The 56,886-nt window shown below is 71.1% G+C and carries 49 protein-coding genes, 3 pseudogenes and 1 riboswitch (2 of these 53 only partly in view); of the genes and pseudogenes, 17 read left to right on the forward strand and 35 right to left on the reverse strand.

What is annotated here, in order from left to right:
* The 9 genes from ACFYX0_RS00535 to ACFYX0_RS00575 all read right to left on the reverse strand — a co-directional run.
* Window positions 1-276 carry the 5' portion of an Ig-like domain repeat protein gene (locus tag ACFYX0_RS00535; RefSeq protein ID WP_388964778.1) on the reverse strand. 1,719 nt of this gene lie to the left of the window's left edge, so only the first 276 of its 1,995 coding nucleotides appear in the window; its start codon is at window positions 274-276; the stop codon falls past the left edge of the window.
* Between the two features lie 274 nt (window positions 277-550).
* Window positions 551-3,199 (reverse strand): hypothetical protein, encoded by a 2,649-nt coding sequence (locus ACFYX0_RS00540; protein ID WP_388964781.1) that lies wholly within the window; start codon window positions 3,197-3,199, stop codon window positions 551-553.
* Window positions 3,196-4,926 carry a phosphate ABC transporter substrate-binding protein PstS gene (gene pstS, locus ACFYX0_RS00545; RefSeq protein WP_388964784.1) on the reverse strand — a complete coding sequence of 577 codons (1,731 nt, stop codon included), beginning with the start codon at window positions 4,924-4,926 and terminating at the stop codon, window positions 3,196-3,198. Before pstS ends, ACFYX0_RS00540 begins: the two co-directional genes overlap by 4 nt.
* The gene (pstA, locus tag ACFYX0_RS00550) at window positions 4,926-6,227 is read right to left on the reverse strand and encodes a phosphate ABC transporter permease PstA (RefSeq protein WP_388964787.1); all 1,302 of its coding nucleotides are present in this window, start codon (window positions 6,225-6,227) and stop codon (window positions 4,926-4,928) included. The genes pstS and pstA overlap by 1 nt, the downstream gene beginning before the upstream one ends.
* Before the next feature lies 1 nt (window position 6,228).
* On the reverse strand, window positions 6,229-7,443 hold the full coding sequence (gene pstC, locus ACFYX0_RS00555; protein WP_388964790.1) for a phosphate ABC transporter permease subunit PstC: 1,215 nt from the start codon (window positions 7,441-7,443) through the stop codon (window positions 6,229-6,231).
* A gap of 269 nt (window positions 7,444-7,712) precedes the next feature.
* The gene (locus ACFYX0_RS00560; RefSeq protein WP_388964792.1) at window positions 7,713-8,960 is read right to left on the reverse strand and encodes a hypothetical protein; all 1,248 of its coding nucleotides are present in this window, start codon (window positions 8,958-8,960) and stop codon (window positions 7,713-7,715) included.
* 26 nt (window positions 8,961-8,986) lie between these two features.
* Window positions 8,987-9,925, reverse strand: coding sequence for an N-acetylneuraminate synthase family protein (locus ACFYX0_RS00565; RefSeq protein WP_311698231.1), 939 nt, complete (start codon window positions 9,923-9,925; stop codon window positions 8,987-8,989).
* 14 nt (window positions 9,926-9,939) lie between these two features.
* Entirely contained in the window at window positions 9,940-11,241 is a 1,302-nt protein-coding gene (locus ACFYX0_RS00570) for an N-acylneuraminate cytidylyltransferase (protein WP_355909099.1), read from the reverse strand.
* A gap of 41 nt (window positions 11,242-11,282) precedes the next feature.
* Window positions 11,283-12,635 carry a DUF6716 putative glycosyltransferase gene (locus ACFYX0_RS00575; protein ID WP_388964795.1) on the reverse strand — a complete coding sequence of 451 codons (1,353 nt, stop codon included), beginning with the start codon at window positions 12,633-12,635 and terminating at the stop codon, window positions 11,283-11,285.
* Between the two features lie 198 nt (window positions 12,636-12,833).
* On the opposite strand from ACFYX0_RS00575, the gene ACFYX0_RS00580 reads away from it, so the two are divergent.
* From ACFYX0_RS00580 to ACFYX0_RS00590, 3 genes are all read left to right on the forward strand, one after another.
* Window positions 12,834-13,811 carry a glycosyltransferase family 2 protein gene (locus tag ACFYX0_RS00580; RefSeq protein ID WP_388964798.1) on the forward strand — a complete coding sequence of 326 codons (978 nt, stop codon included), beginning with the start codon at window positions 12,834-12,836 and terminating at the stop codon, window positions 13,809-13,811.
* Window positions 13,808-15,142 carry an alpha-2,8-polysialyltransferase family protein gene (locus tag ACFYX0_RS00585; RefSeq protein ID WP_388964800.1) on the forward strand — a complete coding sequence of 445 codons (1,335 nt, stop codon included), beginning with the start codon at window positions 13,808-13,810 and terminating at the stop codon, window positions 15,140-15,142. Before ACFYX0_RS00580 ends, ACFYX0_RS00585 begins: the two co-directional genes overlap by 4 nt.
* Before the next feature lie 240 nt (window positions 15,143-15,382).
* Window positions 15,383-16,573 (forward strand): acyltransferase, encoded by a 1,191-nt coding sequence (locus ACFYX0_RS00590; RefSeq protein WP_355909111.1) that lies wholly within the window; start codon window positions 15,383-15,385, stop codon window positions 16,571-16,573.
* A 19-nt stretch (window positions 16,574-16,592) separates the two neighbouring features.
* On the opposite strand, the gene leuE is transcribed toward ACFYX0_RS00590, so the two are convergent.
* From leuE to ACFYX0_RS00605, 3 genes are all read right to left on the reverse strand, one after another.
* The gene (leuE, locus tag ACFYX0_RS00595) at window positions 16,593-17,246 is read right to left on the reverse strand and encodes a leucine efflux protein LeuE (RefSeq protein ID WP_388964802.1); all 654 of its coding nucleotides are present in this window, start codon (window positions 17,244-17,246) and stop codon (window positions 16,593-16,595) included.
* 65 nt (window positions 17,247-17,311) lie between these two features.
* Complete coding sequence (locus ACFYX0_RS00600) at window positions 17,312-17,893, reverse strand: Uma2 family endonuclease (RefSeq protein ID WP_388965310.1); 582 nt, start codon at window positions 17,891-17,893, stop codon at window positions 17,312-17,314.
* Window positions 17,894-17,985: 92 nt separating this feature from the next.
* Window positions 17,986-19,566, reverse strand: coding sequence for a methylmalonyl-CoA mutase (locus ACFYX0_RS00605; RefSeq protein ID WP_388964804.1), 1,581 nt, complete (start codon window positions 19,564-19,566; stop codon window positions 17,986-17,988).
* 264 nt (window positions 19,567-19,830) lie between these two features.
* Here ACFYX0_RS00605 and ACFYX0_RS00610 point away from each other — a divergent pair, with 264 nt between their 5' ends.
* A complete protein-coding gene (locus tag ACFYX0_RS00610; RefSeq protein WP_388964807.1) occupies window positions 19,831-20,661 on the forward strand; it encodes a L,D-transpeptidase family protein in 831 nt (276 codons plus the stop codon).
* A gap of 206 nt (window positions 20,662-20,867) precedes the next feature.
* Here the strand turns inward: ACFYX0_RS00610 and ACFYX0_RS00615 are convergent, their stop codons facing one another.
* The 5 genes from ACFYX0_RS00615 to ACFYX0_RS00635 form a co-directional block, all read right to left on the reverse strand.
* A complete protein-coding gene (locus ACFYX0_RS00615; RefSeq protein ID WP_388964810.1) occupies window positions 20,868-21,902 on the reverse strand; it encodes a hypothetical protein in 1,035 nt (344 codons plus the stop codon).
* A complete protein-coding gene (locus tag ACFYX0_RS00620) occupies window positions 21,902-22,573 on the reverse strand; it encodes an RNA polymerase sigma factor (RefSeq protein WP_355909129.1) in 672 nt (223 codons plus the stop codon). Before ACFYX0_RS00620 ends, ACFYX0_RS00615 begins: the two co-directional genes overlap by 1 nt.
* Window positions 22,574-23,124: 551 nt before the next feature.
* Window positions 23,125-23,502: a hypothetical protein gene (locus ACFYX0_RS00625; RefSeq protein WP_388964813.1), complete on the reverse strand. Its 378-nt coding sequence runs from the start codon at window positions 23,500-23,502 to the stop codon at window positions 23,125-23,127.
* A gap of 160 nt (window positions 23,503-23,662) precedes the next feature.
* Window positions 23,663-24,244, reverse strand: coding sequence for a hypothetical protein (locus ACFYX0_RS00630; RefSeq protein WP_388964815.1), 582 nt, complete (start codon window positions 24,242-24,244; stop codon window positions 23,663-23,665).
* Window positions 24,245-24,526: 282 nt separating this feature from the next.
* Window positions 24,527-26,134, reverse strand: coding sequence for a glycoside hydrolase family 20 protein (locus ACFYX0_RS00635; RefSeq protein ID WP_388964818.1), 1,608 nt, complete (start codon window positions 26,132-26,134; stop codon window positions 24,527-24,529).
* Between the two features lie 355 nt (window positions 26,135-26,489).
* On the opposite strand from ACFYX0_RS00635, the gene ACFYX0_RS00640 reads away from it, so the two are divergent.
* From ACFYX0_RS00640 to ACFYX0_RS00670, 7 genes and pseudogenes are all read left to right on the forward strand, one after another.
* Window positions 26,490-27,050, forward strand: coding sequence for a 2-oxo-4-hydroxy-4-carboxy-5-ureidoimidazoline decarboxylase (locus ACFYX0_RS00640; protein WP_388965313.1), 561 nt, complete (start codon window positions 26,490-26,492; stop codon window positions 27,048-27,050).
* A gap of 167 nt (window positions 27,051-27,217) precedes the next feature.
* Window positions 27,218-27,598, forward strand: a complete 381-nt coding sequence (sdhC, locus tag ACFYX0_RS00645; protein ID WP_311698245.1) for a succinate dehydrogenase, cytochrome b556 subunit — start codon at window positions 27,218-27,220, stop codon at window positions 27,596-27,598.
* 5 nt (window positions 27,599-27,603) lie between these two features.
* Window positions 27,604-28,086, forward strand: coding sequence for a succinate dehydrogenase hydrophobic membrane anchor subunit (locus ACFYX0_RS00650; RefSeq protein WP_311698246.1), 483 nt, complete (start codon window positions 27,604-27,606; stop codon window positions 28,084-28,086).
* A 19-nt stretch (window positions 28,087-28,105) separates the two neighbouring features.
* Window positions 28,106-29,860, forward strand: a complete 1,755-nt coding sequence (gene sdhA / locus ACFYX0_RS00655) for a succinate dehydrogenase flavoprotein subunit (protein ID WP_388964821.1) — start codon at window positions 28,106-28,108, stop codon at window positions 29,858-29,860.
* Window positions 29,860-30,624 (forward strand): succinate dehydrogenase iron-sulfur subunit, encoded by a 765-nt coding sequence (locus tag ACFYX0_RS00660; protein ID WP_355909147.1) that lies wholly within the window; start codon window positions 29,860-29,862, stop codon window positions 30,622-30,624. The genes sdhA and ACFYX0_RS00660 overlap by 1 nt, the downstream gene beginning before the upstream one ends.
* Before the next feature lie 154 nt (window positions 30,625-30,778).
* Window positions 30,779-31,381 (forward strand): annotated as a pseudogene (locus tag ACFYX0_RS00665) (Uma2 family endonuclease).
* An 11-nt stretch (window positions 31,382-31,392) separates the two neighbouring features.
* Window positions 31,393-32,115, forward strand: coding sequence for a TetR family transcriptional regulator (locus ACFYX0_RS00670; RefSeq protein ID WP_355909150.1), 723 nt, complete (start codon window positions 31,393-31,395; stop codon window positions 32,113-32,115).
* A 4-nt stretch (window positions 32,116-32,119) separates the two neighbouring features.
* Here the strand turns inward: ACFYX0_RS00670 and ACFYX0_RS00675 are convergent, their stop codons facing one another.
* The 4 genes from ACFYX0_RS00675 to ACFYX0_RS00690 all read right to left on the reverse strand — a co-directional run bounded on the left by ACFYX0_RS00675 (window position 32,120) and on the right by ACFYX0_RS00690 (window position 35,444).
* Window positions 32,120-33,676: an ABC transporter substrate-binding protein gene (locus ACFYX0_RS00675; protein WP_388964824.1), complete on the reverse strand. Its 1,557-nt coding sequence runs from the start codon at window positions 33,674-33,676 to the stop codon at window positions 32,120-32,122.
* Between the two features lie 210 nt (window positions 33,677-33,886).
* Window positions 33,887-34,906: a metallophosphoesterase gene (locus ACFYX0_RS00680; RefSeq protein WP_388964827.1), complete on the reverse strand. Its 1,020-nt coding sequence runs from the start codon at window positions 34,904-34,906 to the stop codon at window positions 33,887-33,889.
* Window positions 34,906-35,184: a hypothetical protein gene (locus tag ACFYX0_RS00685; protein ID WP_388964830.1), complete on the reverse strand. Its 279-nt coding sequence runs from the start codon at window positions 35,182-35,184 to the stop codon at window positions 34,906-34,908. The genes ACFYX0_RS00680 and ACFYX0_RS00685 overlap by 1 nt, the downstream gene beginning before the upstream one ends.
* Window positions 35,185-35,201: 17 nt before the next feature.
* Window positions 35,202-35,444: an SCO4848 family membrane protein gene (locus ACFYX0_RS00690; protein WP_311698260.1), complete on the reverse strand. Its 243-nt coding sequence runs from the start codon at window positions 35,442-35,444 to the stop codon at window positions 35,202-35,204.
* Between the two features lie 193 nt (window positions 35,445-35,637).
* Between ACFYX0_RS00690 and ACFYX0_RS00695 the strand changes: the two genes are divergently transcribed.
* Entirely contained in the window at window positions 35,638-36,909 is a 1,272-nt protein-coding gene (locus ACFYX0_RS00695; protein ID WP_388964832.1) for a D-alanyl-D-alanine carboxypeptidase family protein, read from the forward strand.
* Here ACFYX0_RS00695 and ACFYX0_RS00700 read toward each other — a convergent pair.
* Window positions 36,857-37,768 (reverse strand): YihY/virulence factor BrkB family protein, encoded by a 912-nt coding sequence (locus ACFYX0_RS00700; RefSeq protein WP_388964834.1) that lies wholly within the window; start codon window positions 37,766-37,768, stop codon window positions 36,857-36,859. The two genes, ACFYX0_RS00695 and ACFYX0_RS00700, sit on opposite strands and share 53 nt — an antisense overlap.
* A gap of 137 nt (window positions 37,769-37,905) precedes the next feature.
* On the opposite strand from ACFYX0_RS00700, the gene ACFYX0_RS00705 reads away from it, so the two are divergent.
* Window positions 37,906-38,670: an SDR family NAD(P)-dependent oxidoreductase gene (locus ACFYX0_RS00705; RefSeq protein WP_388964837.1), complete on the forward strand. Its 765-nt coding sequence runs from the start codon at window positions 37,906-37,908 to the stop codon at window positions 38,668-38,670.
* Between the two features lie 10 nt (window positions 38,671-38,680).
* On the opposite strand, the gene ACFYX0_RS00710 is transcribed toward ACFYX0_RS00705, so the two are convergent.
* Both ACFYX0_RS00710 and trpS read right to left on the reverse strand, forming a co-directional pair.
* Window positions 38,681-39,268: a 2'-5' RNA ligase family protein gene (locus ACFYX0_RS00710; RefSeq protein ID WP_388964839.1), complete on the reverse strand. Its 588-nt coding sequence runs from the start codon at window positions 39,266-39,268 to the stop codon at window positions 38,681-38,683.
* Between the two features lie 155 nt (window positions 39,269-39,423).
* Window positions 39,424-40,437 carry a tryptophan--tRNA ligase gene (gene trpS, locus ACFYX0_RS00715; protein ID WP_388964842.1) on the reverse strand — a complete coding sequence of 338 codons (1,014 nt, stop codon included), beginning with the start codon at window positions 40,435-40,437 and terminating at the stop codon, window positions 39,424-39,426.
* A 116-nt stretch (window positions 40,438-40,553) separates the two neighbouring features.
* On the opposite strand from trpS, the gene ACFYX0_RS00720 reads away from it, so the two are divergent.
* A complete protein-coding gene (locus ACFYX0_RS00720) occupies window positions 40,554-41,228 on the forward strand; it encodes a hypothetical protein (protein ID WP_388964845.1) in 675 nt (224 codons plus the stop codon).
* Window positions 41,229-41,256: 28 nt separating this feature from the next.
* On the opposite strand, the gene ACFYX0_RS00725 is transcribed toward ACFYX0_RS00720, so the two are convergent.
* The 3 genes from ACFYX0_RS00725 to ACFYX0_RS00735 form a co-directional block, all read right to left on the reverse strand.
* Entirely contained in the window at window positions 41,257-42,708 is a 1,452-nt protein-coding gene (locus tag ACFYX0_RS00725; protein WP_355909171.1) for a glycine hydroxymethyltransferase, read from the reverse strand.
* A 40-nt stretch (window positions 42,709-42,748) separates the two neighbouring features.
* A riboswitch (ZMP/ZTP riboswitch) is annotated at window positions 42,749-42,837 on the reverse strand.
* A 63-nt stretch (window positions 42,838-42,900) separates the two neighbouring features.
* The gene (locus ACFYX0_RS00730) at window positions 42,901-44,085 is read right to left on the reverse strand and encodes a glutathionylspermidine synthase family protein (RefSeq protein ID WP_388964848.1); all 1,185 of its coding nucleotides are present in this window, start codon (window positions 44,083-44,085) and stop codon (window positions 42,901-42,903) included.
* A 6-nt stretch (window positions 44,086-44,091) separates the two neighbouring features.
* On the reverse strand, window positions 44,092-44,430 hold the full coding sequence (locus tag ACFYX0_RS00735; protein WP_388964851.1) for a hypothetical protein: 339 nt from the start codon (window positions 44,428-44,430) through the stop codon (window positions 44,092-44,094).
* Window positions 44,431-44,570: 140 nt separating this feature from the next.
* Between ACFYX0_RS00735 and ACFYX0_RS00740 the strand changes: the two genes are divergently transcribed.
* Together ACFYX0_RS00740 and ACFYX0_RS00745 are read left to right on the forward strand one after the other, a co-directional pair.
* On the forward strand, window positions 44,571-45,434 hold the full coding sequence (locus ACFYX0_RS00740; RefSeq protein WP_388965316.1) for a hypothetical protein: 864 nt from the start codon (window positions 44,571-44,573) through the stop codon (window positions 45,432-45,434).
* A 297-nt stretch (window positions 45,435-45,731) separates the two neighbouring features.
* Entirely contained in the window at window positions 45,732-46,025 is a 294-nt protein-coding gene (locus ACFYX0_RS00745) for a hypothetical protein (protein ID WP_388964853.1), read from the forward strand.
* Between the two features lie 83 nt (window positions 46,026-46,108).
* Here ACFYX0_RS00745 and ACFYX0_RS00750 read toward each other — a convergent pair.
* The 6 genes and pseudogenes from ACFYX0_RS00750 to ACFYX0_RS00775 form a co-directional block, all read right to left on the reverse strand.
* Window positions 46,109-46,593 (reverse strand): annotated as a pseudogene (locus tag ACFYX0_RS00750) (carboxymuconolactone decarboxylase family protein).
* A gap of 49 nt (window positions 46,594-46,642) precedes the next feature.
* Complete coding sequence (locus ACFYX0_RS00755; protein WP_388965319.1) at window positions 46,643-47,581, reverse strand: ABC transporter substrate-binding protein; 939 nt, start codon at window positions 47,579-47,581, stop codon at window positions 46,643-46,645.
* Window positions 47,582-47,603: 22 nt separating this feature from the next.
* Window positions 47,604-49,544, reverse strand: a complete 1,941-nt coding sequence (locus ACFYX0_RS00760; RefSeq protein WP_388964856.1) for an ABC transporter permease — start codon at window positions 49,542-49,544, stop codon at window positions 47,604-47,606.
* Window positions 49,544-50,926, reverse strand: coding sequence for a glycine betaine/L-proline ABC transporter ATP-binding protein (locus ACFYX0_RS00765; protein ID WP_388964857.1), 1,383 nt, complete (start codon window positions 50,924-50,926; stop codon window positions 49,544-49,546). Before ACFYX0_RS00765 ends, ACFYX0_RS00760 begins: the two co-directional genes overlap by 1 nt.
* Window positions 50,926-52,455: a GMC family oxidoreductase gene (locus ACFYX0_RS00770; RefSeq protein WP_388964860.1), complete on the reverse strand. Its 1,530-nt coding sequence runs from the start codon at window positions 52,453-52,455 to the stop codon at window positions 50,926-50,928. The genes ACFYX0_RS00765 and ACFYX0_RS00770 overlap by 1 nt, the downstream gene beginning before the upstream one ends.
* 51 nt (window positions 52,456-52,506) lie before the next feature.
* The gene (locus tag ACFYX0_RS00775) at window positions 52,507-54,027 is read right to left on the reverse strand and encodes an aldehyde dehydrogenase family protein (RefSeq protein ID WP_388964863.1); all 1,521 of its coding nucleotides are present in this window, start codon (window positions 54,025-54,027) and stop codon (window positions 52,507-52,509) included.
* A 193-nt stretch (window positions 54,028-54,220) separates the two neighbouring features.
* Between ACFYX0_RS00775 and ACFYX0_RS00780 the strand changes: the two genes are divergently transcribed.
* A complete protein-coding gene (locus ACFYX0_RS00780) occupies window positions 54,221-55,012 on the forward strand; it encodes a hypothetical protein (RefSeq protein WP_388964866.1) in 792 nt (263 codons plus the stop codon).
* Window positions 55,013-55,089: 77 nt separating this feature from the next.
* On the opposite strand, the pseudogene ACFYX0_RS00785 reads toward ACFYX0_RS00780, so the two are convergent.
* Together ACFYX0_RS00785 and ACFYX0_RS00790 are read right to left on the reverse strand one after the other, a co-directional pair.
* Window positions 55,090-55,953, reverse strand: a pseudogene (locus tag ACFYX0_RS00785) (LysR family transcriptional regulator); the annotation flags it as partial.
* Window positions 55,954-56,224: 271 nt separating this feature from the next.
* A protein-coding gene (locus ACFYX0_RS00790) for a malate dehydrogenase (protein ID WP_355909200.1) crosses the window boundary here: on the reverse strand, window positions 56,225-56,886 show its 3' portion. The gene runs 328 nt beyond the window's last position; only the last 662 of its 990 coding nucleotides appear in the window; its start codon lies off the right edge, out of view; the stop codon is at window positions 56,225-56,227.

Here is a 56,886-nt window from a genome sequence, read left to right on the forward strand (position 1 = left end):
GGACGTGGTGGAGCCGGTGCCGGGCTCGATCGCGTCGTACGAGGCGATGCCCGCACCGTCCGCCGACTTCACGGCGGAGGCGGCGTAGCTCTTGCCGTTGACGGTGTCACCGGCCAGGGCGTTGAGCACGTCCTGAGTGGTGTCGGAGCCCACGCCGACGAGCTGGCGGAAGGTCCCGGGAGGGGTGGGGTCCGCGGACGCCGGGCTCGCGAGAGCCAGGCCGCCGGCCACCACTGCGGCGGCGACCAGCGCGGCCGTGGAGCGCATGCTGCGCATCGAGAGTCTCCTGAAGGGTTGTGCGTGGGAGTGCGTCGGGTGATCTGGCAGGGTGGTACGGGCCGTCCGCCCCGACTGCCTTTCGGGGCGGGCGGCCGTCTGTGGGGAGCGCGGGCCCGCGAGGGTCGCGCTCCGGCCCGGGAGCTGGTGCCCCGGCAGGTGACGTTCGCCCGTCAAGGAGCGGCGTCGTGGGGGTCCCCCCTGCTCGAGCGAAGCCGAGGGCTTGGGGGAGCGTGCCGGCGTCGCGACGGGGCGAACGTTGCCTGTTGGGGCACTAGTCCCGTCCTGGCGGCAGCAGCCTCCGCAACCGCTCCGGCAGCGTGAGCGCCGGTACGACGGTCACCGTGCGGCCGCCGGGCAGCGGCACCCGCAGCGGGAGGCGCAGCCGGCTGCCGCCCGCGAAGGGCGCGCCCACGGCGGCGGCGGCGCCGAGCGCGGCGCCCACCGGGACGGCGTAGCGCAGCGCGTTCGCGGGGTCGGCGGGTGTGGTGCCGAGGGCCGTGGTCTGGAGGGCCTTGCCGCCGCCGTACGAGGGCGCGCCGCTGGGCGTGGGGCTCGCGCCGGTGCCCCCGGAACCGCCACCGCCCGTGCCACCCGCGCCGCCGTCGCCCGTGCCGCCGGAGAGTCCCCCGCCGGACGAACCGTCGGCACCGCCGGAACCTCCGCTGCCGCCGTTCGATCCGCCCCCGGGGCCGCCGTCGGGCGACGAGGGCCCGGTGTAGTGGACGAGGGCGTCGGCCGCGTGGAGCGCGCGGGTGCGCAGCTGCTGGGGCAGCGGGGCGTAACCGGCCGGCAGGCGGCCCGGGTCGGCGCCGCTGATCTGGCCGTTGCCGACGGCGTACTTGAGCAGGGCCGCGTAGTCCTTGCGGGCGGCGGCGTCGAGCTTGGCGGGACGCGCGGCGCCGTACACCAGCTGGGCGAGCGGGTAGGCGCCCTTCGCCGTGGCCTTGGCCGGGCTGATCTCGGCCAAGGCCGATCCGGAGGCGCCGGCGGCGGCCGCGGTCAGGGACGCCGGGGTCGGCGCGGTGAACTTGCCCGCGGCGTTGCGCAGCCGGGCGGTCTGCAGTCCGTAGCGGACGGCGGAGGCCGCGTCGGTGACCGTGATCACGAATCGTGAACCGACGGTCTGCGGGCCGGGGCTCTTGTACGTGGGCGGGTTGGCGAGCGCGTCCCAGGTCGACTTCCACAGGGTGTCGGCGCGCCTCGTGGCCAGGGCGGCGGCGTGCATGTCCTGCACGTACGGGTGGAAGTCCGTCATGCACTGCTGCTTGTCCTGCGGGGCGTCCGAGCCCGGCGGGACGGTGCACCAGCGTGCGTTCCTGGGGTAGTCGTCGCTGTGGGAGGGGTCGAAGGGAACGCCGGTCGGGTTCAGGTCCGTGTTGGTGCTGTAGTACGGGTCGACCCGCATGCCCCATTCGTCGGGCACCCCGGCGAGGAACTGGCGGGCGTCCTTGTCGGACAGGACCCACTGCCACAGCGCCCGGGCCGAGTCCGAGTGGCCGGCCGAGGTGAGCAGGTCGGTGTCGGTCGCCGGGGTCTCGGAGACCGACAGATGCTCGAACTCGGGGTTGAGGGCGATGAATTCGGGATCGCTCGCGAGACCGGCCGGGTTGCCCTTCGCCCACCCGTATCCGGCGGCGGCCTTGTCGCCGATGACCGCTCCCCAGGGGGAGTTGCGGTACGACTCGGTCAGGAGCTTGGCGACCAGGCGGGGCGTGAGATCGATGGAGTCGACCTTCGTACCGGCGAGCTTTCTGACGCTGTCCGGCGCTCCGGCCTTGGGTCTGCGTTCGATGGTGAAGCCGATGACGGCTCCGGAGAGCGCGACGGGCGCGTAGTTCGTGGTGTCGGACGGTGCGGTCGTGCCCTCGTCGGAGCCCAGCGCCCGGGTGGTGAAGGCGAGTCCGGAGGAACCGTCGTCGGTGAGCTGGCTGCGGACGACGGGTTCGGCCAGTTCGGTGTAGCCGTATACCGTGCCGCTGGGGCACAGGGCCGCCTGCCAGCTGGTCATGGCGTCGGCGGCGAGTTCGCTGCCCCAGGTGGCACGCTCCTTGGCGCCGAGGGCGCAGCTGGTGCCGACCGTGTTGAAGTGCAGCGGGATCGCGACGCGGTTCTTCCAGTTGGTGGAGGAGACGGGGGAGCCGGCGTTGACCTGACTGTGGTCCGCGTACGGCTTGCCGTCCAGGTCGAGATGGCCCTGCGGGACGATCACCAGCCAGCACGAGCGCGGCTTGGTGACGCCGTTCTCCTTGACCGGGGCACCGCAGCCCAGGTGCGGGGCCTCGTTGGCGGTCTGTACCTCGAAGTACTCGCGTCCGGAGCCGTCGGCGCCGGTACGGGCGAAGTCGACCTCGTTGGTGGTGTTGCGGTTGAAGAAGGCGTTGTTCTGGGTGCCCGTGGTGATGGTCGTGCCGTTGACGGACTTGAACGGCACCTCGCCCGGGGCGTTGGGGTTGGCCGCCCCGTACCGGTTGTCCTGGCCGTAGTTGGTGGGGTCGGCGCTGTAGAAGACCTGGCGGGTGTCGTCGTAGCTGTTGCCCGGCCAGCCGCCCCGGTCGGTGGTCGGGGAGGCGCCGTACTCGCACTGGGTGCGCGGCGGGCCCGGGTTGGACGGGACGGTGCCGTCGTCGTCGCCCCAGCACTGCATGATCTGCACGAAGTCGGTGTTGAACTGCGAGCCGGCGAACGTGGTGGCGGTGCCGCCCCGCCAGGAGACGGTGATCGCCTGGCTGGTGAGGTGGGTGGTCTGGTCGACCGTGAACTTCATGTCCTTGAACTCGCCGCGCCCGGAGACCGTCACGGCGGAGCCGGTGGTGTCCGCGGCCGTGGCGACGGGGGCCGCCTGTGCCACGGCCAGCCCGGCGAGGGCGCCGACAGCGGCTCCGGCGACCAGGCGCAGGAGCGCGTTGCGCAGCCGTCTCATCGCGCGCTCCCGTCGTGGATGTCCCGGCGGGCGCGGTCGCCGCTCTCGCCGGCGCGTGAGCCGATCAGCCGCGAGACGAGGGACGGCAGGAGCAGCAGCCCGAGAATCAGGATCACGGAGAGCAGCATCAGCGTCTGGGTACCGGTCCAGCCCTGCCGCCCGGCCACCGCGACCGGCTGGGCCAGGGCCACGGTGCCGCCGACGGAGGAACCGCCGCCGCCCGCGGAGCCGTTCGGCGCGAGGGTCTGGCCGGTGTCGGGGTCGACGGACGGCTGTCCGCTGCCGCCGGAGCCGCCGCCCGTACCGCCGCTGCCCGTACCGCCGCCGGAGGTGCCGCCGGCCGTGCCGCCGCCGTTCGACGAGCCGCCGCCCGTACCGCCCGAGCCGCCGTCCGAACCACCGGAGCCGCCGCCCGACTTGGCGCCGCCGCTGCCGGTCGTGCAGGGAGCGGCACCCTTCTTGTCACAGGCGGCCGGGTAGGGCGCGGTCTGGGCCAGCCTGTTCTGGCCGCTGGTGGTGAACGTCGGGTTGTTGCAGCCCCGGATGTTGATGTTCTGCGCCTGCACGCCGGGGATGCGGCGGATCTGGTCGAAGCCCGCCTTGACCAGGTTGATCGGCAGCGGTGAGTACCCGAGATTGGGCGCCTGCTGCTGGCCCTGGCACATGAAGTAGTACGAGAACGCGCCGAGCGTCCTGCCCTTGTCCTTGTTGAAGATGCCCTGCACCTTCAGCGGCAGGATCATGTACGAGTAGCTGGACAGCGGGTAGTTGCGCTTGTCCGTGTCGTTGTAGACGCCGTCGAGCTGCTGCGTGAGGTAGTCCGCGGAGCTCTTGTTCGTGTTGATCCTCGCCTTGAGCAGCGACACCGCCACGTTCTGCGGGGTGGGCTCGGTGTAGTAGCCGGCGTGGTTGAGGACCTTGGCGACGGGATAGTGCTCGTTGAGCGCGTACGAGTAGTTGACGTAGCCGATCGAGCCCTCGCCGTAGCTCTGGGCCACGTACGAGGCCACGCCGAGGTCTCCGGACTGGGCGATCATGCCGGAGACCGTCGGGTAGTCCGAGGTCTGGCCGCAGGCGCCGGCGCGGCCGACGCGACGGCAGTAGTCATCCCACAGGCCCTTGTGCTGGTTGGCCATCCACATCGTGAACTGGGCGGTGGAGCCCGAGCCGTCCGAGCGGACCACGGGGACGATGACGCGGTGCGGCAGCTGCAGGCCGGGGTTGTCGGCCTTGATCACCGGGTCGTCCCAGGTCTTGATGACCCCGGTGAAGATCTTGGTGACCACGTCGCCGGAGAGCCGCAGGTTGGTGATCTTTCGGCCGTTCGCGGTCAGGTGGTACATGAAGACGGTGCCGCCGGCCACGATGGGCATGTAGGCGTACGACCCCGGGGCCGGCCGTTCGGCGGCCGAGCCGTCGGTCGGGTGGGTCTGGAACGGGATGTCCGAGACCGCGAAGTCGACGGTGCCGCTGAGGAACTGGCGGCGGCCGTCGGAGGAGCCGTTGCCGGCGTAGTCGATCCGCATGCCGTACTGGTTGACGGCGCGGCCCCAGGCGGCGACGGCGTTCTCCGCCCAGGTGGAGCCGGCGCCGGCGATCGGGGTGTAGGTGGTGGCGGCGGCCGGTGCGGTCAGAGGGACGGCCAGCAGCCCGGCGATCATGGCGAGCAGTGCGCCGAGGATCCCCGGCGCGCGCAGGCGGCGAAGAAGGGGCAGGTGACTGCGCATCAGTCGGTCTCTCCGGGCTTCTGTCCGGGGTCCTCTTCGGTGGTGGACCCGGAAGGCTTGGCGGACGGGGCGGTTGGCGAGGTGGCGTCGAACAACGTGAGGCCGGGGGCGTGCAGTTCGGCGAAGCGGGCGACGTCGCGGCGCGAGGCCCGGGCCGTGCGGCGGGCCTGGCGGCGGCTCTGGTGCCCGGGGCCGCGGCCGCCGATCACCCGGGCGATGGTGAAGAGCACCAGGACCAGGGTCATCAGGACGGCCGCCGCGCCGAATCCGCGGGCGATCATCGCGGGCTCGGGCGACTTGACGAAGTTGAAGACGGCGAGCGGCAGCGAGATCATCGGCCCGCTCGTCGGGTCCGCGTTGAGCGCCGTGGTGAAGCCTGCGGTGAGCAGCACGGGCGAGGTCTCGCCGATTCCGCGCGCCGTGCCGAGGATGACGGCGGTGGCGAGGCCGGAGCGCGCGGTCGGCAGGACGACGTGCCACACGGTGCGCCAGCGCGGGGCCCCGAGCGCCTCCGCGGCCTCGGTCAGCGTGCCCGGCACCAGTCGGAGCACCACGTCCGCGGCGCGGATCACGATCGGCAGCATCATCACGCTGATCGCGAGGGAGGCCGCGAGGCCCGACTTCGGCATGCCGAGGATGAGGATCCAGGTGGCGTACACCATCAGACCGGCCACGATCGACGGCAGCGCGGTCATCGCCTCGACGATGGTCCGCACGAACCGGGAGAAGCGGCCCGGGATCTGGTTGAGGTAGACCGCGCAGGCCAGGCCGAGCGGGACCGTGATCACCAGGGCGATGGCGATCATGATGAGGGTGCCGAGCATCGCGTGGGTGATGCCGCCGCGGGTGATCGGGTCGAGCGGGCCCGCCGCCCTCATGTCCTCGGTGAAGAAGTTGCCGTGCGGCAGCGCCTCGCGACCGCGCCAGGCGGTGAAGCCGACGACGAGGACGAGCGCCGAGAACAGCAGCAGGGCGGCCGTCCACAGCACGACGGTCATGACCCGGTCGCGTACGGTCTGGCCGTTCTCCTCCAGCCCGGTCAGCACCGCGTAGAGCGCGAGGAAGGCCAGGTAGGCGGTGACGGTGAAGCCCAACGCACCGGAGAACGGGGCGAGTTCGCCGAACAGCAGGATCGTGACGCAGACCGCGGCGGCGGCGGCCCCGGTCAGGGACAGGATGCCCGAACGGGTCGGGCCGCCGATACGGCGGGGCTGGTCGGGGGCGGGCTCCGGCGGGGCGGCGACGGCCTCCGGGGCCGGGGCGGTCTCGGCCGCCTTCGCTTCGATTTCTACGACGGTCATCTCAGGCCTCGCTCTGTGCACCGGACCGGGAGCGGGCCACGACGGAGGAGGCGGTGAAGTTGACCGCCAGAGTGAGCAGGAACAGCGCCAGGCCCGCTGCCATCAGCGCCGACATGCCGAAGGTGGAGGCGTCTCCGTAGTGCAGGGCGATCAGTGAGGAGACCGAGTTGGAGCCGGTCTGCAGGATGTGCGGCTGGATGACGAAGACCGGCGAGATGATCAGGTAGACCGCGATGGTCTCGCCGAGCGCCCGTCCGAGGCCGAGCATCGTGCCGCCGATGATGCCGCCCTTGCCGTAGGGCAGGACGACCGCGCGGATCATCCCCCATCGGGTGGCGCCCAGCGCGTACGCGCCCTCGCGCTCGCCGGCCGGGGCCTGGGCGAACACCTCGCGCATCACCGAGCACTGGATCGGCGCGACCATGAGCGCGACGACGATGCCGGCCACGAAGGTGGAGGCGGTGTAGACGCTCTCGGAGGCGAGGGGCTCGCCGGGCTGGGCGCCGTCCACCGTGAACAGCGGAATCCATCCGAACCAGGTGGAGATCCAGCGCGAGAGCCCGATGACGTGCTGCTGGAGGAAGAACAGTCCCCACAGTCCGTACACCACGGACGGTACGGCCGCCATCAGGTCGACCATCGTCACCAGGGTGTGGCGGAGCTTGCGCGGGGCCACGTCGGAGATGAACAGCGCGGTGCCGACGGCGAGCGGTACGGAGAAGACGACCGCGACGGCGGCGATCAGCAGGGTGCCGGTGAGCACGGCCGCGATGCCGAACCGGTGGACGTCGGGCTGCCATTGGGCGGTGGTGAGGAAGGACAAGCCGGTGACGTGCAGCGCCTGAAAGGCCCTCAGCAGCAGGAACAGTCCGACCGCGGCCATGATGGCGAGGACGACGACCCCACTGGCGGTGAGCTGGTAGCGGAAGATCCGGTCACCGATGCCACGGGCCGCGGGCTTCCGGCGGAGGGCCGGGCTGTCGGACTTCGGGGTCTCGACTCCCGGTCTGCCGGGCTCGGAACTCTCGTCCCTCGGACGCTCGTCAGCCGGTCTCTCGTCCGCCGGGATCCCGTCCCCCGGTCTGTTGGACTCCGGGTTCTCGCCCTCCGGGCTGTCGAAGCCGGATCTGTCGGACTCCGAACTGCCGGAAGCCGACGTGTCCGAATTCGATCGGTCGGAATCCGGTCTGCCGGACTCCGGTGCTGTGGCCGCCACGGGTGGACCCCCCACTGTGGGAACGAATCTGCTCGCGCGCCGATCCGTCGGCGTCGCACGCGGCAGATTCAATGGCCGGATCGTGTCGCTCCAACGCGTGATCCATGGCGAGTCGAAGAACAGCACATGTCTGTTCGGTTCCACGTGTGCGGAGATACCTGGGGGTTCCTGGGAGCGGGAGCGACACAAACACAAAGGGGCAGGCACCGCGCCGTCGAACGACGATCGCGGTCCCGCCCTGCGGTGCTGCGCCGGACCAGCCGGCCTTGCTACGCCGAACTCGCCGAGCGCGGCGAGTCCGCCGGGCTCAGCGAGGACAGCCTGTCCACGTCCCGGGCCGTCCCGGTGACCCCCGACAGGAAGCCCTGGGCGCGGGGGGATGCCCCGTCCGTCAGCCAGGCCGGGTCGATGTCGCACACGGCCACCCGCACCTCCGTGCCGACCAGGGCCAGCGGGAGGGTGTGGACGACCGTGGACGGGAAGCTCAGGATCGTACGGCCGATGGGGCCGCGCCGGGCGATCAGTTCCAGGGGGAGATCCGGGCGGACCACCTCCAGGCCCACCTCGACCGCCAGCCTGTGCAGTTTCTCGGGGCTCTCGCGGCGGTGGGCGAAGTAGCGCCGTGCGCCGTGCGCCGCGACGAGGCCGCGGACCGCCTCCAGATAGCGTTCGCCGTCCACCACGCCCGTCTCCACGAGGGAGGTGCCCACCAGGTCCGCGCCCTTGGTGAGGCGCGGCGGGCCGAAGCGGGACCGGGTCCAGGAGAAGTCGTTGGCGGTGACCGTGACCCCGGCCGGGGCCTCGTCGATCGGCATCGACGAGAACACCTCCACGGCGCGCCGCGCGCGTGGCGTCAGCCGGCGCCGCGCCACCGCCGAGACCGGCGCGAAGAGCAGGTCACGGGCGCCGGGACGGCCGCCCTTGCGGTGCCAGCGCACCAGACGTTCGCCGCGGGCGAGCTGGGCGACGAACTCCATGGTCGCCGTGCCGTCGTCCACCACCACCAGCTCGCGGGCCCGGGTGATGGTCAGCAGCAGCTGGACGTAGCGGGAGAAAGGGTCCCCCATCACCACCCGGCGGGCCCGGCGCAGCAGGGGGGTGAGGCCGCCGACCGTCCGGAACGGCGCCGCCGCGCCGCCCCGGGCTTCCTCCCAGCGGACCTCGTGGCCCTCGTCCCGGGCCAGTTCCGCCATGCGGCGCAACTGGCCGCGGGTCATCGGGTCGGTGGGCGAGAGCACCACGAGGATGAACTTCTCGCGCGCCGGACCCGCCGCGGCCGCCGAAGCCGCCGCGGCCGAAGGCCCCGCACCGGAGGCCGCCGGGCCTATCGCCGCCGTGCTCCCCGCGCCGGACCGAGGTCCGCCCTGCGCGGGGATCGCCGCCCCGCGCTCGGACGCACCGCTCCCCTGTGTGCGGAGCGCGTGCGCGTGTGCCCACTCCAGGACGTTCAGGAGCTGGACCGGGCTCTCCACAAAGGCAAGCGTGGGCTGGCCGGCGGATCCGGCGCGGGGGCTCATCGGCGTGTGACCGTCCCGTAAGGCGCTCAGACCGACACCGGCTCACCGGCGGCCGCGGCGATCTCCGCCTCGGCGACCACGCCGGCGACGCGGCGCAGCTTCTTCATCGGGCCGAGCTCGGAGTCGTAGACCTTCTTCACACCGTCGCCGAGGGAGGCCTCGATGGTGCGGATGTCACGGACGAGGCGGACGAGGCCCTGCGGCTCGACGGAGGCGGCCTGGTCCGAGCCCCACATGGCGCGGTCGAGCGTGATGTGGCGCTCGACGAAGGTCGCACCGAGCGCGACCGCGGCGAGGGTGGTCTGCAGACCCGTCTCGTGGCCGGAGTAGCCGATCGGCACGTTCGGGTACTCCTTCTCCAGCGTGTTGATCACGCGGAGGTTGAGCTCCTCGGCCTTGGCCGGGTAGGTCGAGGTGGCGTGGCACATGAGGATGTTGTCCGAGCCCAGGACCTCGACCGCGTGGCGGATCTGCTTCGGGGTCGACATGCCCGTGGAGAGGATGATCGCGCGGCCGGTGGCGCGCAGCGCCTTCAGCAGCTCGTCGTCGGTCAGGGACGCGGAGGCGACCTTGTGGGCCGGGACGTCGAACTTCTCCAGGAAGGCGACGGCCTCGGTGTCCCACGGGGACGCGAACCAGTCGATCCCCTTCTCCTTGCAGTACTCGTCGATCTGACGGTACTCGTCCTCACCGAACTCCACGCGGTGGCGGTAGTCGATGTAGGTCATCCGGCCCCAGGGGGTGTCGCGCTCGATGTCCCACTGGTCGCGCGGGGTGCAGATCTCCGGGGTGCGCTTCTGGAACTTCACGGCGTCGCAGCCGGCCTCGGCGGCCACGTCGATCAGCTTGAAGGCGTTCTCCAGCTCACCGTTGTGGTTGATGCCGATCTCGCCGCAGACGTAGACGGGCTTGCCCGGGCCGACCTCACGCGAACCGAACATGCGCAGACGGGAGTTGGTGCTCATGGCAGAAGATGTCCTTACTTGGTGAGGGAATCGAGAGAGGGGCCGAGGATCCAGCTGGCGATCTCTCGGATGGCGCCGTCGCCACCGGGGACGGTGGTGACCGCGCGTGCGGCGCCGCGCACGACGTCGTGGGCGCTCGCGACCGCCACGGGCCAGCCGACGAGGGCGAAGCACGGGAGGTCATTGACGTCGTTGCCGACGTAGAGCACGCGCTCAGGCGCGATGCCCTGCTCCTCGCACCACTGCTTCAGTGCGAGGTCCTTGCGGTCGATGCCGTGCAGGACCGGGATCTTGAGCTTCCGGGCCCGTGCGGCGACGACCGGGTTCTGCTCCGTGGACAAGATGAGCATCGTCAGGCCGCTCTTGCGCAGCGCGGCGATGCCCAGGCCGTCCCCGCGGTGCACGGAGACGAACTCGTGTCCGTCGGAGTCGATCAGCACCCTGTCGTCGGTCTGGGTGCCGTCGAAGTCGAGTACGACCGCGTCGATGTCGGCGGCGGTCGGAAGGGCGCCGGGCCGCGCGCCATCGAAGTGCGGCGCGAGGGCGCGGGCGCGGGCCAGGTCGTGCGGGTCGTCGATCTCCAGCACGCGGGCCGGGTCGGTGCGCACGAGTTCGGTGCGGCCGAAGAAGCGGTGCCGGTGCTCGCGCAGCCCGGCGGCGTCCATCGCGTACGCGGCGCCGGTCTCCAGCAGGTCCTGGGGGCGGTCCTGGCGGCGCGGCCGGAAGGACTTGTCGTGGTTGACGCCGTACCCGCCGTCGGTGGCCGTGGCGTTGGCGACCCGGGTGGCGCCGCCGACCTCGCCGGTGCGCTGGGAGCCGATCACGGGGGCGGGCTCGTCCGCCGCGTCGCGCCAGATGAAGCCGTGGAAGGGCGCCACGGTCAGGGCCGTGTCCGCGCCGTTCTCGACGACCGCGGCGGCCACCCCGTCGACGTCCTCGCGGACGAGGAAGGGGCTGGTGCACTGGACCAGCAGCACCACGTCGACGGGCGAGCCGTGCAGCGTCTCGTGGGCGTCCATGGCGTGCAGGACGGCGTCCTCGGAGGTGGCCGTGTCACCGGCGATGGCGGCGGGACGCAGCACGACCTCGGCGCCGGCCTCGCGGGCGGCGGCGGCGATCGCCTGGTCGTCGGTGGAGACCACGACGTCGGTGACGAGCCGGGCGGCCAGGCACTCGCGCACGGCGCGGGCGACCAGGGGGATCCCGCCGACCGGGGCGAGGTTCTTCGCGGGCACACCCTTGGAGCCGCCGCGGGCGGGGATCACCGCGAGCACACGGCGCACCGGCGCCGCCTGTCCCGCTTCCGGGTTGGACATGGGTTCAGCTCCTTGGAGTCCTTGGTGTGGGAACCGCTCGTTCACAGCTCTCCCATCCGTCGGATCACGGGCGCCACGCGCTGCACTCCGTGGCGGTATGCGCCACGCGCGGCGCGGCGGACGATCTGGCGTACGGGGCTCGGCGCCTTGTCGGCGGCCGGCGCGCCGGGCAGCGGGCTGCCGTCCGGGGCGAGGTGGTGGCGGGCGAGGACGCCGGGCAGATAGCCCGGCGCGGTCACGGGGGTGTAGTAGGGGGCGAGGGGCGGGAGTTCACCGGTGGCGAGCAGCCCGGTGATGCGCTCGCGCGCCTCGTCGAAGGCGGTCGCGTACGAACCGTCGGCCGCGACACCCTGCCGCGACACCCACTCCGCGTCCGGCGCGGGCTCGTGCCCGGCGTCGAGCTGGTCCCAGGAGGCGAGGCATCCGGAGCCCACGAAGTGGTGGTTGCCGAGCGCCTCCCGCACCCCGAGGTCGGTGAGCACGACGGTGGGGATGCGGCGGTGCAGCGACTCAAGGGCGGCCGTCGAGCTGACGGTGACCAGCAGGTCGGTGCGGTCGAGGACCTCGCCCATGTTCCCGTACACCAGGCGGAAGTTGGCCGGCAGATCCTCCTTCTGGGCCAGCTTCTGGTACGGCAGTTCCTCGATGTGCGTGGTGTGCTCGCCCGGCTTGGAGCGGAGCTTGAGGAGCACCTCGCGCTCGGGGTGCCTGCGGGCGTGCCCGATCAGGCGGTCCAACAGGTACGTCCGGTCCTTGCGGCTCTCGGGCACGGAGGGCTGAGCGGCGAAGACGACCGTGTACGGGTCGTTCTTCTCGTAGGCGGCACCCCCGAGGAAGGGCAGCGCCACCTCGGTCACCGACGAGGCGTCGGCGCCCACTCCTTCGTACACCGCACGGAAACGCTCGGCGTCCTGTCGGGAGTTGGCCAGCACGAGGTCCGCGCCGTGGCGCAGCAGCAGGCCGTCGGCGAGCTTCTCGTAGACGACGCCGACGTAGCCGGTGACGACCACGGGACGCCGCGTGCGCCCCTGCCAGGCGTGGGCGAGCCCGTGCAGCATCGCCTGGACACCGCCGCCGACGAGGGCGAGCACGAGAATGTCGTAGCTCTCCTTCGCCATCTCGCGCAGGAACTCGACGGCGGTCACCTCGCGGAGGGAGTCCGCGCGGACGCCGACCTCTTCGAGCTGGCGGGCGGTGGGGGTGGCACGGCCCCTCAGGAGGAAGCCGTCAAGCCGTATGTCCGACTCAACCGATTTGGAGGATTCGGTCGATTCGCTGGATGCGGTGAATTCCGACGGCGTGATGCGGTTCGCGGTGAGCGCACCCCACTTCCACCGGGTATCGGAATCGGCTAGGACGGCTACCCGAAGGGACTTCGCGGTACTGGCTGGCACGTCGAAGACGCTAGGAAGCGATTCCGATGCTCAGCCCAACCGAAATGCAACAAAGGGTTAACAGCACATCGCCGAATGGCGAATCGGGCCGCGAAACTCCGGGGAAACAACTTGGTTCACTGTTCCGCCACGCGTCGTTCACCTGACATCAAGCCGGCGGTCAAGACGAATGCCGGGCCGCCGCCTAACGTCACTGGCGTGGTCAAGCTCTCCGTCATCGTGCCGTTCTACAACGTGCAGCAATACGCGCCAGACACCCTGAAGAGCCTGCGTGCGAACGCACGTGAGGACTTCGAATTCATTCTCGTCGACGACTGCTCGCGCGACGAGACCCCGGACATCCTCGCGCGCGCGGAGCGCGAGCTGCCGGGCGCGGTGTACGTCCGCCACGAGAAGAACGGAGGGCTGGCGACCGCACGCAACACGGGAATCGACAAGGCGCGCGGCGACTACCTCACGTTCCTCGACGGGGACGACTGGCTCGCACCCGGCTACTACCCCCAACTCCTCGCTGCTATCGAGGAGTTGGACTGCGACTTCATCCGCACCGACCATGTCCAGTCCACCGCCCGGGCGCGCACCATCCAGCGGGTGCCGCAGGGCCGGCGCGGGGTGGTGATGAACCCGCGCGACGCGATCCTGCCAGCCGACCGCTCCACCTCCGTCGACTACGCGTACGCGTGGGCCGGCATCTACCACCGCCGGCTCGTCGACCGCGGTCTGCTCCACTTCACCGACGGACTGCGCACGGCCGAGGACCGTCCGTGGATCTGGAAGCTGCACCGGGAGGCGGAATCCTTCGCCACGGTGGGGCTTCTCGGTGTCTTCTACCGGCGTGGTGTCGCCTCCTCGCTCACCCAGATCGGCGACGTTCGCCAGCTGGACTTCATTCGTGCGTTCGACCAAGTGGTGGCCGAAACAGCCAAGGACCGGGACGCGGATAAACTGCTCCCCAAGGCTGTTCGCACATATTGCGCAATCATTTCCCATCATCTGGGATCCATCGAAAGGTTCGAGCCGGCGGTGGCACGGAAACTGAAGTCGATGAGCGCTGCCGCGCTACGGCGTATGCCCCAGGACGTACTCGACGAGGCCCTCGACTCCATGGACATCCAGCGGGCCTCGCGCCTGCGCCGGCTGCGCCGCCGTCCCGCCTCCTCGGGGGTGGCCGCGTGACGACGCAGATCTTCCTGGCGTCGACGCTCTACGGCACGGCGACCCTGGCCGCGGCGCTGGACAGCGACTGTTTCACGCCCGCCGACCGACGCATACTCCTCGTCTGCAACAACGCCGCGACGCCCGAGACGACGCCCGGCCTGGACGAGAGCCCCGGCTTCGAGCAGCTGCGCCGCCGCTTCGACGAGGTCATCTCCTGGAACGAGACCATCACCCCGTTCCACCCCGGCGGCTGGGCCCCGCGGCTGGACGACGTCCCGCTCTGGGAGAGGTACCTCCGGCTCCTGTGGAACCTCGGCGACGACGACATCGAGCTGATCGTCGAGTCGATCCAGGTCAACCCGGCGCTCGGGTTCTGCCAGCTCTTCACCGGCGCGCCCGTCACGGTGTACGCGGACGGCCTGATGAGCTACGGCCCCACCCGCAACAAGATCGACCCGCTGGTCGGCACCCGTATCGACCGCCTGCTCCACCTGGACCTGGTGCCCGGCCTCAAGCCGCTGCTGCTCACCGAGTTCGGTGTCGAGCCGGAGATCGTGCCGACCGAGGCGTTCGCCAAGGTCCTCACCGAGCTGGAGAACACCGGCGACGCGCTGCCGTCCCTCGACGCTCCGGCGCTGCTGCTCGGCCAGTACCTCTCCGCACTCGGCATCCTCACCGCCGAGGAGGAGGAGGACCTCCACGTACGGATGCTGAAGGGCGCGGTCGCGCTGGGGCACACCCAGGTGGTGTTCAAGCCGCACCCGACGGCCCCGGTGCGCTGGTCGCGCATCCTGGAGAAGGAGGCGGAGAAGCTCGGCGTCGATCTGACGGTGCTCGACACCCCCGTCCTCGCCGAGGTCCTCTACCAGCGCATGCGTCCGGCGCTGGTCGTGGGCTGCTTCTCCACCGCGCTGCTCACCGCGTCCGCGTTCTACGGCCTCCCGGTCGCCCGCATCGGCACAGAGGCCCTCCTGGAGCGTCTGACGCCGTACGAGAACAGCAACCGCGTCCCCGTCACGATCGTCGACGCGCTGCTGCCCGAGCTGACCAACCGCAAGGCGGTCACGAGCCGGCGCCAGGGCATGACGGTCGACGCCCTGAACGCGCTCGTGCGCGCCGTGGGCTTCGCGATGCAGCCGAAGATCTACCCCGGGCTGCGCGCCGAGACCGAGCTGTACCTGACCAAGAATCTCAACCCGCACACCTGGCGGTACTTCAAGCGGCGCCGGCTCACCTCGCTGGTGCTGCCCGGCGGGATCCCCGTCCAGCTCGCGTTCATCCCGCGCAACGCGACCGTCCGCAGGGTCGCCCGTCGGGCCCGCGAGCTGCGCCGTGGCGCCAAGCGCTGACACCCGCCACCACGACCGACCCCGTCCCGGCCACCGGGGCGGGGCGTCGTGCCGCCCCGCGGCGACGGCCGACGAGGCGCATGCGTCCCGGCTCCGACCCCATGACGCCTGTGTCCCAGCCCGGTTCGGGCCGCGGGTGTCATGGACCGGAGGCCACCGGGTAGGCGCACCGCGCTCGTCGTACGTCCCACCCCGCGACAGGGCCACTCCCCATCAGCTGCCTCGTCGAGAGAGTCCGGCATGACCACGTCCGAGCAGACCATGGCCGCCCCCGACCCGGGCTCCGTCCCGACCCCGACCGCTGTGGGCCCGACGCCTCCCCTGTCGCCGGCCGCCGTCCCGTCCCCCGCCCCCGTCCGCCCCCGTGGCGGCGGAGCCCGACTGCGCGCCCTCGACGGGCTGCGGCTGGTGGCGGCGCTGATGGTCGCGGCCTATCACTACGGCGGGCGCGACGGCGAGGTCACCCAGGCCTGGGGAAGCTCGCCGCGGCACCAGTTCCCCACCCTGCACCCCTTCTTCGCCTACGGCTGTCTGGGCGTGCAGATATTCTTCGTGATCAGCGGTTTCGTCATATGCATGAGCGGCTGGGGCCGGCCCCTCCGCTCCTTCTTCGCCTCCCGCGCCTCCCGGCTGCTGCCCGCGTACTGGGCCGCGATAGTCCTGGTGACAGCGGTGTTCGCACTTCCGGCGGTGGCCTACAAGGCGGTCTCGCCCAGCGACGCGCTGGTGAATCTGACGCTGATGCAGCAGCCGCTCGGCGTGGACCGCGTCCTCGGCGTCTGCTGGACCCTCTGGGCGGAGATACGCTTCTACGCCCTGTTCGCCCTGTGCATCGTGCTGCCGGGCGCGAACCGGCGGCGGGTCATCCTGTTCTGCGCCTGCTGGACCCTGGCGGCGGCCATCGCGCAGGGCGCGCAGATGCCGCTGCTGAACATCGTCCTGATGCCCGAGTACGCGCCGTTCTTCATCGGCGGCATCGGGCTCTACCTCGTGCACCGCGACCGGCGCGACGCGTACGCGTGGGGCATCGTGGCCGTGAGCTGGCTCATAGGCCAGCACTACGCGGTGCAGGGCCTGTGGCACGCCGCGAACGCGCCCGGCTTCTCCTACCGCAGTGCCTCCGGCATCATCCTGGTCGTCACCCTGGGCTTCGTCGCCGTCGCCGCGATCGCGCTGGGCCTGTTCGGCTGGGCGAACTGGCGCTGGCTGACCGTCGCGGGCGCGCTGACGTACCCCTTCTACCTCGTCCACGAACATCTGGGCTGGGTCGTCATCCACGCCCTGCACGAGGGGCTAGGCATCCCGTCCTACGGCACGTTCCTGCTGACGGTCGCCGCCATGCTGCTGCTGGCCTGGCTGCTCAACCGGTTCGTGGAGGATCTGCTCACACCGAGGATCCGCCGGGTCCTGACCCGGCCGGGGCCCGCCTGATCGCGAACCGGTACGGCAGCTACGAGTTCGCCAGCGACAGCTTCACCGCGAAGCCGAGGAAGAGGGCGCCGGCGGCCGAGGTGGCCCCCGCCGACAGCCGCTTGCGCCGGCGGAAGGCCGCGGCCAGACGCGTTCCGCTGAATATCAGCGCGGTGAGGTAGAGGAAGCTGGCGAGCTGCGCGAAGGCGCCGAGGACGACGAAGGAGAGCGCCGGGTAGGCGTACGCCGGGTCGACGAACTGCACGAAGAAGGCGACGAAGAACAGGATCGCCTTGGGGTTGAACAGGCTGACCACCAGCGCACGGCGGAAGGGCCGCTCCGCGGCGGCGCTTGCGGCCGGGGCCTCCTCCTCCACGGTCTTCTCCCGACGGGTCCGCCACATCCCCCACGCGGCGCGCAGCATCCCGATGGCGAGCCACGTCAGATAACCGGCCCCGGCGTACTTCACGATCCCGAACAGCACGGCGTTCGCCTTGAGCAGCGAGGCGACTCCGGCCGCGGACAGGGTCATCAGCACGGTGTCCCCGCACCACACCCCGGCCGCCGCGGTATAGCCGGCGCGCACACCGCGCCGGGCCGCGACGGAGAGGACGTACAGGGAGTTGGGGCCGGGCAGGAGGACGATCAGGACGAGGCCTGCCAGGTAGGTGGGGAGATCGATGACGCCGAACATGGACAGGAGTGTCGCACGGGGGTACGACAGTCCCGTTCCGGGTGCCGACGGGTGAGACGGGACGGTCAGTCGTCGCCGTCGAGGAGGGTGTCGACGGAGAACTCGACAGTGACGCCGACCGACTCGGGGACGGGGACGGTGGTACCACGCTTGTAGCGCGCAGGAGCCGGGTACCTACCGTCGACCGGGTCCTGGTAGACGAGAACCTCGTCGTGTTTGCGGTCCGCCACGACATAGACGGGGATACCGGCCGCTGCGTAGCACTCGGCCTTGGGACCCAGGTCGTCCGCCCAGTTCGACGACGTCACCTCGACGACCAGCCGGAAGACGTCCGGCGCGTAGTAGTTCTCGGTGACGTGGGCGTCGCGAAAGTCCTCGTCGACGACGGAGAAGTCGGGAATGGCGAAGTCCTCAGGCAGTGTGGGCAACCAGAGGCCGATGCCCTGGACATACTCCCGGCCGGCCTCGACGATCCCCGCCCGGTCGAATGCCCTGCCGAGCTTCGTCAACGACAGCGCACGCGAGCCGTCCGGCGGCGGTGTCACAGTGAGCCTCCCCTGGAGAATCTCCACGCGGTGCCCAGGCAGTGCACGGGCGAGCAGGTCGGCGGCCTCGCCCAACGTCAGCTCGTGTTGCAGTACAGCCACGGCATCCTCCATTTCGGGGCTCACTCTTCACGAGCGTAACCGGGAGTACACGGATTCCGCCCGCGTTCACCCATACGGACGAAACGCCCAGCTCAGAACGCATCCGACGGCACGTACGTCCCCCAGACCTCCCGCAACGCGTTGCACACCTCGCCCACCGTCGCGCGGGCCTTGAGGGCGTCCTTCATCGGGTACAGGACGTTGTCCTCACCCGCGGCGGCCTTCCGCAGGGAGGCCAGGGCCGCGTCCACGGCCTGCTGGTCGCGTTCCGCGCGGAGCCTGGCGAGGCGTTCGGCCTGCCGGGCCTCGATCGCGGGGTCCACCCGCAGCGGCTCGTAGGGCTCCTCCTCGTCGAGCTGGAAGCGGTTCACGCCCACCACGACCCGCTCACCGGCATCGGTCTCCTGCGCGATCCGGTACGCGTTGCGCTCGATCTCCCGCTTCTGGAAGCCGTGCTCGATCGCCGGCACCGCGCCGCCGAGGTCCTCGACCTTCCGCATCAACTCCAGCGCCGCCGCCTCCACGCCGTCCGTCATCTTCTCGATCACGTAGCTGCCCGCGAAGGGATCGACCGTCGCCGTCACGTCCGTCTCGTAGGCCAGCACCTGCTGCGTACGCAGCGCCAGCCGCGCGGACTTGTCCGTCGGCAGCGCGATCGCCTCGTCGAAGGAGTTCGTGTGCAGCGACTGCGTCCCGCCCAGCACCGCGCCCAGACCCTGCACCGCCACCCGCACGAGGTTCACCTCCGGCTGCTGCGCCGTCAGCTGCACCCCCGCCGTCTGCGTGTGGAACCGCAGCATCAGCGACTTCGGGTTCCGCGCCCCGAACTCCTCCCGCATCACCCGCGCCCAGATCCGGCGCGCCGCCCGGAACTTGGCGACCTCCTCCAGGATCGTCGTCCGCGCCACGAAGAAGAACGACAGGCGCGGCGCGAAGTCGTCCACGTCCATCCCGGCCGCGACCGCGGTGCGCACGTACTCGATGCCGTCCGCGAGCGTGAAGGCGATCTCCTGAGCGGGAGAGGCGCCCGCCTCCGCCATGTGGTAGCCGGAGATCGAGATGGTGTTCCACTTCGGGATCTCGGCCCGGCAGTACTTGAAGATGTCCGCGATCAGCCGCAGCGACGGCTTGGGCGGGAAGATGTACGTCCCGCGCGCGATGTACTCCTTCAGCACGTCGTTCTGGATGGTGCCCGTCAGCTTCTCGGCCGGCACCCCCTGCTCCTCCGCCACCAGTTGGTACAGCAGGAGCAGCAGCGCCGCCGGAGCGTTGATCGTCATCGACGTCGACACCTTGTCCAGCGGGATCCCGCCGAACAGCACCCGCATGTCGTCGACCGAGTCGATGGCCACCCCCACCTTGCCGACCTCGCCGTGCGCGATCGGCGCGTCGGAGTCGTGGCCCATCTGGGTGGGCAGGTCGAAGGCCACCGACAGACCCATCGTGCCGTTCGCGATCAGCTGCTTGTAGCGGGCGTTGGACTCCGTCGCCGTACCGAATCCGGCGTACTGCCGCATCGTCCACGGGCGGCCCGTGTACATGCTCGGATACACACCCCGCGTGAACGGGTACGCGCCCGGCTCACCCAGCTTCTCCGCCGCGTCCCAGCCCTCCAGGGCGTCCGGCCCGTACACCGGCTCGATGGGCAGCCCCGATTCCGACTCGCGCGTCATGGTGTGTGCCTCCGCGTTGCTTCGTGACCCGGCTCGGTGACCCGGCTCGGTGACCCGGCTTTGGTTACTCGCCAGTAGACAACTGTCGCGACGGACTGTAGCGGCGGGCGTGCGCCGCGTGGAGATCCGTCGGCTGGGACCTTGCTCACAACCATGCTCCTTGGTTCGGCGGCGGTCACGCAGGGGGAACATCTCGGAGACACGGCGGGACGCCGGGGAGCGGTGGTCGCGGTGGGGCCGGCAGAGCGGGCAGGGGGAGCGGGCATGCGTACGGAGCGCTGGGGACGATCTCTCGCCGCGGCGGCCGGGGCGGTCGCGCTCGCCGCCGTGACCGGCTGCACGGCGCAGCCCCTGGACGCCCAGGGGGGTGACGGCAAGGGCCGTTCACCGGTGCACATCGAGATCCCGCACACCCCCTCCGGCACCGGTTCCCGGAGTGCCGTGCCCACCCCGGGGGCGCCGTCCGCCGCCCTGCTGGAGCGCGGGGACTCGGGCCTTCAGGTGCGCGAACTGCAGGCCCGGCTGCGCCAGGTCGACTGGCTGTTCGACGGGCCGACGGGGAGCTACGACGACCTCACCGAGAACGCCGTCAGAGGCTTCCAGGGCAAGCGGGGGCTGGCACCGACGGGCGAGGTCGACCCGGTCACCTGGCAGCGGCTGCTGAGCATGACGCACGAGCCCGGCACCTGGGAGCTGTATCTGATGGGCGGGCAGCCGGCCGCCGCGCCGGACCCGCGCTGTCTGACGGGCCGGGTGCTGTGCATCAGCAAGCGGACCCGCACGCTGCGCTGGATGATCGACGGGCAGACGCTGTCGACGATGGCGGTCCGGTTCGGCACGGAGAACACCCCCACCCGCGAAGGCGTGTTCCGGATCTACTGGAAGTCACGCCATCATGTGTCCACGCTCTACAACGCCCCGATGCCGTACGCGATGTTCTTCAGCGGGGGCGAGGCGGTGCACTACTCGTACGACTTCGCGGCGCGCGGATACGCCGGGGGCTCCCACGGATGCGTGAACGTACGGGACGAGGCCGCGATCGCGACGCTGTTCTCCCAGGTGAGGACGGGCGACAAAGTCGTCGTCAGCTGGTGAGAGGAGCCGATGGGGAAGCGTGTGGGGCGCGGGCGGGACCGGGGGAACGTGTCCCGCCCGCGCCAGGGCACCGAGCCGTGGGTACGGGGGGAACCCCGGCTCTGTGCAACGGCCGATGACCAGTCGGCTCACTCATTACTGCGTAGCGGGGGCCGAAAGTGTCACACCCGTTTGGAAGATAATTCAAAAAAACACGAAACCGCAGGTCAGGAGGGGTCCGGCGTGGACAGGGCCGAGACCGGGGCGGATGAGGCGCCCGACGGGACGCCGAACAGACCGCTACCGCCGGGCCGTATGTGGCCCTCGTCGTCACCGCTGCCGCCGTGGTCGTCGCCGCCACCGTGACCGTGCCCGTGGCCGTCCTCGCCGCCCGAGCCGTTCCCGTCCTGACCCGAGCCCTGGCCGTCGCCGCCCCAGTGGCCCTCGCCGTCGCCGTCGCCCAACATGCCCTTGCAGAAGGTCTTCACCCGTCCGTTGCCACCCGCCGCGTCCTGCAGATCGCGCAGCCGGTCGGCGCGCAGCTCCCGGCCGACGGCCATGTCACGGCAGGACGAGCGCAGGGCGAGCCACCAGTTCCGGGTGTGTCCGCTCCGGTGGTCGTCGCCGGGGGACGCCGAGCCGCTCGCGCCGGGACCGGCGCCGGCCTCGTCGTACGAGGAACCGCCCGGCGTAAACCCGCCGGCGTCCGACGTCGGTGACAGGGGTGTGCCGGTCTCCGTGGCGTCGGGTGTGGGCGTGAGCAGCGGCTGCGGCGGCGACACGGCCGCCGACACCGACGCCCCGGGTCCCGGCTCCTTGTGGAAGGGTGCCGGCAGGACTCCGGTTCCGGCCGCGACCGCGACTCCGCCGATCATCCCGGCGGCCAGCGCGGCGGCCAGGCCGAACCGCAGGGGACGACCCCAGCGGTGGCCCCGACCGTTTGCGGCGGGACGCCCGAGGCGCACCAGCCCGGCGTCGGCGACCTGACGGGCGGCGTAGTCGGGATGCACGGCATCGAGCCGGCCGGAGGTCGCCCCGGCCTGGTCCGCGCCGGTGCGCGTGGCCCGGAAAGCGGCCAGCGCGGCGGCCTCGCCCGGCAGTTCCTCGCTGGTCAACGGGGGTGTGACGGCGAGTGAGGCAAGGGTTTCGGCAAGCCTTGCGGCCTGTTCCTGTGCGTCGTCGTCGATGGCCTCCAGCGGCTCTCCACGCAGCAGACGCTCCGCCGCGTCGCCGTTCAGCCACCTGTACTGCTCGTCGGCCATCACATGTCCCTCTGCGTACGCGAACGCATATGCGTCACACCGGCAGACGTCACCGGGCGCCTGTGGGTTCCGCGTTGGGGAGGCATGGCACCGAGCACGCCGGCCGATTCCGGATCCCCGTCCGGGCCGGCGATCAGCTCCGCGAGCCGTTTGAGTCCACGGTGGGCCGCCGTGCGGACGGCCCCGGGGCGCTTGCCGAGCGTCTCGGCAGCGGACTTGGCGTCGAGGCCCACGACCACGCGCAGCACCACGGCCTCCGCCTGGTCCTGCGGGAGCTGGGCTATGAGGGAGAGGGTGTGGCCGGTGGCCAGGGCCTCCATGGCCTCGCCCGCCGTGTCGGACTCGGCCGCCTTGCCGGTCAGCTCCGTCTCGTCGCCGCCGATCGCGGGGCGGCGCCCGCGCATCCGTATGTGGTCGAGCGCGCGGTTGCGGGCGATCCGCGCCGCCCAGCCGCGGAACCGGTCGGCGTCTCCGCTGAACCGCTCCAGGTCTCGGGCGATCTGCAGCCATGCCTCGGAGGTGACGTCCTCCGCGTCCGGATCGCCGACCAGCGTCCGCACATATCCGAGCAGCCGTGGGTGCACGGCGCGGTACACGGTACGGAACGCGGTCTCGTCCCCTGCCTGGGCCGCAAGTACCGCGGCGGTCAACTCCGCGTCGTCCCCCAGCACCCGAACTGCCCCTCTGTGCGCCTCAGCCCGCACGCTCCCACGGACCGGGTTCTCGCTGTCGTGATTCCTCATCGTTCGTTGCGGTCTGCGGCCGCTCGTGATGTGCGGCGGATCCTCTCACCGGATTTACTGATCATCCTCGGTCGGCGCGAAAGGCACGTTACGGCTTGAAACCGGTCTACGTCCATGTCCGCACGCCGCGCAACCGACCCGTGACGCGGCGGGGTGTGACAGAAAACGCATCCACGGCGCTGTAGAGAGTACGGGCCGCCGCGCGGCCCGTACCGCGCGACGGCCGGGGCCTCTCCTGTGGGGGGTGGCGGCCCCGGCCGTTGCCATCGGTACGCGAGGGTCGTGGGTACGCGTTTTCTGTACCCCTTCTTACCCGTGCGCGTAACGCGGGCCGTCCGCCCCGTCCCCTTCATCCCGGTTCTTCGAGTTCGCGCGGGAGTCGCTTCAGGCCGCCCGTGCGAGCCCGTGCCCGACTCCCCGTCGTACGCCTGCGTGCGGCGGGGTTCCTCCCAGTCCCAAGGTTCCGGGGCCGGCGCCTGTCAGTGGCTGCCGTCCCCCGTCGCGTCCCGGCACAGCAGCCGCAGCGAGCCTTCGCCGTGGTAGCAGCGACGGGCCTCCTCGATCGGGTCCCACAGCCGGCCGTCGGGGGTGCGCACCCAGTGGTCGCCGCCGGTCGCCCACCACTCGCCGCCGGTCAGCCGTACGACCACCTCGCCCGCGTACGCGCCGAAGCCGCGCAGCGCGGTCCGCACGGCGTCGTAGGGCGCGCCCTGACCGCGTATCTCCTCGATCGTCCGGTCCAGCCGCCACAGGCTCTGTGCCGAGTAGTCGAGTCGCAGCCGGGCGCCCTCGCGCAGGGCCGTGACGGCGTCGGCCGCCCAGCGCGCGGGCTTGGTGGCGGCGGGGGGCCTGGTCACCTCAGTTGCGTTCACAACCGGAAGAGCGCGGTACCGCCGGGAAACGTCACGCCCCCCGGAGGGACTCCCCGACAACGGCGCAGGACCGCCCCACCGCCGCACCGGACGGACACAGGATCCTTGCACGCAAGGAGGTTTACGCAGGCGGGGGCCACTGCGGCTACGAACGGCCGCGGGCGCGGCGGGAGACCACGGCCTGCAGCACCCGCCGGCCCTCGGTCGCCACGTCACGGGCCTGGCGCAGTCCGGTCGCGCCGTGACCGCCGACCAGTTCCAGGACGGCCGTCTGGCGCCGCATTTCGGCGGCGACGAGGGGCGACATGCCGTCCGTGCGGCCCTCGCGGTGGGCCGCCACGGAGGACTCGCCGTCGCCGTCGGCGGGGTCCAGCAACTGGTGGATCCGCAGCGCGTCGACCGAGCAGGCGTCGGCCCACCGGCGCAGGGCGTCGGCGGTGGGCTCGGCGGGGACGCCCTCCAGCATCCGGCGGGCCAGCCCCGCGGCCTCGGCCTCGAAGGCGCAGTCCGCGGCGGAGTCGTCCTCCTGCGGCAGCTCAGTCCCCAGCGCGGCCCGCGCCTTGGCGAGCCGTTCCTCCCACTCGCGGCCCTCGACCAGGCTCGCCCACAGCGGGCGCAGGGTGTCGTCGTCGCCTCCGAGGAGGGGGACACACCGATCCAAACAAGCCAGTCCGCTTGCCGCGAGCCCCCGCTCGTCGGCCTGTCCGATCAGGTCCACCAGGCTCATGACGCCTCCTCGAAACCCTCGACGGGGCGCCTCGTCTCTACGGAGCCCGCACTTCCCCTTACTGCGTGCAACGGACCCGGAGTGTCACAGATCCGCACCCCACCGTGCCGGTCGGGTGCCGGTCGAGATCCCGAACGGAGCGAAGAGCTGATTCAAGCCATCCGCGCCCCGGTTCCGTCGCCGGGTCCGAATAGACCACAGCGACACCGGGCGCATGCCCGGAATGCAGCATTCCGGACGATCGGGGTGCCCGTCCTCCGGGCCGGACACCCCGGTCCGCCCTCATCCCAGACGGTCCGCCAGCTGGTGGAACTGCGCCCAGGACAGCGTCGGCGTGCGCGGGTCCCACAGCTTCTGGATCGTCGCCCGCAGCGGCATCCGGATCCCGGCCGCGACCTGGTCCTGCGTCTGCGCGTTCGGCCGGTCGCCCCACACCGCGAACACTCCGCCGAGGATCTGCCCGTCGTACTGCACGGGCACCGCCGTCGTGCCCCGGACCACCCGCGGGGTCCACTGCTCGTAGATCCGCTGACCGGTGGGGTAGACGAAGGTCTGCGGCTGGCCGAGCACGTAGTAGAGGAGGTCGTCGTTGTAGACGATCAGCTGCCGGCCCGCGCTCAGATACGAGGTCGGCGGCCGGGCACCGGCCTCCTTGCCGGTCCAGTACGCGACCTGGAGGTCCTTGGCCGGCGACACGGCGCTCGCCTGGTAGAAGCCGTCGTTCCAGGCGCGCACGGTGCGGCCGTGGGCGCGCATCACGTTCGCCCGGTCGTTGAGCCAGCCGGTCGCGAGGTCCGCAACGCCCGCCTGCGGGCCGTACTTCGCCCGGGCGGCGGCGACGAGCTGCGGGAAGGAGGCGGTCGGGTTCGCCACCGTGAGCGCCAGGTACTCGTCGCCGCCCAGGTGCCAGAAGGGAGCCGGGAACACGTCCGCGTACTCGTTCAGAAGGTCGTCCACGATCTCCGCGGCGGCGGGCTTGGAGATGTCGAGCGACCCCTGGAAGGTGACGCCGCGGGCGTTGCGCAGCTGGAGGTCGGGGTGCGCGGCGATCACGGCACCCAGATGGCCGGGCGAGTCGATCTCGGGAACGACGGCTATGTGACGGCTCGCGGCGAGGTCGACGATCGTCTTGACCTCCGCCTTGCTCAGGTGCTGCGCGGACACGATCTCGGGGTGCGAGGAGGACTCGATCCGGAAGCCCTGGTCGTCGGAGAAGTGCAGCCCGATCTCGTTGTACTTCAGGTCGCCCAGCTCCTTGATGCGATCCTCGATCCAGCTGGCCGTGTAGTACTTGCGGGCGATGTCGAGCATGAGGCCGCGCCGGGGCTTGGCCGGGGTGTCGTGGACGACGCCCTCGGGCGCGGTGCCGCCGCCGTGCACCTCCTGCTTGAGCGTGCGGGTGCCGTAGAAGACCCCGGCCTCACCCGGACCGGTTATCAGGACCTTCCCGTTCTGGACCGTCAGGACGTACGACTCCTGGTCGCCGCTCCCGGACACGTGCAGCTCCACGTCACCGGCGCGCGCGCCGGTCTGCCCCCCGTACGCCGTCCCCAGCTCCCCGGCCAGCAACTGCCCCTCGTCGGCGAGGGAGGCGTCGTCCACGACCACCCGTTTCCCGGAGGCGGGCCGCCAGCCCGGGCCGTGGGCTGGGGTGAACTCCCGGACGGCCGGAATGGTGCGGGGCGCCTGGGAGAGGGGGTAGGTCGGGGAGGGGGTCGCGGCGGGGGTGCCGCCCGTGACCTTGGCGCCGGGAGGTGTGCCGCCGCCCGACGGCCAGAACACCACGGCCGCCGCGACCGCGCCCGCGGTGACGACTCCGGCCGCCAGCAGCAACCGGTTGCGCCTCGCGTGCGTCTCCCTCTCGGGAACCCGTCGCCTCTGGCCGGTCACCGCGCCGCACCCCGCGCCGCACGCGCGGACGGACACACCGCGCCCGTAGGCCTCGGCTCCCCCTCACGCGCCACACCCGTATGTATTCGCTTTCGCTCCACTTTCGCCCACACGCTGCCCACCTCCAGCCATTCGACCCTCTTATCCTCTTTTATCCCTTTCGAACCTACGACCCCGGCGCCCTCCGATCGTCCACAGAACGCCCCACGGCTCTCCCGTTCGGGTGAAATCGGGACAGGCGCTGGACGCCCGCCCGACCGCCGTCGATAGCGTGACGGCGCGTCTCCCCCGCCCTCCCTGCCGCCCCGGACGTGACGTCCGCACGACGCCACGCCGCCATCGCCGAGGATTCACGCTGCCCCCGCACCGTCTCCCCCGCCTCCCCGGCCCCACCGCCCTGCCGGCGCAACACCGCCCCCCGGCCCCCGACGGCCTGGAGGGGTTCAACTCCGCGCCCGCCGACGTGGTCCGGCACGCCCTCCTCGCCTGCTGCCACAGCCTGCGCTGGATCCATCGTGTCGCCGAGCACCGCCCCTACCCGGACGTGGACTCCCTGCTGGCCGCGGCCGACGAGGCGGCGTACGACCTGTCACCCGCGGACCTCGCCGAAGCCCTGGCGGGCGAGAATCTCACCCAACTGCCCGAGGGCGCCCACTCCGCGGCGCACACCGCGCTGAGCGCCGCGCACGCGGCCTACGAGAGCCGATTCGGGCACGTGTTCGTCATCTGCCTGGACGAGGTGTCCCCGGCCGAATCCGCCGACCTGATACTGACAGGCATCCGATCACGATTGGCGAACGATCCGGAGGAGGAACGCCTGCTCGCGGCCGAGGAGCTGCGCCGGCTGGCGAGGGGCAGACTGACCCGACTCGTCCGGGATCCGTCGGGACGGCCGGTGGCGGAACACTGCCAATAGGCCGTCCGTGCTCGTTTGATCGCCGGTTCGATCACATCGGTAGGGGCGCCGTAAGCGTTCTGACAACACGTCGCTACGATGCTGGGGGCCGGTGGACCGTACCCGGCCGGGCCCGACCGACACAGAAGCCGGCGCGGCCCTAGTCCCCGCTCCCGGAGGGTTCTTCCGTGCCGGCTGGAACGCTGTACCGCGGCCGGGAAGGAATGTGGTCCTGGGTGGCTCACCGAGTCACCGGCGTCCTCATTTTCTTCTTCCTGTTCGTACACGTGCTGGACACCGCTCTCGTGCGTGTCTCTCCCGAGGCCTACGACAAGGTCGTGGCCACGTACAAGTCGCCGATCGTCGCCGTGCTGGAGTACGGCCTGGTCGCCGCCATCCTCTTCCATGCGCTGAACGGCCTGCGCGTCATCGCCGTCGACTTCTGGTCGCAGGGCCCGCGCTACCAGAAGCAGATGCTCTGGACCGTCGTCGGCCTCTGGGTCGTGCTGATGCTCGGGGCCATCTACCCCGTTCTCGGCCACGCCGCTCGTGAAGTGTTCGGGAGCTGACGCGTATGTCCACGACTGAAACCACCGCCTCCGGCATCGGCCCCGTCGAGGGTGCCCCGCTGTACGACGTCGACAACCCGGCGCCGGTCATCGAGCCGCCCCGCAAGCGGACGAAGAAGACCCCCAAGTCGACCCGCGGCAACTTCGAGATGTACGGCTGGCTGTTCATGCGCCTGTCCGGCATCGTCCTGGTCGTCCTCGTCCTCGGCCACCTGCTGATCCAGCTGGTGCTCGACGGCGGCGTGACCAAGGTCGGCTTCGCCTTCGTGGCGGGCCGCTGGGCCTCTCCGTGGTGGCAGGTCTGGGACCTCGCCATGCTGTGGCTGGCCATGCTGCACGGCGCCAACGGTCTGCGTACGGTCATCAACGACTACGCCGAGCAGGCGAGCACGCGTCTGTGGCTGAAGGCGCTGCTCTACACCGCCACGGTGTGGACCATCCTGCTGGGCACGCTGGTGATCTTCACCTTCGACCCGAACATCCGCTAGGCACGGGGTTGCGAGAATCATGAAGATCCACAAGTACGACACCGTCATCGTCGGCGCGGGTGGCGCCGGCATGCGCGCGGCCATCGAGTCGACGAAGCGCAGCCGCACCGCCGTGCTCACGAAGCTCTACCCGACCCGCTCCCACACGGGCGCCGCGCAGGGCGGCATGGCCGCCGCACTGGCCAACGTGGAGGAGGACAACTGGGAGTGGCACACCTTCGACACGGTCAAGGGCGGTGACTACCTGGTCGACCAGGACGCCGCCGAGATCCTGGCGAAGGAGGCCATCGACTCCGTCCTCGATCTCGAGAAGATGGGCCTGCCGTTCAACCGGACGCCCGAGGGGAAGATCGACCAGCGCCGCTTCGGCGGTCACTCCCGCAACCACGGCGAGGCCCCGGTCCGCCGCTCCTGCTACGCGGCCGACCGCACCGGCCACATGATCCTCCAGACGCTGTACCAGAACTGCGTCAAGGAGGGCGTGGAGTTCTTCAACGAGTTCTACGTCCTGGACCAGCTGATCACCGAGGTCGACGGCGTCAAGAAGTCGGCCGGTGTGGTGGCGTACGAGCTGGCGACCGGCGAGATCCACATCTTCCAGGCGAAGGCCGTGATCTACGCCTCCGGCGGCACCGGCAAGTTCTTCAAGGTGACGTCGAACGCGCACACGCTGACCGGTGACGGCCAGGCCGCGGTGTACCGCCGTGGTCTGCCGCTGGAGGACATGGAGTTCTTCCAGTTCCACCCGACCGGCATCTGGCGCATGGGCATCCTCCTCACCGAGGGTGCGCGCGGTGAGGGCGGCATCCTCCGCAACAAGGACGGCGAGCGCTTCATGGAGAAGTACGCGCCCGTCATGAAGGACCTGGCGTCGCGTGACGTCGTCTCCCGCTCCATCTACACGGAGATCCGCGAGGGCCGGGGCTGCGGTCCCGAGGGCGACCACGTCTACCTGGACCTCACCCACCTCCCGCCGGAGCAGCTGGACGCCAAGCTGCCCGACATCACCGAGTTCGCCCGTACCTACCTCGGCATCGAGCCCTACACGGACCCGATCCCGATCCAGCCGACCGCGCACTACGCGATGGGCGGCATCCCGACGAACGTCGAGGGTGAGGTCCTGTCGGACAACACCACGGTGGTCCCGGGCCTGTACGCGGCCGGCGAGGTCGCCTGCGTGTCCGTCCACGGCGCGAACCGCCTCGGCACGAACTCGCTGCTGGACATCAACGTCTTCGGGCGTCGCGCGGGTATCGCCGCGGCCGAGTACTCGCAGAAGGCGGAGTTCGTCGAGCTGCCCGAGGACCCGGCGGAGCTGGTGGTCTCGCAGATCGAGCGGCTGCGGTCGTCGACGGGCACCGAGCGCGTGGCGGAGCTGCGCCGCGAGCTGCAGGAGACCATGGACGCCAACGTCATGGTGTTCCGCACCGAGCAGACGATCAAGACGGCCGTCGAGAAGATCGCCGAGCTCCGGGAGCGCTACAAGAACGTGGCGATCCAGGACAAGGGCCGGCGGTACAACACGGACCTGCTGGAGGCCGTCGAGCTGGGCAACCTGCTCGACCTGGCCGAGGTCATGGCGGTCTCCGCCCTGGCCCGCAAGGAGTCCCGCGGCGGTCACTACCGCGAGGACTACCCGAACCGCGACGACGTCAACTTCATGCGCCACACCATGGCGTACCGCGAGGTGGGCGACGACGGCACCGAGTCGATCCGTCTCGACTACAAGCCGGTCGTCCAGACCCGCTACCAGCCGATGGAGCGTAAGTACTGATGGCTACCCCTGTTCTGGACAAGGTGGAGGCGGAGGCTGCGGCCTCGTCGCACCTCATCACCGTCACGTTCCGGATCCGCCGGTTCAACCCGGAGGTCTCGGCCGAGGCGACCTGGGAAGACTTCCAGCTGGAGATCGACCCGAAGGAGCGCGTCCTCGACGGTCTGCACAAGATCAAGTGGGACATGGACGGCACGCTGACGTTCCGTCGCTCCTGCGCGCACGGCATCTGCGGCTCGGACGCCATGCGGATCAACGGCAAGAACCGTCTGGCCTGCAAGACGCTGATCAAGGACATCAACCCCGAGAAGCCGATCACGGTCGAGGCCATCAAGGGCCTCACGGTCCTCAAGGACCTGGTCGTGGACATGGAGCCGTTCTTCCAGGCGTACCGGGACGTGATGCCCTTCCTGATCGCGAAGGACACCAACGAGCCGACGCGTGAGCGTCTGCAGTCGGCGGAGGACCGCGAGCGCTTCGACGACACCACGAAGTGCATCCTGTGCGCCGCGTGCACGTCCTCGTGCCCGGTGTTCTGGAACGACGGCCAGTACTTCGGCCCGGCGGCCATCGTCAACGCGCACCGCTTCATCTTCGACTCGCGTGACGACGCCGGCGAGCAGCGTCTGGAGATCCTCAACGACAAGGACGGCGTGTGGCGCTGCCGCACCACGTTCAACTGCACGGACGCCTGCCCGCGCGGTATCGAGGTCACCAAGGCGATCCAGGAGGTGAAGCGAGCGCTGATCACGCGCCGCTTCTGAGGTCCGCCCGCACCACGGCCGAGGGCCCCGTTTCCGCTGGAAACGGGGCCCTCGGGCGTGTCCGCCACGATCGGGTGAAGCACCACGATCGGGACGAATCCGGGCTCCCCTGTCTACGATGAGGCTCTCGACACCAGCCCCCAGGAGGCACCCGATGTCAGCAGAAGCTGTCGAGCGGCCCCATGGCGATTCACTGATCGATGAAGCGAACCGGATCATGGACCGCCTTCCGGGCTACCGAGTCGAGATCATCGGAGACCAGATCATCGTGTCCCGCCCCTGGACGCTCCCCACTCTCGCTCCCTGACCAAGTTCATGCGCCCGTTCATCGCGGCAGGTCTCGACGTCGGCGAATCGGCGGTGTCCAAGGCATCGGCTTGTGGCTCGCCGCAGGCGCGGACTACGCCATCCCGGACCTCGCGATCGTCGATGCCGACATCGATGAACACTTTGTCAAGGACAACAGCTACGACCCTGTAGCCTTCCGGCTCGTCCTGGAGGTCACCTCCGGCAACCGGAAGACCGACCTGCGCACCAAGGTGTCCGCATACGCCGCCGCCCATGTCCCCGTGTACGTGATCGTCGACCGCAAGCACCAGCGCATCCACGTGCTCACGGAACCAAGCGAGGACGACTACGCCACCCACCGCGTCCACGCCCCGGGGAACTGGTCACCCTCCCCGACTCCCTCGGTGCCAAGGTCACCCTGGACGTCAAGGAGATCCTCGACGCGGGGCGGCGCACGCAGGAGGACTAGGCTCTCTCCTCGTGCCCACCAAGTCCGAGCAGACCCGCGCCCTGATCATCGAGACGGCGATGCGGCTGTTCCAGGAGCGCGGCTACGACAGAACCACCATGCGGGCCATCGCCCAGGAGGCCGGGGTCTCCGTGGGCAACGCCTACTACTACTTCGCCGGCAAGGAACACCTCATCCAGGGTTTCTACGACCGGATCGCAGCCGAGCACCAGGAAGCCGTCCGGGGGATCCTGGCCGAGGAGACCGACCTGGAGGCGCGGCTCGCGGGGGTGCTGAAGGCATGGCTGGACATCGCCGCGCCGTACCACGAGTTCGCGGTGCAGTTCTTCAAGAACGCCGCCGACCCGGACAGTCCGCTCAGCCCCTTCTCCCCCGAGTCGGAGCACGCGCGCGTGGAGGCCATCAGCGTCCACAAGGAGGTGCTGCGCGGTGCGAAGACCAAGGTGGCGGAGGAACTGCGGGACGTGCTGCCTGAGTTGATGTGGCTCGCCCAGATGGGGCTCGTCCTGTACTGGATCTTCGACCGGACCGAGGGACGCGAGCGCAGCTACCGGCTGGCCGAACGCGGCGCCCGGCTCACCGCCCGGGGCGTCTCGCTGGCCCGGTTCCGGGTCCTCAGGCCGCTCGTCCACGAGGTGCACGAGCTGTTCACGGACTTCCTGCCCGGGATGACGAAGGCGCTTCCGGATCCCGCCGCGCGGAAGGGGGCGCCCGCCTCGGACGGGCGCCCCTGAGAGCTCAGATCCAGCCCAGCCGCCACAGCCGGAAGACACCGGTACCGTCCGACAGATACTGTCCGCCGCCGACGTCCTCGGTGCTGACCACGTACTCCTTGCGCTGCCACAGGGGGATCAACGGCACGTCCTCGGCCACGATCTGCTGCATCTGCGAGAAGTCGTCGGCCGTACGGCTGCGGTCCGAGTAGCGCTGGCTGTCCAGGATGAGGCGGTCGACGTCCTTGTTGCTGTAGCCGCTCTTCATGCTGCTGCCGGTGCCGACGAGCGGTGCGCCGAAGGTGTCCGGGTCCGGGAAGTCGGCGACCCAGCCGACGGCGTACGCGTCGAGCTTGCCGCTCGCGTAGCGCTTCTGGAAGTCGGTCCACTCATAGCCCTTGGTGTCCACCGTGAACAGGCCGCTCGCCTCCAGCTGCCGCTTGAGCTCGGCGGCCTCCTCGGCGGCGGCACCGCTGCCCTGGGCATAGCCGTAGGTGAAGTGGACGGGCAGATGCGCGCCCGCCGCGACGAGCAGGGCACGGGCCTTGTGCGCGTCGGGCTTGCCGTAGGCGTCGAAGAAGGACGTGGTGTGCCCGGTGATGCCCGCCGGGATCAGCGAGTACAGCGGGTCGGTGGTGCCCTCGTACACCTTGCTGACCAGCTCCTCACGGTTGATCAGCAGGGCGAGCGCCTGGCGGACGCCGCGGTCGTGGAGCGGTGATCCGGCGGCGGTGTTGAGCACCAGATTGCGGATCTCGGCGCTGTCGGTCTCGCTGACACGCTCGGTGGGGTCGCTGGGCGAGAGCCCGGCGAGCACGGAGGGCGGCAACTGACGTGTGGCGACGTCGATCTGCTGCCCCTTCCACGCCTTCTCCAGGGCGTTCGGGTCGGCGTAGTAGCGCAGCACCACGGGTCGGCCGGTGTCCTTCACATCGCCCTGGTAGTGCGTGTTGGGCGCGAGGACGGCCTCCTTGTCCTTCGTGTACGAGGTCAGCGTGTACGGGCCGGTCCCGTCGGCGCCGTCGTCCTTGCGCAGCGCGTCGCTCGGGTACTTGGTGCGGTCGACGATCGAACCGGCGCCGGTGGCCACCTTGAACGGGAACGTCGCGTCGGGCGACGACAGATGGAAGGTGACCGTGAGCCCGTCGGCGTCGACCGAGTGGAGCGTCTCGAGCAGGCTGGCGGGACCGACGTCGGAGTTGATGCGCTTGACCCGGTCGAAGGAGTACTTGACGTCCTCGGCGGTCATGGTGCGTCCGCCGGGGAACCTCAGCCCCCTGCGCAGGGTGCAGCGGTACGTCGTGAGGTCCGTCCCCTCGAAGGTGCAGCTTTGGGCGGCGTCCGGCACGGGGGCCACGCCGTCGGGCTCGAAGGTCAGCAGGGACTGGAAGACATTGCTGTACAGCGCCCAGGATCCGGCGTCGTACGCGCCCGCCGGATCGAGTGACGTGACGGCGTCCGCCGTGCCGACCGTGATGGTCTTGCCGGTGTTCTCCTCGGCCGGCAGCAACTGCCACCCGCCCACTCCCACTCCCGCCAGTACCAGCACGGTCGCGAGAATCCGCATGCGAACCGATCGCATCGGCGCCCCTCCCCAGGCCCTCAGCGCATGCCACTCCCCTGTGGCGCGGATCACCTAATCACAGGTGTTTCATCTGGGGAAGAGGGATCTTCCGAGATGAGAAAGAACTTACCGACGGATTGTTTCAAGCCCATGTCACCGCGGGTGAAGCGCTTGCTGTACACCGTCCCACGGTCGCCCTCGGAGTGAACCCGCGGCCCTCGCGGTCCGTCACGCCCGGCGCGACGCCAGTTCCACCACCGTGATGTCCGACGGCGCGCCCACCCGCGTCGGCGGGCCCCAGGCGCCCGCTCCCCGGGTCACATACAGCTGGGTGTCGCCGTAGCGGTCCAGGCCCGCGACGGTCGGGTTGGCGGCGGCCGCGACGAAGTCGCCGGGCCAGAGCTGGCCGCCGTGGGTGTGGCCGGAGAGCTGGAGGTCCACGTGGTGCCGCACGGCCTCGTGGATCTGGACGGGCTGGTGGGCCATGAGCACGACGGCGCGTGCGGGGTCACGGTCACCGAGCGCCTTGGCGAAATCGGGCCCCTCGCCCTCGCTCTCGCCCGCCAGGTCGTTGACACCGGCCAGATCGAAGGCGGGCAGCTCCGTGCGCGCGTTCTCCAGCGGGCGCAGATCGAGCCTGCGCACCTCCTCGACCCACTGGTCGGCGCCGGAGAAGTACTCGTGGTTGCCGGTGACGAAGTAACTGCCGTGGCGGGCCCGAAGCTGCGACAGGGGCGCCGCCGCCGAGCCCAGGTCGTGCACGCTGCCGTCGACCAGGTCGCCGACGACGGCGATCAGGTCCGGCTGGGTCGAGTTGACCGTGTCGACCACGCGTTGGGCGAAGTCCCGGCCGAGCACGGGGCCGAGGTGGATGTCGCTCACGACGGCGATGCGGAAACCGTGCGCGGAGCGCGGGAGTTTGGCCAGCGGAACGGTGACGCGCTTCACGGCGGGGCCGCGCAGCACGCCGTAGGTGCCGTAGCCCACGGTGCCGACCGCGGCGGCGGCCACGGCCCCGCCCATGACACGTGAGACGAAGAGGCGGCGGGAGGGGGCGGTGGGGGCGGTCTCGGCAGCCGGCTGCGGGTCCGGGTCCGCGTCGGGGGCGCACGCGGGAGGCATCGGGGCCACGGGGGCCGTGGATGCCGTCTCCGCCGGGACCGGGGCCGGCCTCGACGTGGTCGTCCGCGCCGGCGCGCCACGGTCCATCAGGCGGTGCACCAGCGGTCGCAGGACCTCGCCTGCCATCAGTGCCAGCAGCAGATACAGCGAGAGCGCCAGCCACAGAAGCCCGGCCGGCCCACCACGCGCTGAAGCCAGAAGGGGGCTCCGGAGCGCTCGGTGAACAGGGCCGCGACCGTCAGCACCGGTCCGGCGACGACCACGGCCGTGCCGATGCGCCGGGCCGGGCCCGGGCCCGGGCCGCGGGTCGTGTCGCGGACCAGCCGGCGCCACGCCCAAAGGTGCAGCGCCGCGAACGCGGCCAGGACGGCCGCCGCGACCAGGACGAGGACGACAACCACCACCGAGTTCCCGATCTCCGCTATGGCGTTCGTCGCAACGCGCGCAGCCCGCGCAACCCGATGACGCCGATGACTGTCCCCAAGACAAAGGAGACCACGGCGAGCGTCAGATGCACCCAGAAGTACGCCGTCGGGTTCCCCGCGTTGTCGAACGCGAGTCCGCTGCCGTCCTTCCAGAGGTTCTTGACGAAAGTGATCCAGATGAACCAGCTCCACACCCCGAATGCGAGCAGGAACCAGGAGATGCGGCGGCTGAGTTTCACGAGACCGGGCCTTTCCTCGCTGCGCCGGGCTCCCGAGGCCGAGCCGACCGGCCAGGGGTCCGGGGACGGTCCCCCGGTCAGGCACAGCATGAGCCCAGTATCGCCGCTGCCCGACGACCACTCGCCCGGGGGTGCGGACCATCGGCCGGGACCGGCCGGGACTTCCCGTCGGGCACCCGGTACGTTCGCGACCGTGTCCGCCTTGAAGAAGATCGCCCGGCGCCGCCTGCCGATCGCCTCCGCCGCTGTGTTGTCCCTCTCTCTCGCCGCGCCCGCGACCGCGTTCGCGGCCCCGCGCAGCCCTGCCGTGGCCCCTTCCGCCGCGCCTCCGGCGGCGATGTCCACGGTCGGCGGAGAGCTGCTGGGCCGGCCCGGCACCCAGGTGACCCTGGCCAACGGCGCCCCGGTGCTCCCGAAGGACCTCACCGCGCGCTCCTGGATCGTCGCCGACGCCGAGTCGGGTGAGATTCTGGCCGCCCACAACGCGCACTGGCGGCTGCCCCCGGCGAGCACCCTGAAGATGCTGTTCGCGGACACCGTGCTGCCCAGGTTCCCCCGCACCGAGACGCACAAGGTGGTCTCCTCCGACCTGGCCGGCATGGGCTCCGGTTCCAGCCTGGTCGGGATCAAGGAGGGCGAGACCTACACCGTCCACGATCTGTGGCTCGGTGTGTTCCTGCGCTCCGGCAACGACGCCGTGCATGTGCTGTCCGCGATGAACCACGGGGTCGCGCAGACGGTCCGCGACATGCAGGCGCACGCGGAGGAGCTGCAGGCCCTCGACACGCATGTGGTCAGCCCGGACGGCTACGACGAGCCGGGGCAGGTCTCGTCGGCGTACGACCTGACGCTGTTCGCCCGGTCCGGGCTGCAGAAGAAGGACTTCCGGGAGTACTGCTCGACCGTGCGCACCCAGTTCCCGGGCGAGACCACGAAGAAGAAGGGCAAGACGACCCGCGGGTCCTTCGAGATACAGAACACCAACCGCCTGCTGGCCGGGGACTTCGACATAAGCCCCTACCGGGGCATAGCCGGCGTGAAGAACGGCAACACCACCAACGCGGGCGCCACCTTCACCGGGGTCGCCGAACGCAACGGCAGAGTGCTGCTCGTCACGGTGATGAACCCCGAGAAGAAGGAGCACAACGAGGTCTACCGGGAGGCCGGCCGACTGCTGGACTGGGGTTTCAGCGCCGCCGGGAAGGTCAGGCCGGTGGGTGAGCTGGTCGCCCCCAAGGGCGTCGGCACCAGCCCCCGGGGCGGCGCCGGAGCGACCCCGAACGGGGGCAAGGACGGGGCGAGCGCCAAGCCGGTGGCCGCCTCGGCGAAGAACGGCGGATCCAGCGGGGTCGGGGTGGCGCTCGGCATCTGCGCCGGTGTGCTCGCCCTGCTCGCCGCGGGTGGCTTCCTGGTCAACCGCCGCTGGCCGCTGCCCGATCTGATGCGTCGCCGGACGCGTCCCTGACCTCCTCGGTCCCGCTGTTCCGCGTCGCCGTCCAGGCGGCGCAGAACAGCACCAGTTTCGCGGTGAAGTTGATCCACAGCAGCAGCGCGACCGGCACCCCGAAGGCGCCGTACATGCTCTTCGAGGCGACGCCCTGGATATAGCCGCTGAGCAGCAGTTTGAGCAGCTCGAAGCCGACGGCGCCGATCAGCGCGGCGACCAGCAGCCGGTGCCGCGGGGGCTCGACGCCGGGCAGCAGGGTGAGGACGTAGAGCAGGACCAGGAAGTCGGCGAGGACGGCGACGGCGAAGGCGGCGATCCGCAGCAGCACACTCCCCCAGCCGCCCTTGTCGAGGCCCAGCTCCCCAGCCATCCAGTCGACGAGGGCGGTGGCGAGGGTGGAGATGGCGAGGGTCGTCAGGACCGCGCCGCCCAGGCCGATGAGCACCCCGCCGTCCTTGGCCTTGGCCAGTACCGGGTTCTCGTCCTTGTCGGGCAGCTCCCACACCGCGCGCAGACAGTCCCGTATCTGGGCGACCCAGCCGATGCCGACGAAGAACAGGGTGGCACCGGCGATGATGCCGACGGTGCCAGCGCTCTGGACCAGGCCGTGGATGTCCAGCTGGCCGGAGATGCCGGGGAACTGTTCGGCGACCTTGCTCTGCAGATTGTTCTGCCGGTCCACGCTGAGCGTGGCCGCGGCGATCGCGGCGGCGACGGTGAGCAGCGGGAAGAGCGCCACGAAGCTGACGAACGTCATGGCGGCCGCGAGCCGGGTCCACTTCACCCGGACGAGGCGTTCGTAGGACCGCCAGGAGTGCGTGGCCATGAGCCGGACGACCAGCGGTCCGATGCCGGGGAGTCTCTTCAGCCAGTCCATGATCAGACGCTCCCCTCGTGCCCTTCGCCGCCTCCCGGCCTACTCAGCGTTCCCCGTATCACCCATTTCAGTGAGCAGCGCCGCCGAGTTGAGACATTAAGAGGGTATGCCCCATTTGCCACGCTACGGTCACGGCCATGCCTGCCCACAAGGACGCTTTCAGCACTCCTCGCTCCCTGCTGATCCTCGGCGGCACGTCCGAGATCGCGCTGGCCACCGCCCGCCGCCTCATCGTCCGCGGCACCCGGACCGTCGGGCTGGCCGGCCGCCCCTCCCCCGAGCTGGAACGGGCCGCCGGGCATCTGCGCGGGCTCGGCGCCGGCACCTTCACCGTCGCCTTCGACGCGCTGGACGTCGAGTCCCACGAGGACGCGCTCGGCAAGGTGTTCGCGGAAGGGGCCGTCGATCTGGTGCTGCTCGCGTTCGGTGTGCTCGGCGACCAGGCGACCGACGAGCGCGATCCCTCGGCCGCGGCGCGCGTCGCGGCGACCAACTACACGGGCGCGGTCTCGGCGGGCCTGGTGTGCGCCCGGGCGCTCCAGACCCAGGGCCATGGCTCGCTCGTGGTGCTGTCCGCGGCCGCCGGTGAGCGCGCCCGCCGCTCGGACTTCATCTACGGCTCCAGCAAGGCGGGGCTCGACACCTTCGCACAGGGCCTCGGCGACGCTCTCCACGGCACCGGGGTGCACGTCATGGTGGTACGCCCCGCGTCCCTGCGGCGGCCCGGCACGGCCGCGCACGACCAGGAGCCGCTGGCCACGACCCCGGAGGAGGTCGCCACGGCGATCGAGCTGGGGCTGCGCAGGCGGTCGGAGGTGGTGTGGGTGCCGGGGGTCCTGCGCGTGGTGATGTCGGCCCTGCGGCATCTGCCGAGGGCGCTGTTCCGGCGTCTGCCGCTGTAGTGCGGGCCGCCTAGGCGCGGCGGGTGGGGAGGTTGGCGTCCTCGGTCGGGGCGGTGGCCTGAGGCGGCACCATCGCGCTGCCGAACGGGAACTCCCGCAGCTTGCCCCAGATGCCGTCCGGTCCCTGCTCGTACAGGGCGAAGCCCGTGCACGGCCACTGGGCCTCGTAGCCGGACAGCTCCTCGTACGCCCGGTCCATGGACGCCTCGTCGATCCCGTGGGCCACCGTGACATGCGGGTGGTACGGGAACAGCAGCTCGCGCGCGACCGGCCCGGAGGCGTCCCGGACCTGCTTCTGCAGCCAGGCGCACTCCTCCGCGCCCTCGACGACCCGGACGTACACCACGGGCGACAGGGGCCGGAAGGTGCCCGTCCCGGACAGCCGCATCGGGAAGGGGCGCCCTGCCGCCGCGACGTCGACCAGATGCGCCTCGATCGCGGGCAGTTCGCCGCCGCCGACCTCCGTCGGCGGCAGCAGGGTGACGTGCGTGGGGATGCCGTGAGCCGCGGCGTCGCCGAAGCCCGCGCGCAGCTCCTGGAGGAGGCTGCCATGAGGCTCCGGGACCGCGATCGACACACCGATCGTTACGGTCCCCACGTCGTCTCCTGTCGTCGTGTTGGTGTGCGTGGCCGGGGCGGGACGGACTGCCGTCACGGTGTTCGCTTTCCGACTGTACGACCACGCCCTGCCGTCGGGCAGGCACAGTCAGAGTGGAGTGCAGCACTCCACGGCGCGTCGGGGCACGGGACGGGTCAGTGCTTGGCAGGCAGGAAGCCCACCCGGTCGTACGCCTGCGCGAGCGTCTCCGCCGCGACCGTACGCGCCTTCTCCGCACCCTTGGCCAGAACCGCGTCGAGCGTCTCGGGGTCGTCCAGATACTGCTGGGTGCGCTCCCGGAACGGCGTCACGAAGTCGACCATGATCTCGGCGAGGTCCGTCTTGAGCGCGCCGTAGCCCTTGCCGGCGTATCGCTCCTCCAGATCGGCGACCGCGGTGCCGGTGAGGGTGGAGTAGATGGTCAGCAGATTGCTGACGCCCGGCTTCTCCTCCCGGTCGAACCTGATCACGGTGTCCGTGTCGGTGACGGCGCTCTTGACCTTCTTGCCGGTGGCCTTCGGGTCGTCGAGCAGGTTGATCAGGCCCTTCGGCGTGGACGCCGACTTGCTCATCTTGATCGACGGGTCCTGGAGGTCATAGATCTTCGCCGTCTCCTTGAGGATGTACGGCCGCGGGATCGTGAACGTGTCGCCGAAGCGGCCGTTGAAGCGCTCGGCGAGGTCGCGGGTCAGCTCGATGTGCTGGCGCTGGTCCTCGCCGACCGGCACCTCGTTCGCCTGGTACAGCAGGATGTCGGCGACCTGGAGGATCGGGTACGTGAACAGGCCCACGCTCGCGCGGTCGGCACCCTGCTTGGCGGACTTGTCCTTGAACTGGGTCATCCGGCTGGCCTCGCCGAAGCCGGTGAGGCAGTTCATGACCCAGGCGAGCTGGGCGTGCTCGGGGACATGGCTCTGGACGAAGAGCGTGCACCGCTCGGGGTCCAGCCCGGCGGCGAGCAACTGGGCGGCGGCCAGACGGGTGTTGGCGCGCAGCTCCTTCGGGTCCTGGGGGACCGTGATCGCGTGCAGGTCGACGACCATGTAGAACGCGTCGTGGGTCTCCTGCAGGTCCACCCACTGACGGACGGCACCGAGGTAGTTGCCGAGGTGGAACGAGCCGGCGGTGGGCTGGATCCCGGAGAGCACGCGGGGACTGTCTGAGGCCATGTTCACCATTCTCTCAGGTCCGCAGGGCCGTTCCGGAAGCAGTGGGCGACAGGCGGGGCGCGGACCGTGCACCACGGGGTGACCCTGCCGTAAGGCGGACGGTGTAACAAAGGGGCATGAGGAGCGAGGGGGAAGGCGTGCGGGGGCTGCGTGCTCTGGTGGCGGCGCTGACGATGGCGGTCGCGGTGCTCGCGGGGGCGGCCGCCCCGGCGTGGGCGATGCGCAAGGACATCCCGGATCTGGCGCTCGTCGTGACGAACGGCACGGGCCGTACGACGACACTGCGCTCCGGGGACCAGAGATTCGCGCTGCTGTGGCAGCTGATGTCCCCGACGGAGAACGGGACCGAGCCGGTGCCGGGCGCCTGGACCGAGGGCCGGTATCCGCGGGTGCGGGCCACCGTGGTGTGGGCGCTGACCGGGATCGGGGGGTGGCCGTACACCCGCCGGGCGCCGGGCGGAGATGTGGCCGTGGAGCGGCAGGACCAGCTGTTCCTGGCGGCGGACGGGACGCCGTGGGTCCGGTCCGATCCGGCGCCGGACGTCTCCGACGACGACATCCGGTGGCACCGGGCACCGCGGCTCGTCTTCGACCGGCTGGAGCGGGAGGGGCTCTTCGAGCAGTCCGCCCCCGCGGCCGCGGACGGCCTCCCGGACGGCCTGCGGTGGGGGGCCGCCGGAGCGGCGGCGGGGCTGGCGCTGGGTGTCCTCGGCCCCTACGCCGTGCGCCGGGCCGCGGCCCGGAGGCAGGGCATGCCTCGCGAGCCGCGACAGGAGCTGATCGAACTGTGAGCGGCGGAGCGCTCCGCCGGGGGCCGGATCAGCCCAGGTCGATCTCCGGGTAGAGCGGGAAGCCCTGGAGCAGGTCGCTCGCGCGGTGGGCGATCTCGTCGGCGATCTTCGGGTCCAGGACGTGCTGGGCCTTCGACGGGGCGCCCTTGGCGGTGGTGCCGGGGACGGTCGTCGTCAGGACGCGGTCGATCAGGGCCGCGATCTCGTCCATCTCCGCGGTGCCGAGGCCCCGGGTGGTGAGCGCGGGCGTGCCGATGCGGATGCCGGAGGTGTACCAGGCGCCGTTCGGGTCGGCCGGGATGGCGTTGCGGTTGGTGACGATGCCCGACTCCAGCAGGGCCGCCTCGGCCTGGCGCCCGGTGAGACCGTACGAGGTCTCCACGTCGATCAGGTTGAGGTGGTTGTCCGTGCCGCCGGTCACCAGGGTCGCGCCGCGGCGCGTCAGGCCCTCGGCCAGGGCGCGGGAGTTGTCCACGATCCGCCGGGCGTAGTCCTGGAAGGAGGGCTGCCGGGCCTCCGCCAGGGCCACCGCCTTCGCGGCCATCACATGCGGGAGGGGGCCGCCCAGCACCATCGGGCAGCCGCGGTCGACCTGGTCCTTCAGGGAGTCGTCGCACAGCACCATGCCGCCGCGCGGGCCGCGCAGCGACTTGTGGGTGGTGGTCGTGACGATCTGCGCGTGCGGGATCGGGTCGAAGTCGCCGGTGAGGACCTTGCCCGCGACCAGGCCCGCGAAGTGGGCCATGTCGACCATCAGCGTGGCGCCGACCTCGTCGGCGATCTCGCGCATGATCCGGAAGTTCACCAGGCGGGGGTAGGCCGAGTAGCCCGCGACGATGATCAGCGGCTTGAACTCGCGGGCGGAGGCGCGCAGGGCCTCGTAGTCGATCAGGCCGGTGGCCGGGTCGGTGCCGTAGGAGCGCTGGTCGAACATCTTGCCGGAGATGTTCGGGCGGAAGCCGTGGGTGAGGTGGCCGCCCGCGTCCAGGGACATGCCGAGCATGCGCTGGTTGCCGAAGGCCTGGCGCAGCTCGGCCCAGTCCTCCTCGGAGAGGTCGTTGACCTGGCGGACGCCGGCCTTCTCCAGGGCGGGGGTCTCGACGCGCTGGGCGAGGACGGCCCAGAAGGCGACAAGGTTGGCGTCGATGCCGGAGTGCGGCTGGACGTAGGCGTGACGGGCGCCGAACAGTTCCCTGGCGTGCTCGGCGGCGACCGACTCGACGGTGTCGACATTGCGGCAGCCGGCGTAGAAGCGGCGGCCGATGGTGCCCTCGGCGTACTTGTCGCTGAACCAGTTGCCCATGGCCAGCAGGGTGGCGGGCGAGGCGTAGTTCTCCGACGCGATCAGCTTGAGCATCTCGCGCTGGTCGGCGACCTCCTGCCCGATGGCGTCGGCGACGCGGGGCTCGACGGCGCGGATCACGTCGAGGGCGGCGCGGAAGGCGGTGGACTCGGTGGAGAGTGGCTGCTGCTCCGGCATGTCGGCCTCCGGGTGGCGTGGCTTGAAACGGTCACGGTTCACGGTCGGCCCAGGCGCACGGCACTCGTCACATCAGGGCCGCTCCCCGATGGTCGGTCCCATCCCAGCGCGCCAGTCACGGCCCGGCGATCAGCCTACCGGGCCGGTCGGACGGCGGGGGCGTACGTCCACCATGCGGGCCCCTCACGGGCCTCACAGGATCACGTGCGGAAGGAACCGTGCGTACTCGTCCGTGACCAGGCCGGACGACTCGCGGATGCCGAGCCCGGCCGACTCGTCCCCGACGACCCAGGCGCCGAGGACGACATGGTTGCCGTCGAAGGAGGGCAGGGGCGCCAGTTCCTGGTAGCAGCAGGGCTCGTCCCGTACGACGGGCTCGGCGCCCGGCTCGTGGATCGTCACCCCCTCGCCCTCGCGGCCCAGCAGCGGCTTGGCGACGTAGCCCGTGGTGTGCGCCAGGTCCCGGGGGCCGTCGAGGTGGGCCGGCAGGAGGTTCGGGTGGCCCGGGTACAGCTCCCAGAGGATCGCGAGCAACGCCTTGTTGCTGAGCAGCATCTTCCAGGCGGGCTCGATCCACAGCGTGCTCCCCGTGCCGCCGCCGTTGTCGAGGGTGTCCAGGACATGGCCGCCGAAGTCGTCGGTGAGGAGCCACTCCCAGGGGTAGAGCTTGAAGCAGCTGCGGATGAAGCGGAGCCGGTTGTCGACGAAGCGCTCCGAGAAGGGGTCCCAGCCGATCTCCTCCATGGAGATCCAGTCGGTGTCGAGCCCGGCCTGCTCGGCGGTCTCCTTGAGATAGGCCACCGTCATCAGGTCCTCGCCGAGTTCGTCGACGGAGGAGTGCGCGAAGTACAGCGGGCTGCCGGGCGGGAGCAGCTCGGACTGCTTCCGCCAGACGGCGACGAGGCGTTCGTGGAGCGAGTTCCACTGGTCGGCGCCCGGGAAGCGCTCCTGCATCCAGAACCACTGCGGCGAGGCGGCCTCGACCAGGGAGGTGGGTGTGTCGGCGTTGTACTCCAGGAGCTTGGCCGGGCCCGTGCCGTCGTAGCGCAGATCGAAGCGGCCGTAGACGGAGGGGAGTTCGGCGCGGCGGTGCCATGCCTCGGCGACCGCGCGGGCGACGCGCGGATTGGTGATGCCGAGGTCGGCGAACCGGTTCTCCGCGACGATGTGCGCGGCGGCGGCCAGGCACATCCGGTGCAGTTCCTCGACGGCCTCCTCCAGCGCCTCCACCTCGTCCAGACCGAAGACGTAGTACGCGCTCTCGTCCCAGTAGGGGCGCAGGGAGTCGTCCGGGTGGCGGGTGAGCGGGTAGACGAGGCCCTGCGCCTCGACGGTCCGCTGCCAGTCGGGACGGGGCTCGCTACGGCGGCGTTCCACGGCCGCTCAGCCGCCGGACTTGCCGTGGCCGCCGAAGCCGCCGCGGTGGACACCGCTGCGGCTGCCGCTGTGGCTGCCGGAGCTCCTCGGCCTGGTGAAGGAGCCGCCGTCCACGAAGCCGCTCTTCTTGGTGCCCCCGTAGTACCAGCCGCCGTGCGCGGTCGACGCGTGGGAGGTGCAGTTCTTGTCGGCCACGATCTTGTACCCCTTGCCCAGGGTGTAGCTGTCGCGGTCGACGCAGCGCTTGTCCGGCTCGGAGGAGCAGGCGGTCAGCGCCGCCGCGAGAAGCCCCATGCCGCCGAGGACGACCGTGCCCGAGCGCAGCTGCCGGCGAGCGTCCGCCATGTCCGTTTCCCCCGTCGAGTGAGTGTTCGTTGAGACGTCGGTGAGAGGTTTTCGGCCACCACACTAGAGAGCGCCACTCTGGTGTTCGATCGGCCCCCTTCCTCCGCCCACTCCCTTACAGTCGCTTTGTGTTCTTTGGAATGGTGTGCGCCCTCGGCGCGGCGGTCTGCTTCGGTATGGCGACGGTGTTGCAGGCGGTCGCGGCACGCGCGGCGAGCCCGGGCGGGGGCGGGGACGCGGCGCTGCTGCTGCGGGCCCTGCGGCAGTGGCGGTATCTGGCGGGGCTCGCGCTGGACGGGCTCGGGTTCCTGCTCCAGATCGTGGCGCTGCGGTCGCTTCCCATCTACGTGGTGGGCGCGGCACTCGCGTCGAGCCTCGCGGTGACGGCGGTGGCCGGGGCGCGCCTGCTCGGGGTGCGGCTGGCCGGGAGCGAGTGGGCCGCGGTCGGGGTGGTGTGCGCCGGGCTCGCGCTGCTGGGGCTGGCCTCCGGGGCCGAGGGCGGCCGGCCAGGGTCCATGGCGCTGAAGTACGCGATGCTCGCGACCGCGGTGGCCGTGCTGCTGCTGGGGCTGGCCGGGGGGCGGCTGCCGGCGCGGGGGCGGTCGCTGGCGCTGGGGCTGGGCGCCGGGTTCGGGTTCGGGGTCGTCGAGGTGGCGGTACGGCTGATCGACGGGCTCACACCGTCCGCCCTGCTCACCAATCCGGCGCTGTACGCGCTGCTGGTGGGCGGCGGCGCGGCCTTCCTGCTGCTGACCACGGCCCTGGAGCGGGGCTCGGTGACGGTGGCGACGGCGGGCATGGTGCTGGGCGAGACCGTGGGGCCGGCGGCGGTCGGGGTGGTGTGGCTGGGCGACCGGACACGCGAGGGCCTGGGCTGGCTGGCGGTGCTCGGCTTCGGTGTCGCCGTGGTGGGGGCGCTGCTGCTGGCCCGGTTCGGCGAGGCCCCGGCGCCGGAGGCGCCCACGGCACAGGCCCGCCTCGGGGAGGCCCCGGCCAAGCCGTGACGCCTCCCTCCCGACGGCCGGCCGCCCGCGGCGGCGCCGGCCCTCGGGTTCGGGCGGCCCGGCGGGCCTGCGGTCAGCTGTCGCCCTTGGACCGGGCGGACCTGCCGCGCCGTGGGGTCACGCTCTTGCGGATCTCCCAGTCTGCGGCAGGTGGACACCGAGCGCTTTCTGCGGGCCGCGTGCGCGCGGGCGGGTGGGGCGCACGGGTGACGGGCGCCCGCACCTCTCCGGACGGGATCGTGCTCGCCGGGGAGGGCGGGCGCGAGTGGCGCGCCGGGTACCTCGTCGCCGCCGACGGTGCCCGCTCGGTGGTCCGGGGGGAGCTGGGCATCGCCCTGGAGGGCACCCGGGGCGAGGGCTTCCACGGGACTGGTCCAGGAGCGGGCCGTACGGCACGGCATCCGTATCGCCCACCGCGAGCGGACCCTCGCCGCACTCGACGGCGGGGAGGTGTGGCTCGTGAACGCGCTGCACGGGATCCGGCCGGTGACGGGCTGGGCGGGCGGCGAACTGGCGGCCGGACCGGCGCTGCGGGCGGCGGAATGGCGGGAATGGCTGGAGAGCCTCACGGAGCCGCTGCCGGACAAATAGAACGCGCGAAAACCGGACATTGACCAACAGCACCGATGTTCGAATTCCGCATTCCCGATTTTTCCTTTCCTCTCTCCCTGCCATTACTTCTTGGCCGGCTGGTAAGCCCCCGGCACCATTCGCGTGGCGATCGCGATGCGGTTGTACGCGTTGATGACGGTGGCCGCCCAGACCAGTGCCGCGATCTGCGCCTCGTCGAAGACCCGCGCGGCCTCGGCGTAGGCCGCGTCCGGCACCTGGCCCTCGGCGACGAAGGTGACCGCCTCGGTCAACGCCAGGGCCGCGCGCTCCCGTTCGGCGAAGAAGGGGGTCTCCCGCCACGCGTTCAGCGCGTAGATGCGCTACTCGGTCTCGCCCCCGGCCCGGGCGTCCTTAGTGCGCATGTCCAGGCAGAAGGCGCAGCCGTTGAGCTGCGAGGCGCGGATCCTGACCAGTTCGAGCAGTTCCGGCTCGACCTTGGCGTCCGCCGCCGCGGACACCGCGGCGGCGTGCAGGAACCCATCGCCTTGGAGACATCCGGGGTGATCTTCTTGAGGTTCACACGGGAAATGGCATCGCTGTTGCTCATGGGCAGACCGTATCCCGAGAAAAGCAATTCCGAAGCACTTTACGGCGGTTCAGGACAGCCATTTCTGCCAGGTGGACCGGTGACCCTCCACCCATTTCTTCGCGGCCTGGTCCGGGGTCAGCTTCTGGTCGGCGATCATCAGCGCGACCTCGTTCTGGTCCTCGGTGGTCCAGCTGAACTTCTTCAGAAAGGCCGCCGCCTTCCCGCCGTTCTTCGCGAAGTTCGCGTTCAGGTACTTCTGCAGCGGGGTGTGCGGGTACGCACAGGCCACCTTCGCCGCGTCCTGGTCGCAGCCCTCCTTGTACGGCGGCAGCTTCACCTCCGTCATCGGGACCTTCTTGAACAGCCACTGCGGTACGTACCAGTACGTCAGGAAGGGCTTGTGCTCCTTGGCGAACTGCCTCATCTGAGTGATCTGCGCGGCCTCCGAACCGGCGAACACCACCTGGTAGTCCAGCTTCAGGTTGTCCACCAGCGCCTTGTCGTTGGTGACGTAGGACGGCGAGCCGTCCATCAGCTGGCCCTTGCCGCCGCTCTCCGCGGTGCGGAACAGATGGGCGTACTTGTTGAGGTTGTGCCAGTCCGTGATGTCCGGGTGCTGCTTGACGAGGTACGTCGGGACGAACCAGCCGATATGGCCGGTGACTCCGAGGCCACCGCCCGGGCTGATGGTCTTCTTGTCCTCGACGTACCGCTTCTCCTGGTCGGGGTGGCCCCAGTCCTCCAGGATCGCGTCGACCCGGCCCTGGCTGAGGGCGTCCCAGGCGGGAATCTCGTCGACCTGGACGGTGTCGACCCGGTAGCCGAGCTCATGCTCCAGGATGTACTGGGCCACGGCCACGTTCGACTGCGCGCCCACCCAGGACTGCACCGACAGGGTCACCGTCTGCGCGCCCTGGGCACCCGCGAACGGCGAGGCCTGCTTGGTCATGTCGGCGGCACCGCAGCCGGTGGTCAGCCCCAGCACGGCGAGGGCGGCGGTCAGCATCTTCGTGCGCGTACGAGCCATGTCACGCTCCCTTCTTCGCGCGGCGCTCGGTCGGCTGGGTCACCCGGTCGAGCATCAGGCCGAGGCAGACGATCGCCGCGCCGGCCACCAGACCGGTCGCCAGGTCGCCCTGGGCGAGGCCGAAGACGACGTTGTAGCCGAGCGCGCCGCCGCCGACCAGGCCCCCGATGATGACGACGGCGAGGACCAGGACCACGCCCTGGTTGACCGCGAGCAGCAGCGCCGGGCGGGCGAGCGGGAGTTGGACCTGGCGCAGTTGCTGGGCGCTGGTCGCGCCGAGCGAACGCGCCGACTCCAGGGCGGCCGGGTCGACCTGGCGCAGGCCCTGGGCGGTGATACGGACGACGGCCGGCAGCGCGTAGACGATCGCCGCCGCGACGGCGGGTGCGCGGCCGACGCCGAACAGCGCGACCACCGGGATCAGGTACACGAACTGCGGCATCGTCTGGAAGACGTCCAGGACCGGGCGCAGCAGCCGTTCGAAGCGGTCGCTGCGGGCGGCCGCGATCCCGATCGCGACACCGAGGACGACGGTGACGGCGACGGCCGCCAGCACCTGGGACAGCGTGTCCAGGGACGGCTTCCACACCCCGAGCACACCGGTCGCGGCCATCGCGAGCACGGCGGTGAGCGCGGTGCGCCAGGTCCCGATCAGCCAGGCCAGCGCGGCGACGATGAGCAGGACCGACCACCAGGGCAGCCACTGCAGCCCGGTGCGCACCGGGTCCAGGATCCAGGTGGTGAAGTGGGCCGCCCAGTCGGCGGTGCCGCCGACGAAGGGGACGCCCGAGTACAGATGGGCGGTCATCCAGTCGACGACACGGTTCACCGGCTCGGCGATCTTCACGGTCCATGCGTCGGGCCAGTCCAGACGGCCGGCGAGCCGCACGGCCAGGGCGACGGCGACGGCCGCGACGGCCGCGTAGGCCCATCCGGCGCGTCCGCCGGGCCGCTCGGCCCCGGCTCCCGCCGCGCCGGTGACCCGGTCCAGGACGACCGCGAGCAGCACGATCGGGATGCCCGCGGCGAGCGCGGCGCCCACGTCGACGGAGGCGAGCGCCTGGTAGACACGGTCACCGAGACCGCCCGCGCCGATCACGGAGGCGATGACCGCCATGGACAGCGCCATCATGATCGTCTGGTTGAGGCCGAGCAGCAGCTCCTTGCGGGCCAGCGGCAGCCGGGCGGTGAACAGTCGCTGGCGGGCGGTGGTGCCGAGGGACTCGACCGCCTCCAGGACCTCCTTGTCGGCGCCGCGCAGGCCCAGCGCGGTGAGCCGGGCCATCGGCGGGGCGGCGTACACCACGGTGGCGAGCACGGCCGCGGGGACACCGATGCCGAAGACCAGGACGACGGGCAGGAGGTACGCGAAGGCGGGCAGCACCTGCATGGTGTCGAGGACCGGGCGCAGGGCGCGGAACGTACGGTCGGACAGGCCCGCGGCCAGGCCCAGCAGCGCGCCGAGCAGCACCGAGACGAGCACGGCGACCACCATGAGCGCCAGCGTCTGCATGGTGGGCACCCACATGCCGAGCAGACCGCAGACGAGGAACGCGGCCCCCGTGCCGAGGGCCAGCCGGACGCCCGCGGCGCGCCAGGCCAGCAGCGCGGCGGCGACGGTCACGCCCGCCCAGCCCGCCGCGAGAAGCACCAGGTAGACGGCGTGGACGGACAGGACGACGGCGTTGCTGATGTAGCCGAAGAAGTACAGGAAGAGGGGGTGGCTGTCGCGGTTGTCGATGATCCAGTTGCTGGCCGAGGCCAGCGGCTTGGAGAAGTCGACGGTGAGCGCGTGCGGCCAGCTGCCGCTCGCCCAGCGGGCGTCCGCCAGCGGTACGAGGACGGCCGCGACGGCGGCGAGCAGCAGCAGCTTGCTCGCGGCACGATGCCTGAGCAGGCCGGGAAGCGTGACCTTGGGAGCGGTCGTGGTGAGCGTGGCCATCACACCGCCTCCCCGGCCTGCTCCGTTCCGGTCACGGCGCCGTGCCCCGGTCCGTGCGCGGCGGCCTGATCCGACGGGGCGGTCCGGTCCGAGGGGGCGGGGGCGTTCTGGTCCGTGTCGGCCGTGGCGGCCTGGTCCGAGGGGGCGGCTGCCTTCTGCTCCGCGGCGGCTGTGGCGGCCTTCCGCTCCGTGCCGGCCGTGGCGGCCTGCTCCGTGCCGGTCGTGGCTGTCTGCTGCGTCTCGGTCGCGGCGCCCTGCTCGGGCTGGTCCGTACCGGTCACGGCGATCCGCTCCGCCTCGTCCGCGGGGGCCTGGGTGGTCCCGGCCACGACGCCGAGGAGGCGTGCGTGGTCGACGACGCCGAGGCAGCGGCCCCGGTCCATGACGCGGGCCGGGGAACCCGTGCGGGCGACCGCCTCGATCGCCTCCGAGACCGTGGCGTCCGGCGACAGCGCCGGACCGCCCCCGGTCTCCTCCGCGGACGCGGTCCGCATGGCCGAGCGGACGGTCATGACCTGCTCGCGCGGTACGTCCCGGACGAACTCCCGGACGTAGTCGTCGGCCGGGGAGCCCACGATCTCCTCGGGGGTGCCCAGCTGCACGATGCGGCCGTCGCGCATCAGGGCGATGCGGTCGCCCAGCTTGAGGGCCTCGCTCAGATCGTGCGTGATGAAGACCATCGTGCGGCCCTCCTCACGGTGCAGCCGGACCACCTCCTCCTGCATGTCGCGGCGGATCAGCGGGTCGAGCGCGCTGAACGGCTCGTCGAACAGGAGCACCTCGGGGTCCACGGCGAGTGCGCGGGCGAGACCGACACGCTGCCGCTGGCCACCGGACAGCTGGCTGGGGCGCCGCTTCTCCATGCCCTCCAGACCGACCTTGACCACGAACTCCGCCGCACGCTCCCGGCGTTCGGCCCGGCCGATCCCCTGGATCTCCAGGCCGTAGGCCACGTTGTCGAGGACCGTGCGGTGCGGCAGCAGGCCGAAGTGCTGGAAGACCATCGCGGCCCGGTGGCGCCGCAGCTCGCGCAGCCGTGTCCGGTCCATGGCGCGGACGTCCTCGCCGTCGATGGCGATGGTGCCCGCGGTCGGTTCGATCAGCCGGGTCAGACAGCGCACGAGCGTGGACTTGCCGGAACCGGACAGGCCCATCACGACGAAGACCTCGCCCTTGCGGACGTCGAAGCCCACATCGCGGACGGCGGCCGTGCAGCCGGTGCGTTCACGCAGCTCGGCGGCCGGCAGCGCGGCCAGCTCGGGGTCCGCCGGGATACGGCCCGCCCTCGGGCCGAAGACCTTCCACAGGCCGTCGACCGAGAAGACGGGGGCGTCGGCGGAGTCGCCGGTGGGCGGCTTACGGGTGGGAACTGTGAGAGCCATCAGGCGTTACCTCCGAGCAGATCCGCGGCCTTCTCCCCGACCATGAGCACCCCGATCATCGGGTTCACGGCGGGCATGGTGGGGAAGACGGACGCGTCGGCGATGCGGATACCGTCCAGACCACGGATCCTCAACTGCGGGTCGACCACGGCGAGTTCATCGGTCTCGGCGCCCATGCGGCAGGTGCCGGCCGGGTGGTACACGGTGTGGGCGACCTTGCGCGCGTAGGCGCTCAGCTCCTCGTCGCCGGTGAGGTCCGGGCCGGGGCACACCTCGCGCTTCAGCCAGCCGGCCAGCGGCTCGGTCTTGGCGATCTCACGAGCGATGCGGATCCCGTCGACGAGGGTGCGGCCGTCGTAGTCGTCCTCGTCGGTGAAGTAGCGGAAGTCGAGCGCGGGCTTCTCGCCGGGGTCGGCGCTCGTGAGGTAGAGACGGCCGCGGCTCATCGGCTTGGGGATGTTCGGGGTCATGGAGACGCCGAACTCCGGCCGCTCGTAGCCGAGTCGCTCCGGATTGTCCGTGAACGGGATCTGGTAGAAGTGGAACATCAGGTCCGGGCCCGGCTGCTCGGGGTCGCGGCGCACGAACAGACCGGCGTCGCTGTCCATCGCGGAGTTCTCCGGGATCGGTCCGTGCGTCTCCCACACGATCACCGACTCGGGGTGGTCGAGCAGGTTCTCGCCGACGCCCGGCAGATCGAGCGCGACGGGTATGCCGAGTTTCTCCAGGTCCGCCTTGGGACCGATGCCCGAGTGCAGCAGCAGCCGCGGGGAGTCGACGGCGCCGGCGCACAGCACGACCTCCTGCCGGGCCCGTACGAGGATCTCCTCGCCGTCCTTGGTGCGCACGTGCACGCCCTGCGCGCGAGTGCCCTCCAGCTCCAGCCTGTGGGCCCAGGACTCCAGGAGGATCGTCAGGTTAGGGCGCTCGTCCATCACCGGGTGCAGATACGCCACCGACGCGCTGGAGCGCTTGTTGTTCTCGGGGTGGTAGGCGAGGTCGAAGAAGCCGACGCCCTCGGTGAACGGCTTCCGGTTGAAGCCCTCCACGCGCGGCACGCCGATCGCCTCCTGGGCCGCGTCCACGAAGTCGCGGGCGATGGCGTTCCGGTCCTTCTCGTCGACCGGGACGATGTTGTTGAGCAGGCGGGCGTAGTACGCCTCCATCGGGACGGCGCCCCAGCCCTCGGCGCCCGCCGCCTCCCACTCGTCCCAGTCGGAGGGCAGCGGCTTGAACGCGATCAGGGTGTTGTGCGAGGAGCAGCCGCCGAGCACCCGGGCGCGGCTGTGCCGGATGTGGGAGTTGCCGCGTGGCTGCTCGGTGGTCGGGTAGTCGTAGTCCAGTTCACCGCCGAGCAGGCCCATCCAGCGGCGCAGGGTGAGGACGTCGTCGCGGCCGACGTCGCTCGGGCCGCCCTCGATGACGGCGACGGTGACGTCGGGGTTCTCGGTGAGCCGGGAGGCGATGACGGAACCCGCGGTGCCGCCGCCGATGACGACGTAGTCGTACACGTGCGTGTTCGGGTGCATGGGGAACTGCTCCAAAGATGCTGTGGGGGAGGGGACGGGATGCGCGGGGGGTCAGCCCGCGAACCAGCGGACCGGCTGGGGGGCGAGGTTCTGGTAGACGTGCTTGGCCTCGCGGTACTCGGCCAGGCCCGCCGGACCGAGTTCGCGGCCGATGCCGCTCTTGCCGAAGCCGCCCCACTCCGCCTGCGGGAGGTAGGGGTGGAAGTCGTTGATCCAGACGGTGCCGTGGCGCAGCCGGCCGGCGACGCGGCGGGCGCGGCCCGCGTCGGCGCTCCACACGCCGCCCGCGAGGCCGTACTCGGTGTCGTTGGCGAGCGCGACCGCCTCGTCCTCGGTGCGGAAGGTCTCCACGGTCAGGACGGGCCCGAAGACCTCCTCGCGGACGACCTTCATCTCCCGGTGGCACCCGTCGAGCACGGTGGGCTCGTAGAAGTAGCCGTCGGCCGGCCTGGTCTCGTCCGGCTCGGGGCGCTTGCCGCCGCAGCGCAGTACGGCGCCCTCGGCGAGCGCGGAGGCGACGTAGGCCTCGGTCCGGGCGCGCTGCTCGGCGGAGATCATCGGGCCGCACTCGACGCCCTTCTCGGTGCCGCGGCCGAGGCGTATCCGGCCCGCGCGGCGAGCGAGTTCGGCGACGAAGCGCTCCTTGACGGACTCCTCGACGATGAGGCGGGAGCCGGCCGAGCACACCTGGCCGCTGTGGATGAAGGCGGCGTTGAGGGCCTGGTCGACGGCGGTGTCGAAGCCCTCGTCGGTGGCGCAGGCGTCGGCGAAGACGACGTTGGGGTTCTTGCCGCCGAGTTCGAGGGCGACCTTCTTCACGCCGAGGGCCGCGGCCTGCGCGACCTTCGTGCCGCTGACGAGCCCGCCGGTGAAGGAGACCAGATCGACGCCGGGGTGCGCGGCGAGCCGGGCGCCCACCGAGTGGCCGGGACCGGTGACGATGCCCGCCACCCCGGCGGGCAGTCCGGCCTCCGCCAGCAGCTCGATCAGGGCGACGGTGGTCATCGGGGTGATCTCGCTCGGCTTGATCACGAAGGTGTTGCCGGCGGCGAGCGCGGGGGCGATCTTCCAACTCGCCTGGAGCAGGGGGTAGTTCCAGGGGGTGATCAGGGCGCACACACCGACGGGCTCGTACACCACGACACTGTGGATGTCGGGCGAACCGGCGTCGACGACACGGCCGGCGCTCTCGCCGGCGACGAGGCCCGCGAAGTAGCGGAAGGCGTCGGCGACGCAGTCGATGTCGACGCGGCCCTCCTCCAGGGTCTTGCCCGCGTCGCGGCTCTCCAGGAGGCCCAGCTCTTCGCGATCGCGTACGAGGAGATCGGCGACCCGGTGCAGCAGCGCGGCGCGCTCCGCCGCGGACGTACGCGGCCAGGGACCCTCGTCGAAGGCACGGCGGGCGGCCGCGACGGCCGCGTCGGCGTCCCGTTCGTCACCCTCCGCAACCAGGGCGAGCGGCTCGGCATCCGCGGGGTCGAGGATCTCGCGCGTGGCGCCGGAGAGCGCCGCGCGCCACTCTCCTGCCACATGAATGGTCTGCGCTGCCTGCCGTGCCTGCTGTGCCGACATGATCGGTAATGCCTTCCGTTACTGTTCGGTCGCCCCGTGTCACCTGCGTGCCACCCCCCGGTGGGCGGCGTGCACCTGCCCCCGCGCCGGGGATGCATGCGCCTGTGTGACCGAAAGTGCTCCGCGTCACTGAAAATGCGGTCGAAAAGGGTGAAAAGTACGCTGAGCCTGAACTACTGGTGGAGGTGACGCGATGTTCCGGACGCATGGCTTCACGATCGCGACGCGCGCGACGGTGACTGCCGCGACGATGGGCCTGCTGTTCTCCCCCGTACTGGGCGGCGCGTCGTCGGCCAAGACCGGCGGCGACCAGAGCCCACAGCAGCTGGCCGCACAGGCTCAGGGCGCACTACGGAAGGCGACATCGGTCCGGCTTCACTATCAGGACCGCAGCGCCGCCGCCGCGAACAGCATCACGCTGCCCACGGCGATGGATCTCGCGCTCGACCGGCAGGGCAACTGCGCGGGCTCCCTGACCCTCGGCACGCACGGGGGCATGGTCCAGATCATCAAACGGGGCGCCGAAGTGTGGCTGAAGCCGAACGCGGCTTTCTGGACGTCGGAGCTGCCGGGCGAACGGGGCGCCACCGCGGCCAAGACGTTCAAGAACCACTACATCCACGGCTCCACGAACGACATGGTCTTCAGCGGTGTCGTCAACGCCTGCAATCTCCAGGACCTCCAGTCGGCCGCGACGGCGTCGCCGCCGGCCACCCTGAAGGAGGGCCTCGCGACGATCGTGAACGGCACCCGGGTGGTCCCGCTGTCCTTCGAGGCGAACGGCCTGACCTCGACGCTGTACGTCACGACGGGCAAGCCGCACCTGCTGTACCGCGCGTCCCAGAAGGGGCCGGGCACGGACCTGACCCTCACCTTCACGGACTACAACAAGCCGGTTCCGGCCAAGATCCCGCCCGCGAGCGCGTCACTGGACGTCTCGAAGCTGCAGAGCCTGCTGGGCACTGCCTCGCCCGGGCCGGCCTGAGGCAGCGCCCGGCGGAGCCGGTCCGGACAGGACCGCCGAAGCCGGTGTGAGACGGAACCCCGCCGGACGGCCCGAGGTCAGGGCCGCCCGGCGCCCGTCCGCCACTCCTGCGCGAGCTCCCGGACACAGGTGCGCAGCCATGCGTGCGCCGGGTCGGCGTCATGGCGCGGATGCCAGGCGAGTCCCATGAGCAGCGGCGGGAGCGGCAGCGGCACCTCGAAGGTGACAAGGCCCAGGTCCGCCGCGAGGGGCAGTCCCCAGGCGCCGATCAGGCCCACCAGATCGGTGTCGCGGAGGACGAAGAGCGAGGCCGGGAAGGTGCCGACGGTGCCCACCACCCGGCGCTCCAGACCCAGTTCGGCGAGGGCCGCGTCCACCGGGCCGTGCATCCGGCCGCGGCGCGAGACGATCAGATGGTCCGCCTCCGCGGCGAACCGCTCGGCCGTCAACTCCCCTTCGAGCAGTGGATGTCCGGACCGTACGACGCCCACCATGCGGTCCTCGTGCAGGGGTTCCACATGCACCTCGGGCTCCGTGGCGTCCACGACCCCGACCTCCAGGTCCGCGGTTCCCCGGCGCAGGAACGGCGCGTCCACATGGCTCTCGGCCAGGAACCGGATGCGGATGCCCGGCGCCTCCCGCGCGGCGCGGGCGAAGAGCGCCGCACCGCACGCGGCGGCGATCGCGTCGTGGCCGAGGATCGTGAAGGTGCGGCTGACGGTTCCGAGGTCGGTGTCGCGGCCGGGCGCGAACAGCGCGCGGGCCCGTTCCACCACCGCGCTCACCTCGGCGCGTACGGCCAGCGCATGCGGGGTGGGCACCATCCCGCGTCCGGCGCGGACGAGGACCGGGTCGCCCAGCGCCTTGCGGATCCGGCCCAGGGTGCGGCTCATGGCCGGTTCGGAGAGATGAAGCCGGCGGGCGGCGCCCCCCTGCTGCTGACCGTCGGCCTGGTCGCGGTCCTGTTCGGCATCATCGGGTCGACGGGTGGGCGGCCGCCACCGCCGTGGTGGTGGCCGGCTACGGCGACCGCGCGCGCACCCGCCGGGTCGCCGCCGGCACGGAACGTGTGCCGGCGCGCGCGGGGCGGCCGTGACGGGAGCCCGGTCCGCGGCCCGGGGTGGTCCCGGACGGTGAGCGGAACGGCCGCAGGCCCCGTCCCCGGAAGAACCGGGGCGGGGCCTGCGTGCGTTCGCCGGGAGACCGGACGGGTCAGATGAGGCCGAGGGAGCGGACCGCGTCGCGCTCCTCCTCCAGCTCCTTCACCGACGCGTCGATACGGGCACGGGAGAACTCGTTGATGTCCAGGCCCTGGACGATCTCGTACTTTCCGTCCTTGGTGGTGACGGGGAAGGAGGAGATCAGGCCCTCCGGGACACCGTAGGAGCCGTCCGACGGGATGGCCATGGAGGTCCAGTCGCCCTCGGCCGTGCCGTTGACCCAGGTGTACACGTGGTCGATGGCGGCGTTGGCGGCGGAGGCGGCCGACGAGGCACCGCGGGCCTCGATGATGGCGGCACCACGCTTGGCGACGGTCGGGATGAAGTCGTCGGCGAGCCACTTCTCGTCGTTCACGACCTCGGCGGCGTTCTTGCCGGCGACCGTGGCGTGGAAGATGTCCGGGTACTGGGTGGCGGAGTGGTTGCCCCAGATCGTCAGGCGCTTGATGTCGGCGACCGAGACGCCGGTCTTCTTCGCGAGCTGGGTCAGCGCGCGGTTGTGGTCGAGGCGGGTCATCGCGGTGAAGCGCTCGGCCGGCACGTCCGGGGCGGCGGCCTGGGCGATCAGCGAGTTGGTGTTGGCCGGGTTGCCGACGACCAGGACCTTGACGTCGTCCGCCGCGTGGTCGTTGATGGCCTTGCCCTGCGGCTTGA

Source organism: Streptomyces sp. NPDC002573 (genome assembly GCF_042889625.1).
In the GTDB taxonomy this organism is placed as follows: domain Bacteria; phylum Actinomycetota; class Actinomycetes; order Streptomycetales; family Streptomycetaceae; genus Streptomyces; species Streptomyces gibsoniae.

Coding starts and splice junctions, on each gene's coding strand:
- ACFYX0_RS00540 (WP_388964781.1), bottom strand. CDS start 3,199: ATGAGACGGCTGCGCAACGCGCTCCTGCGCCTGGTCGCCGGAGCCGCT.
- pstS (WP_388964784.1), bottom strand. CDS start 4,926: ATGCGCAGTCACCTGCCCCTTCTTCGCCGCCTGCGCGCGCCGGGGATC.
- pstA (WP_388964787.1), bottom strand. CDS start 6,227: ATGACCGTCGTAGAAATCGAAGCGAAGGCGGCCGAGACCGCCCCGGCC.
- ACFYX0_RS00560 (WP_388964792.1), bottom strand. CDS start 8,960: ATGAGCCCCCGCGCCGGATCCGCCGGCCAGCCCACGCTTGCCTTTGTG.
- ACFYX0_RS00565 (WP_311698231.1), bottom strand. CDS start 9,925: ATGAGCACCAACTCCCGTCTGCGCATGTTCGGTTCGCGTGAGGTCGGC.
- ACFYX0_RS00570 (WP_355909099.1), bottom strand. CDS start 11,241: ATGTCCAACCCGGAAGCGGGACAGGCGGCGCCGGTGCGCCGTGTGCTC.
- ACFYX0_RS00590 (WP_355909111.1), top strand. CDS start 15,383: ATGACCACGTCCGAGCAGACCATGGCCGCCCCCGACCCGGGCTCCGTC.
- leuE (WP_388964802.1), bottom strand. CDS start 17,246: ATGTTCGGCGTCATCGATCTCCCCACCTACCTGGCAGGCCTCGTCCTG.
- ACFYX0_RS00605 (WP_388964804.1), bottom strand. CDS start 19,566: ATGACGCGCGAGTCGGAATCGGGGCTGCCCATCGAGCCGGTGTACGGG.
- ACFYX0_RS00610 (WP_388964807.1), top strand. CDS start 19,831: ATGCGTACGGAGCGCTGGGGACGATCTCTCGCCGCGGCGGCCGGGGCG.
- ACFYX0_RS00615 (WP_388964810.1), bottom strand. CDS start 21,902: ATGGCCGACGAGCAGTACAGGTGGCTGAACGGCGACGCGGCGGAGCGT.
- ACFYX0_RS00630 (WP_388964815.1), bottom strand. CDS start 24,244: ATGAGCCTGGTGGACCTGATCGGACAGGCCGACGAGCGGGGGCTCGCG.
- ACFYX0_RS00650 (WP_311698246.1), top strand. CDS start 27,604: ATGTCCACGACTGAAACCACCGCCTCCGGCATCGGCCCCGTCGAGGGT.
- sdhA (WP_388964821.1), top strand. CDS start 28,106: ATGAAGATCCACAAGTACGACACCGTCATCGTCGGCGCGGGTGGCGCC.
- ACFYX0_RS00660 (WP_355909147.1), top strand. CDS start 29,860: ATGGCTACCCCTGTTCTGGACAAGGTGGAGGCGGAGGCTGCGGCCTCG.
- ACFYX0_RS00675 (WP_388964824.1), bottom strand. CDS start 33,676: ATGCGATCGGTTCGCATGCGGATTCTCGCGACCGTGCTGGTACTGGCG.
- ACFYX0_RS00680 (WP_388964827.1), bottom strand. CDS start 34,906: ATGGCAGGCGAGGTCCTGCGACCGCTGGTGCACCGCCTGATGGACCGT.
- ACFYX0_RS00700 (WP_388964834.1), bottom strand. CDS start 37,768: ATGGACTGGCTGAAGAGACTCCCCGGCATCGGACCGCTGGTCGTCCGG.
- ACFYX0_RS00705 (WP_388964837.1), top strand. CDS start 37,906: ATGCCTGCCCACAAGGACGCTTTCAGCACTCCTCGCTCCCTGCTGATC.
- trpS (WP_388964842.1), bottom strand. CDS start 40,437: ATGGCCTCAGACAGTCCCCGCGTGCTCTCCGGGATCCAGCCCACCGCC.
- ACFYX0_RS00720 (WP_388964845.1), top strand. CDS start 40,554: ATGAGGAGCGAGGGGGAAGGCGTGCGGGGGCTGCGTGCTCTGGTGGCG.
- ACFYX0_RS00725 (WP_355909171.1), bottom strand. CDS start 42,708: ATGCCGGAGCAGCAGCCACTCTCCACCGAGTCCACCGCCTTCCGCGCC.
- ACFYX0_RS00735 (WP_388964851.1), bottom strand. CDS start 44,430: ATGGCGGACGCTCGCCGGCAGCTGCGCTCGGGCACGGTCGTCCTCGGC.
- ACFYX0_RS00740 (WP_388965316.1), top strand. CDS start 44,571: ATGGTGTGCGCCCTCGGCGCGGCGGTCTGCTTCGGTATGGCGACGGTG.
- ACFYX0_RS00755 (WP_388965319.1), bottom strand. CDS start 47,581: ATGCTGACCGCCGCCCTCGCCGTGCTGGGGCTGACCACCGGCTGCGGT.
- ACFYX0_RS00760 (WP_388964856.1), bottom strand. CDS start 49,544: ATGGCCACGCTCACCACGACCGCTCCCAAGGTCACGCTTCCCGGCCTG.
- ACFYX0_RS00765 (WP_388964857.1), bottom strand. CDS start 50,926: ATGGCTCTCACAGTTCCCACCCGTAAGCCGCCCACCGGCGACTCCGCC.
- ACFYX0_RS00770 (WP_388964860.1), bottom strand. CDS start 52,455: ATGCACCCGAACACGCACGTGTACGACTACGTCGTCATCGGCGGCGGC.
- ACFYX0_RS00775 (WP_388964863.1), bottom strand. CDS start 54,027: ATGTCGGCACAGCAGGCACGGCAGGCAGCGCAGACCATTCATGTGGCA.
- ACFYX0_RS00780 (WP_388964866.1), top strand. CDS start 54,221: ATGTTCCGGACGCATGGCTTCACGATCGCGACGCGCGCGACGGTGACT.